Source organism: Rania fehmarnensis, from assembly GCF_056494185.1.
This window is the reverse complement of the sequence record NZ_CM151398.1, coordinates 2,306,859-2,364,529: the sequence shown is the minus strand read 5'-3', so window position 1 is coordinate 2,364,529 and position 57,671 is coordinate 2,306,859. Positions and strand designations below refer to the sequence as shown.

The 57,671-nt window shown below is 55.6% G+C and carries 47 protein-coding genes and 1 pseudogene (1 of these 48 only partly in view); 24 read left to right on the top strand and 24 right to left on the bottom strand.

Features of this window, described 5'->3' with window-relative positions; all coding sequences use genetic code 11:
• Both SH573x_RS07810 and acnA read right to left on the bottom strand, forming a co-directional pair.
• Nucleotides 1–801, bottom strand: the start of a protein-coding gene (locus tag SH573x_RS07810) for an FG-GAP repeat domain-containing protein (protein WP_479353927.1). The gene continues 2,907 nt to the left of window position 1, outside the view; 801 of the gene's 3,708 nt are visible here — the first part of the coding sequence; the start codon lies at nt 799–801; its stop codon lies off the left edge, out of view.
• Nucleotides 802–951: 150 nt separating this feature from the next.
• Nucleotides 952–3,666 (bottom strand): aconitate hydratase AcnA, encoded by a 2,715-nt coding sequence (gene acnA, locus SH573x_RS07805; RefSeq protein WP_479353925.1) that lies wholly within the window; start codon nt 3,664–3,666, stop codon nt 952–954.
• A gap of 125 nt (nt 3,667–3,791) precedes the next feature.
• On the opposite strand from acnA, the gene SH573x_RS07800 reads away from it, so the two are divergent.
• Nucleotides 3,792–4,646: a hypothetical protein gene (locus SH573x_RS07800; RefSeq protein ID WP_479353923.1), complete on the top strand. Its 855-nt coding sequence runs from the start codon at nt 3,792–3,794 to the stop codon at nt 4,644–4,646.
• 67 nt (nt 4,647–4,713) lie between these two features.
• Here the strand turns inward: SH573x_RS07800 and SH573x_RS07795 are convergent, their stop codons facing one another.
• Both SH573x_RS07795 and SH573x_RS07790 read right to left on the bottom strand, forming a co-directional pair.
• Nucleotides 4,714–8,094 carry a type II secretion system protein GspD gene (locus SH573x_RS07795; protein ID WP_479353921.1) on the bottom strand — a complete coding sequence of 1,127 codons (3,381 nt, stop codon included), beginning with the start codon at nt 8,092–8,094 and terminating at the stop codon, nt 4,714–4,716.
• Between the two features lie 670 nt (nt 8,095–8,764).
• Nucleotides 8,765–9,895, bottom strand: coding sequence for an FAD:protein FMN transferase (locus tag SH573x_RS07790; protein WP_479353919.1), 1,131 nt, complete (start codon nt 9,893–9,895; stop codon nt 8,765–8,767).
• Nucleotides 9,896–10,187: 292 nt separating this feature from the next.
• Here SH573x_RS07790 and SH573x_RS07785 point away from each other — a divergent pair, with 292 nt between their 5' ends.
• The 4 genes from SH573x_RS07785 (at nt 10,188) to SH573x_RS07770 (ending at nt 14,238) form a co-directional block, all read left to right on the top strand.
• Nucleotides 10,188–10,952: a PIG-L deacetylase family protein gene (locus tag SH573x_RS07785; protein ID WP_479353917.1), complete on the top strand. Its 765-nt coding sequence runs from the start codon at nt 10,188–10,190 to the stop codon at nt 10,950–10,952.
• 38 nt (nt 10,953–10,990) lie between these two features.
• Entirely contained in the window at nt 10,991–11,818 is an 828-nt protein-coding gene (locus tag SH573x_RS07780; protein ID WP_479353915.1) for an undecaprenyl-diphosphate phosphatase, read from the top strand.
• Nucleotides 11,819–12,217: 399 nt separating this feature from the next.
• Complete coding sequence (locus SH573x_RS07775; RefSeq protein ID WP_479353913.1) at nt 12,218–13,156, top strand: YfgM family protein; 939 nt, start codon at nt 12,218–12,220, stop codon at nt 13,154–13,156.
• A 74-nt stretch (nt 13,157–13,230) separates the two neighbouring features.
• A complete protein-coding gene (locus SH573x_RS07770; protein WP_479353911.1) occupies nt 13,231–14,238 on the top strand; it encodes an RluA family pseudouridine synthase in 1,008 nt (335 codons plus the stop codon).
• A 730-nt stretch (nt 14,239–14,968) separates the two neighbouring features.
• Here the strand turns inward: SH573x_RS07770 and SH573x_RS07765 are convergent.
• The 4 genes from SH573x_RS07765 to SH573x_RS07750 form a co-directional block, all read right to left on the bottom strand.
• Complete coding sequence (locus tag SH573x_RS07765; protein ID WP_479353909.1) at nt 14,969–15,901, bottom strand: hypothetical protein; 933 nt, start codon at nt 15,899–15,901, stop codon at nt 14,969–14,971.
• Between the two features lie 3 nt (nt 15,902–15,904).
• Complete coding sequence (locus tag SH573x_RS07760; RefSeq protein WP_479353907.1) at nt 15,905–16,435, bottom strand: sigma-70 family RNA polymerase sigma factor; 531 nt, start codon at nt 16,433–16,435, stop codon at nt 15,905–15,907.
• A gap of 159 nt (nt 16,436–16,594) precedes the next feature.
• The gene (locus SH573x_RS07755) at nt 16,595–17,587 is read right to left on the bottom strand and encodes a ketoacyl-ACP synthase III (protein WP_479353905.1); all 993 of its coding nucleotides are present in this window, start codon (nt 17,585–17,587) and stop codon (nt 16,595–16,597) included.
• 264 nt (nt 17,588–17,851) lie between these two features.
• Complete coding sequence (locus SH573x_RS07750; RefSeq protein ID WP_479353903.1) at nt 17,852–18,475, bottom strand: cob(I)yrinic acid a,c-diamide adenosyltransferase; 624 nt, start codon at nt 18,473–18,475, stop codon at nt 17,852–17,854.
• A gap of 119 nt (nt 18,476–18,594) precedes the next feature.
• On the opposite strand from SH573x_RS07750, the gene SH573x_RS07745 reads away from it, so the two are divergent.
• Nucleotides 18,595–19,032 (top strand): NUDIX domain-containing protein, encoded by a 438-nt coding sequence (locus SH573x_RS07745; protein WP_479353901.1) that lies wholly within the window; start codon nt 18,595–18,597, stop codon nt 19,030–19,032.
• A 72-nt stretch (nt 19,033–19,104) separates the two neighbouring features.
• On the top strand, nt 19,105–20,295 hold the full coding sequence (locus tag SH573x_RS07740; protein WP_479353899.1) for a YheT family hydrolase: 1,191 nt from the start codon (nt 19,105–19,107) through the stop codon (nt 20,293–20,295).
• Between the two features lie 98 nt (nt 20,296–20,393).
• On the opposite strand, the gene SH573x_RS07735 is transcribed toward SH573x_RS07740, so the two are convergent.
• Nucleotides 20,394–21,077, bottom strand: coding sequence for a 3-keto-disaccharide hydrolase (locus SH573x_RS07735; RefSeq protein ID WP_479356666.1), 684 nt, complete (start codon nt 21,075–21,077; stop codon nt 20,394–20,396).
• A 611-nt stretch (nt 21,078–21,688) separates the two neighbouring features.
• Here SH573x_RS07735 and SH573x_RS07730 point away from each other — a divergent pair.
• Together SH573x_RS07730 and ilvE are read left to right on the top strand one after the other, a co-directional pair.
• Complete coding sequence (locus SH573x_RS07730; RefSeq protein WP_479353897.1) at nt 21,689–23,017, top strand: CehA/McbA family metallohydrolase domain-containing protein; 1,329 nt, start codon at nt 21,689–21,691, stop codon at nt 23,015–23,017.
• A 91-nt stretch (nt 23,018–23,108) separates the two neighbouring features.
• A complete protein-coding gene (gene ilvE, locus SH573x_RS07725; protein WP_479353895.1) occupies nt 23,109–23,993 on the top strand; it encodes a branched-chain-amino-acid transaminase in 885 nt (294 codons plus the stop codon).
• Between the two features lie 162 nt (nt 23,994–24,155).
• Here ilvE and SH573x_RS07720 read toward each other — a convergent pair whose 3' ends face one another.
• The gene (locus SH573x_RS07720) at nt 24,156–26,216 is read right to left on the bottom strand and encodes a DUF885 domain-containing protein (RefSeq protein WP_479353893.1); all 2,061 of its coding nucleotides are present in this window, start codon (nt 26,214–26,216) and stop codon (nt 24,156–24,158) included.
• 282 nt (nt 26,217–26,498) lie between these two features.
• Here SH573x_RS07720 and SH573x_RS07715 point away from each other — a divergent pair, with 282 nt between their 5' ends.
• The 4 genes from SH573x_RS07715 to SH573x_RS07700 all read left to right on the top strand — a co-directional run bounded on the left by SH573x_RS07715 (nt 26,499) and on the right by SH573x_RS07700 (nt 29,542).
• Nucleotides 26,499–26,912: a hypothetical protein gene (locus SH573x_RS07715; RefSeq protein ID WP_479353891.1), complete on the top strand. Its 414-nt coding sequence runs from the start codon at nt 26,499–26,501 to the stop codon at nt 26,910–26,912.
• A gap of 203 nt (nt 26,913–27,115) precedes the next feature.
• Nucleotides 27,116–27,715 (top strand): peptidylprolyl isomerase, encoded by a 600-nt coding sequence (locus tag SH573x_RS07710; protein WP_479353889.1) that lies wholly within the window; start codon nt 27,116–27,118, stop codon nt 27,713–27,715.
• A 158-nt stretch (nt 27,716–27,873) separates the two neighbouring features.
• Nucleotides 27,874–28,860, top strand: a complete 987-nt coding sequence (locus SH573x_RS07705; RefSeq protein ID WP_479353887.1) for a glycosyltransferase family 2 protein — start codon at nt 27,874–27,876, stop codon at nt 28,858–28,860.
• Complete coding sequence (locus tag SH573x_RS07700) at nt 28,850–29,542, top strand: class I SAM-dependent methyltransferase (RefSeq protein WP_479353885.1); 693 nt, start codon at nt 28,850–28,852, stop codon at nt 29,540–29,542. The genes SH573x_RS07705 and SH573x_RS07700 overlap by 11 nt, the downstream gene beginning before the upstream one ends.
• 63 nt (nt 29,543–29,605) lie before the next feature.
• Here the strand turns inward: SH573x_RS07700 and SH573x_RS07695 are convergent, their stop codons facing one another.
• Nucleotides 29,606–31,123 (bottom strand): vWA domain-containing protein, encoded by a 1,518-nt coding sequence (locus SH573x_RS07695; protein WP_479353883.1) that lies wholly within the window; start codon nt 31,121–31,123, stop codon nt 29,606–29,608.
• Between the two features lie 189 nt (nt 31,124–31,312).
• Here SH573x_RS07695 and SH573x_RS07690 point away from each other — a divergent pair, with 189 nt between their 5' ends.
• The gene (locus SH573x_RS07690) at nt 31,313–32,218 is read left to right on the top strand and encodes a hypothetical protein (protein WP_479353881.1); all 906 of its coding nucleotides are present in this window, start codon (nt 31,313–31,315) and stop codon (nt 32,216–32,218) included.
• 252 nt (nt 32,219–32,470) lie between these two features.
• Nucleotides 32,471–33,613: a lysophospholipid acyltransferase family protein gene (locus SH573x_RS07685; protein ID WP_479353879.1), complete on the top strand. Its 1,143-nt coding sequence runs from the start codon at nt 32,471–32,473 to the stop codon at nt 33,611–33,613.
• A gap of 135 nt (nt 33,614–33,748) precedes the next feature.
• Here the strand turns inward: SH573x_RS07685 and SH573x_RS07680 are convergent, their stop codons facing one another.
• Complete coding sequence (locus SH573x_RS07680; protein WP_479353877.1) at nt 33,749–35,917, bottom strand: tetratricopeptide repeat protein; 2,169 nt, start codon at nt 35,915–35,917, stop codon at nt 33,749–33,751.
• 89 nt (nt 35,918–36,006) lie between these two features.
• The gene (locus SH573x_RS07675) at nt 36,007–36,696 is read right to left on the bottom strand and encodes a hypothetical protein (protein WP_479353875.1); all 690 of its coding nucleotides are present in this window, start codon (nt 36,694–36,696) and stop codon (nt 36,007–36,009) included.
• Between the two features lie 512 nt (nt 36,697–37,208).
• Between SH573x_RS07675 and SH573x_RS07670 the strand changes: the two genes are divergently transcribed.
• Nucleotides 37,209–38,738, top strand: coding sequence for a transposase (locus tag SH573x_RS07670; protein ID WP_479353873.1), 1,530 nt, complete (start codon nt 37,209–37,211; stop codon nt 38,736–38,738).
• 389 nt (nt 38,739–39,127) lie between these two features.
• On the opposite strand, the gene SH573x_RS07665 is transcribed toward SH573x_RS07670, so the two are convergent.
• The 4 genes from SH573x_RS07665 to SH573x_RS07650 all read right to left on the bottom strand — a co-directional run bounded on the left by SH573x_RS07665 (nt 39,128) and on the right by SH573x_RS07650 (nt 42,884).
• Nucleotides 39,128–40,681 (bottom strand): B12-binding domain-containing radical SAM protein, encoded by a 1,554-nt coding sequence (locus SH573x_RS07665; protein WP_479353871.1) that lies wholly within the window; start codon nt 40,679–40,681, stop codon nt 39,128–39,130.
• Between the two features lie 269 nt (nt 40,682–40,950).
• Nucleotides 40,951–41,598, bottom strand: a complete 648-nt coding sequence (locus tag SH573x_RS07660) for a hypothetical protein (protein ID WP_479353869.1) — start codon at nt 41,596–41,598, stop codon at nt 40,951–40,953.
• Nucleotides 41,599–41,620: 22 nt separating this feature from the next.
• On the bottom strand, nt 41,621–41,821 hold the full coding sequence (locus SH573x_RS07655; protein ID WP_479353867.1) for a hypothetical protein: 201 nt from the start codon (nt 41,819–41,821) through the stop codon (nt 41,621–41,623).
• 10 nt (nt 41,822–41,831) lie between these two features.
• A complete protein-coding gene (locus SH573x_RS07650) occupies nt 41,832–42,884 on the bottom strand; it encodes a DUF1559 family PulG-like putative transporter (RefSeq protein ID WP_479353865.1) in 1,053 nt (350 codons plus the stop codon).
• Between the two features lie 289 nt (nt 42,885–43,173).
• Here SH573x_RS07650 and SH573x_RS07645 point away from each other — a divergent pair, with 289 nt between their 5' ends.
• Nucleotides 43,174–43,578, top strand: coding sequence for a BlaI/MecI/CopY family transcriptional regulator (locus SH573x_RS07645; RefSeq protein ID WP_479353863.1), 405 nt, complete (start codon nt 43,174–43,176; stop codon nt 43,576–43,578).
• Here the strand turns inward: SH573x_RS07645 and SH573x_RS07640 are convergent.
• Together SH573x_RS07640 and SH573x_RS07635 are read right to left on the bottom strand one after the other, a co-directional pair.
• Nucleotides 43,555–43,884 carry a hypothetical protein gene (locus SH573x_RS07640; RefSeq protein ID WP_479353861.1) on the bottom strand — a complete coding sequence of 110 codons (330 nt, stop codon included), beginning with the start codon at nt 43,882–43,884 and terminating at the stop codon, nt 43,555–43,557. The genes SH573x_RS07645 and SH573x_RS07640 overlap by 24 nt on opposite strands.
• Nucleotides 43,885–44,243: 359 nt before the next feature.
• Nucleotides 44,244–44,471 (bottom strand): annotated as a pseudogene (locus SH573x_RS07635) (DUF1559 family PulG-like putative transporter); the annotation flags it as partial.
• Nucleotides 44,472–44,637: 166 nt separating this feature from the next.
• Between SH573x_RS07635 and SH573x_RS07630 the strand changes: the two are divergent.
• Complete coding sequence (locus SH573x_RS07630) at nt 44,638–46,008, top strand: S41 family peptidase (RefSeq protein WP_479353859.1); 1,371 nt, start codon at nt 44,638–44,640, stop codon at nt 46,006–46,008.
• Nucleotides 46,009–46,708: 700 nt separating this feature from the next.
• Here SH573x_RS07630 and SH573x_RS07625 read toward each other — a convergent pair.
• On the bottom strand, nt 46,709–47,617 hold the full coding sequence (locus tag SH573x_RS07625) for an exonuclease/endonuclease/phosphatase family protein (RefSeq protein ID WP_479353857.1): 909 nt from the start codon (nt 47,615–47,617) through the stop codon (nt 46,709–46,711).
• A gap of 247 nt (nt 47,618–47,864) precedes the next feature.
• On the opposite strand from SH573x_RS07625, the gene SH573x_RS07620 reads away from it, so the two are divergent.
• The gene (locus SH573x_RS07620) at nt 47,865–48,368 is read left to right on the top strand and encodes a hypothetical protein (protein ID WP_479353855.1); all 504 of its coding nucleotides are present in this window, start codon (nt 47,865–47,867) and stop codon (nt 48,366–48,368) included.
• A gap of 141 nt (nt 48,369–48,509) precedes the next feature.
• Here the strand turns inward: SH573x_RS07620 and SH573x_RS07615 are convergent, their stop codons facing one another.
• On the bottom strand, nt 48,510–48,920 hold the full coding sequence (locus SH573x_RS07615; protein ID WP_479353854.1) for a hypothetical protein: 411 nt from the start codon (nt 48,918–48,920) through the stop codon (nt 48,510–48,512).
• Nucleotides 48,921–49,643: 723 nt separating this feature from the next.
• On the opposite strand from SH573x_RS07615, the gene SH573x_RS07610 reads away from it, so the two are divergent.
• From SH573x_RS07610 to SH573x_RS07590, 5 genes are all read left to right on the top strand, one after another.
• Nucleotides 49,644–50,027: a GntR family transcriptional regulator gene (locus SH573x_RS07610; protein WP_479353852.1), complete on the top strand. Its 384-nt coding sequence runs from the start codon at nt 49,644–49,646 to the stop codon at nt 50,025–50,027.
• Entirely contained in the window at nt 50,024–50,962 is a 939-nt protein-coding gene (locus SH573x_RS07605; RefSeq protein ID WP_479353851.1) for an ABC transporter ATP-binding protein, read from the top strand. Before SH573x_RS07610 ends, SH573x_RS07605 begins: the two co-directional genes overlap by 4 nt.
• The gene (locus tag SH573x_RS07600; RefSeq protein ID WP_479353849.1) at nt 50,943–51,665 is read left to right on the top strand and encodes a hypothetical protein; all 723 of its coding nucleotides are present in this window, start codon (nt 50,943–50,945) and stop codon (nt 51,663–51,665) included. The genes SH573x_RS07605 and SH573x_RS07600 overlap by 20 nt, the downstream gene beginning before the upstream one ends.
• Nucleotides 51,662–52,738: a peroxiredoxin family protein gene (locus SH573x_RS07595; protein WP_479353847.1), complete on the top strand. Its 1,077-nt coding sequence runs from the start codon at nt 51,662–51,664 to the stop codon at nt 52,736–52,738. Before SH573x_RS07600 ends, SH573x_RS07595 begins: the two co-directional genes overlap by 4 nt.
• A gap of 119 nt (nt 52,739–52,857) precedes the next feature.
• Complete coding sequence (locus SH573x_RS07590) at nt 52,858–53,988, top strand: BlaI/MecI/CopY family transcriptional regulator (RefSeq protein WP_479353845.1); 1,131 nt, start codon at nt 52,858–52,860, stop codon at nt 53,986–53,988.
• Between the two features lie 690 nt (nt 53,989–54,678).
• On the opposite strand, the gene SH573x_RS07585 is transcribed toward SH573x_RS07590, so the two are convergent.
• The 3 genes from SH573x_RS07585 to SH573x_RS07575 form a co-directional block, all read right to left on the bottom strand.
• Nucleotides 54,679–56,196: a hypothetical protein gene (locus SH573x_RS07585; protein WP_479353844.1), complete on the bottom strand. Its 1,518-nt coding sequence runs from the start codon at nt 56,194–56,196 to the stop codon at nt 54,679–54,681.
• A 149-nt stretch (nt 56,197–56,345) separates the two neighbouring features.
• The gene (locus tag SH573x_RS07580; RefSeq protein ID WP_479353842.1) at nt 56,346–56,864 is read right to left on the bottom strand and encodes a Uma2 family endonuclease; all 519 of its coding nucleotides are present in this window, start codon (nt 56,862–56,864) and stop codon (nt 56,346–56,348) included.
• A gap of 422 nt (nt 56,865–57,286) precedes the next feature.
• Entirely contained in the window at nt 57,287–57,439 is a 153-nt protein-coding gene (locus SH573x_RS07575) for a hypothetical protein (RefSeq protein WP_479353841.1), read from the bottom strand.
• Nucleotides 57,440–57,671: the final 232 nt, after the last annotated feature.

Here is a 57,671-nt window from a genome sequence, read left to right as displayed (position 1 = left end):
TTCGGGCTGAGCTTGTTTGGCCGACGGCAACATGGGCAGTAGCGGTTTGGCCAACTCCATCGACGCCTCTATCACTTCCAGCAATCGTTTGTCTTGCTGATCCGCCAGGCCTTGACCGGCTCGAATCAGCAGCATCAAGTTTTGCGGTTCAGCTTTCCAGGCCTGGTAAGCGACCTCGGTCGTTTGAGGTACGATCTCGGGCACATCCAACCGCAGTTCGTCTTCCATCTCAATCAAGCGTCCCGCCAACAACACTTGCTCGGGATGCGATTGAAATACGGCAATCAATTTCTCGGCTGCTTGTTTGCGCATTTGCAGCGATTGCTGTTCGTCGACGGTGCGCGATTTGATCTCCAAGTACAGGGCTTCCAACAAAGCCCGCCTGACGGGATCTGTTTGCTCGGCCTGGCTATCCATTTTGCCGATAATGCGATCAGTCTCAGTGATCGCTTCTTGCAACTGTTGCTGCAGATCAGCCGTCTTCTGTGGATCGTTGGCCATGTTTCCGGAGAGGGCCGAATTGGTTTCTGAAATCCACTTCAGCAACGTCACGGCTTGATTGAGCAGCAAGTCGCGATCTTCCGGCCTGGCCTGTAGGAGTTCCGACCATCCATCGATCGCTTGTCGATAGTTCTTGCCGTTTTCGGCAATGGCCACTACTTCGATCGCTTTGCTCAGTAACTCCGGAGTTATCTTGGAGTTGGTCCCGTTAGAGCCTGGCTGTGGCCGAAGCTGCCAGTACAGTATCCCGCCCACAATTGCCAGAACCGCCAACGCCACCACCAACAGGCTGCGTTTCATGTTTCCCTACCCCAATTGCAATGTCGATCAGTTTCCCCCGTAGCGGAAGCCGTCAAGGCTTTCGGTATTGGGCAGATCCACGCCCAAACAAACGGCTCGAAATGCTTGACGCATTCCGCTACCACAAACTGCGGATGCATTCCGTGACTTTTATTCAGCCAATTTACGCAGGACGCAGGGCAGAATGCCGCCGCCTTTGTAATAGTCCAGTTCGACGGGCGTATCGATGCGGACCAACGCTTTGAATTCGACTCGCTTGCCGTCGGGACTGACGGCTGTGACCGTCAGCTGGCCGCGCGGAGTCATATCTTCTCCGTCCGCGCCGATGGTAAAGCTCTCTTCACCGGTCAGTCCCAATGTATGGTGCGATTGTCCAGCCAAAAATTGCAGTGGCAAGACGCCCATACCGACCAGGTTGCTGCGGTGAATGCGTTCGAAGCTGACCGCAATCACTGCGCGAATGCCCAGCAGGATAGTGCCCTTAGCGGCCCAGTCGCGACTGCTGCCGGTTCCGTATTCTGCACCTGCCAACACGACCAACGGTACGCGATCGTTGCGATACTGCATGGCCGCATCGTAGATGCTCATCACATTGCCGCTGGGCAAATGTTTGGTCACCCCGCCTTCGATTTCAGGCGTCATTTCGTTGCGAATGCGAATGTTGGCAAAAGTTCCACGTACCATCACGCGGTCATTACCGCGGCGAGCTCCATAGCTATTGAAGTCGATTGGTTCAACGCCATGCTCCATCAAATACTTGCCAGCAGGCGAAGCCTTGGCGATCGAACCGGCCGGTGAGATGTGGTCGGTAGTCACCGAATCACCAAACACCGCCAGGCAGCGCGCGTTGACAATCGCCGACGGTGCTAACGCATCGCGCGAGATACCTTCCAGGAACGGTGGCAGTTGAATATAGGTGCTATTGGGATCCCATTGATACAGATCGCCTTTGCTGGTCTCAATGGCATTCCAACGGTCGTTGGCCGTAAAGGCGCTCTCGTACTGTTTCTTGAACATTTCGGGCAACACCGAAGCTTCGATCGTCGCATTGATCTCTTCGGATGTGGGCCAGATATCCTTCAAGTAAACATCTTGTCCATTGTTGCCTTGACCAATCGGTTCGTTTTCGAAATCGATATCCATCGTGCCCGCCAGTGCGTAAGCCACGACCAGTGGTGGACTGGCCAGGTAGTTGGCCCGCGTCAGCGGATTGACGCGGCCTTCAAAGTTACGATTACCGCTTAGCACCGCGGCTGCGACCAGGTTGCCGTTGCGAATGGCTTCGGAGACTGGTTCGGGTAACGGACCACTGTTGCCAATGCAAGTTGTGCAACCATAGCCGACCACAAAAAAACCAAGTTGCGATAACGGTTCAAGCACTCCCGCATGTGTCAAGTAATCGGTCACCACGCGCGAACCTGGGGCCAGCGAAGTCTTCACGAAGGGCTTGACCTTCAGCCCCTTCTCAACAGCTCGCTTGGCTAACAAACCTGCGCCTAGCATGACCGATGGGTTAGATGTATTAGTGCAACTAGTGATGGCCGCGATGACCACGGCGCCGTGACCAATCGTCGATGAATGACCATTGTCTTCAATGGTGCCTCTCGACTGAAGCTGATCGTCGCTGAGTCCGAATCCGCGCGTGGCCACTGGAGCGGTCAGCGATTGATTGAAGGACTGTTTGACTTGTTTCAGGGGCACGCGATCCTGCGGACGCTTGGGACCGGCCAGGGCAGGTTCAATACTGCTGAGATCCAGTTTGACAACTTTGGTGTAGTTCAATTGCGGGCCGGCATCAGTGCGGAACAGGCCCTGAGCTTTCATATATGTTTCGACCAAACCAACCAGCTCTTCGCTGCGGCCAGTGCGGCGCAAGTAGCGCAGAGTTTCGTCGTCGACGGGGAAATAACCCATCGTCGCTCCGTATTCGGGAGCCATATTAGCAATGGTGGCTCGATCAGCCAGCGACATCACACCTACACCTGGACCGAAGAACTCAACAAACTTGCCGACGACTCCTTCTTTGCGCAGGATTTCGGTCACGCGCAAGACCAAGTCAGTCGCCGTAGCGCCAGCTGGTAACTTGCCGGTCAGCTCCATACCCACAACTTCCGGAAGCAACATATACAGGGGTTGGCCGAGCATGGCCGCTTCGGCTTCGATGCCGCCTACGCCCCAACCCAACACGCCTAAGCCATTGATCATGGTGGTGTGGCTATCGGTTCCCACCAGCGAATCGGGCAGCGCGACCGGACCTTGTTCGTCGCTGCGAATAAACACGCTTTGCGCTAGATACTCGAGGTTCACCTGGTGAACGATACCGGTGTTAGGTGGCACGACGCGGAAATTATCGAAGGCTTGCTGGCCCCAGCGCAGAAACTCGTAACGCTCTTTGTTGCGCGCGAACTCGACGTCAACGTTGCGTTGCAGCGAATCGGCAGCACCGAAAAAGTCAACTTGGACCGAGTGATCGATGACCAGATCGACGGGGATCAGCGGATTGATCTTGCGCGGACTGCCGCCCAGTGCCTGCATACCGACACGCATAGCCGCCAAGTCGACGATGGCGGGAACGCCCGTGAAATCCTGCAGAACTACCCGCGCGGGCATGAAAGGAATCTCAACTTCGGCTGGCTTGGCCGCGTTCCACTTGGCCAGGTTCTCGACATCTTCTTTGGTCACGATGTAGCCATCGCAGTTCCGCAGGGCGGCTTCCAAAAGAATGCGAATCGAAAACGGCAGCCGTGAAACTGGCGCAATTCCAAGTTCTTCGAGGCGGTTCAGGTTATAGAAGCCGACGGGACCGGCTGGGCTGTTGAAAGTGCTGCGGGCGCCAAATGGATCACGCTGAGCGGACTGTGCCATGTTGTAATCTCGAACGCTAGGTTCTCTAATCGGGTGGAAGAACGGGTAGAAGGGCGGGGGCGGATGTCTCGCCGGCCCGTTTTAGGATTTGGCATTGTAACTATACCGGGGCGAGATTGCACAGTATGTCAGCACGAGGCGACCAACTGAATTGGCCATTTGCCGCCCTGTGGGCCAGTATCGCCCTGGCCAGTTGGCTAATTAGCTGCTCGGTGCACCCCTGGAACAGCCGCTGGTTGGTTGTTCTGTGCATCTTGACCTGTGCTGGCCAGGCGGTCAGCCTGGCGTTTCGTTTGCCTGGTTGGCAAAGCTTGCCTATCCCACGGCGTTGGACGGCTGTCTATTGGCCAGAGACCACCGGACCGATCGACACCGAACTCTCTTGGCTCCTGGCGTGGACCAGCCAAATCTATGTTGCGGCCGCCGGCGTCCAATTGACCGCCTCGCTCTGGGTCATCATCCCGAGTTTGATTACGGCGGCGGCCATTGAAATCTTTCTGTGGAACCATGCTCCCGCTCAGTGGCGTGCCCTGGTCGAGCAGGCAATTCAGTGGTGGAGCCAGCCAGGCATGTTGCTGGCCTCGCCACTGGTGGAAGATGTCCAGCCCGAGGAAGAAGCTGATACGACCGAGCGCAGCCAATTGCAAGGCGTGCTGGTCGGTGGCGAGTGTTATCAAACTGGTTGGGTGGTCGTGCGCTTGGCCCAGCAACAAAAGAGCACCAACTTGACCGTTCTCTTCTCGCCGCCCTTTGTAACGCCACCAGATTGTGAACTGGATCACGAACCGATGGAGTCAGATGAGTCGATTGACACAGAAGAATCGATCGCCGAAGACCACGTGCAGCTGCAGCTCGAACACATTACTCCCACCGGCATGCGAGTGGCGATCAAACGCTCGTCGGCCGGGCAGTCGCTGAAACTGAAACTTCTGTGGCATGCCACCGAGGGAATGGCTGCACCGATTCGGCGCTTGCCGTAAATGGCACAAGGCACGTCTGGCGACGTGCCTTGTAGTTATCGTTATTAGACTAGGCTGACCTTATCGATCAAGGCCCACCGGTTTGACCCAAGAGGATTGCTTCCTCTTCTTCTTGGATGATGATCCGAGGTGTTACGGTCATCATCAGGGTGCTGGTGGCTCGACCAATCGCGGTGTTCTTGAACAAACGATTGACGTATGGGATCTTGCTGAGGATTGGCACACCTCGCTCGACGCGACCTTCGCTCATACGCTTGATACCACCGAGCAGGATCGTACCACCGTCAGGAACACTAACGGTCGTGTTCACGTTGGTGGTGGCGAACACAGGTTGCTGCACAGTTGTACCGGTAATCACTTGTTGCACGTCATCACGATTATTGGTTGGTTCGCCTGTCGCCGGATCGATCACCGTGGTACCTGAGCTGGTGCTGGTGGTACCTTGGAAGGTGAACGTTTCGACGCGATCGATGCGTGAGAAGGTAGGATTCAAGGTCAAGCGTACAAAGCGTTTGTCTTGCGAGACTACGGCTTGCACATTCAACGTGGTACCTTCGTTGATCACCACGATCACTGGCTGCTGTCCGACAGCAAAGTCACCGACGACTGGGATCAAGCTGACCACGAATGGTCGTTGAACGTTGTCGACGATGCTGGCTGACTGACCGTCGAACATGGTAACGCGTGGTGCTTGTAGCACGCTGGTACGTTGGTCACCTTGAGCGGCAGTCATGAAGAAGTACATTTCGATGTCGCTCAGGATGGCAAAGCCGAAGTTGGCCGCGTTGGTCGGCGTACCACCGAAGGGTGGAGTCACCGAGAAGTTATCCTGAGTGAAGGTCAAGTCCAAGTCGGCCGTTGGAATCAAACCGCCGGCAAAGTTCTGTTGCATACCAACCGTAACGCTGCGTCCTTGATCTTCTTGCGGAATACCACCGGCGTTGTCATCGATCTTGAAGTCGAAGTCAACACCCATGCGTTCGAAGAAGTTGTCGTTCAAGGTCACAAAGCGTACTTCGATCGTTACTTGCAGGTCTTGCAGACGACGCAGCGAGGCTAGCAGGTCAGCCAACTTCTCGTGTGTCGTCTGAGGAGCACTTACAACCAGCGACAAGTTACCCGCGAAAGGCGTGATCGTGCTGGAGCCACCGTTGCTCTGCCACGAATCAGGATCGATCGTCTGCTGAATCAGCGAGATCAATTCATCATACTTGGCAGGAGCTGGTCCCGATTGAATAGGTACCGCACCGGCTTGCATGAAACCTGGATTGCTACCGCTGACCGGACCATTGTTGTTCCAAGGCATCAGGCCACCGATGCCACCCATTCCGCCACCCATTCCGCCACCCATTCCGCCACCAGGCAGACCACCAGGAACCACTTGGCCAAGTACGGCCGAGTTGTTTTCCATGTTGGCAGCCATCATCGAAGCGACTGGAGAGTTGGGCGATACCGTCGTCTTGGCAGCCAGACCAGAACCTATCGATTCATAAGCTGCGCGAAGTGCGCCGCCCATGCCGCTGTTGTAGTCGGACACAAAGTTGGGGATCGGAATCACCAGGTCTTTAACCGAGTAAGTCTTGGTAAAGTTGGCTTCAGCCGTGCTGCGAGCCGAGGTGATCAGCAGTACTTCGTCTTGAACACGATAGCTCAAGTTGTGAGGATTGAGCAGCAAGTTCAGAGCACTGCGGAGCGAGATCGTTTGGGTCGAGCCCAGCGACAAGTTGACCGGCACGTCAGGTTGCAAACCTTCCGAGGCCAGACCAGCTGCATCGATGTGCATCAGGATGCCCGTCATATCACCCAGCAGTTTGACCACTTCGCTCAGTGGTCGATTTCGGAAGTCGACCTGTACCGGTTGCTTCAAGCGATCGTAGATCGCAGCCGCTGCCGGTGACATGCCTTCTTGATCAGCTCGGTTGAGCGAACCGCGACGTTCAGTCAAGCTGGCCCAAGACTTGGCATCGCCGAACTGCATCGGTTGATCTTCGGTAGGTACGATGACTGCAGCATCCACAGCGTTCAGCAAGTCGATGAAGTTATCTTCCTTGCGGTTCCTGGTCGAGACATACTCGGCATTGCGTTTTGCCAGGCGAGCATTCTGATACAGCAGCGTACCGATTTGGCTATTGGGCGATAGCTGGACAACTTGCTTGGCCACTAGTTCGGCTTCGGCATGACGTCCTTCGTCCATTAGCTGGTTGAAGGTTTCGGTTAGCGAAGCGATCTTCTGGTCGAGCTTGTAAGTCTGCTCTTGCTCCATCGCCACCTGTTCGGTGATCTGACGATTTCGCATGTTCTGATCGATGGCCGCATGGTTTTGCGTCATGAACATTTGATGCGTGGTGATTTCTCGATCGACGATCGAGAGCATTTGTTTGCGAGTTGCCCCGTCCAGGTCAGCTTGGGAAACACGTGCTCGCAGAGCTTGCAGGCGTTCGGCGACCATTTGAGGTTCTTCAGCCCGTTGAGCTTCAGCGTTAGCAACTTCAGCCGTGATCTCACTCATCAGTCGCGAGCGGACCAGCCGCATCTCTTGAGTAGCATCGTCGACAGCGGCAACTTCTTCGCCGCCAAGTTTCAGCTCGCTAGCTTGCAGAGCCGACAGCTTGTCTTTGAGCGCAGTCTTGAGAGCTGGATCCATTTCGCCTTGGAAGGCCCAAGCGCGTCGGAACATTTCAAGAGCACGGTCGCGATTGCCAGTTTGCAACGCTTCCATACCCAGCCGATACAGCTCTTCACCGCCAGCACCAGCAGGCACGCCGGCAGGAGCTTGCATCGAAAGATTGCCAGCAGCTTGAATGCGACTGGAATCGTTCTGCGGATTGAAGACGCCGGGCTGAACCGCGCCAGGAATCTGAGCTTGACCAGCAGCAGGCATAACCGGCTGATTGGCGCTAGCAGGCTGTACACCAGCCAGTGGCGGTGGTGGAACCATCGCGACCTGAGCTGATTGGGTTGGTGTGTTGGGTTTAGGAAACAGAGCCAAGATAGCATCTTGAAGCTGCTGTTTGTTAACCTTCTTTTCGATCAGGATCTTTTCGACTTCACGTAGTCGAGCAGTGACCCGATCATCGTTGACTTGCAAATTCTTGGCGAGAACAAAGGCACGAGCGAACGCGTCGCACGCAACTTTGATATCGTCCTTGGCCGCGGCATCGGCAGTAGTGTTCAACCACTTCATGACCACTTCGGGCCCGGCCGCTCCAGGAGCTGCCGTTGCACTAGTGGTCGCTCCTGAAAGAGCAGCCGCTGGTGTACTGACAGCACCGCGATCGGAGATCGACTGCTGTGCTCCAGAAGGAAGTGTAGTAGGCACTTGTGCGACTAGGGCGTTCGTCGTTGCGCCCAACATCAAGGCCGAAGCCAACCATGCACTGGTCGGCGTTGCCGCGAAGGCCATGCGAATAAGTCTTCGAAGCTTCTGACGAGCATTAACCTGACTCAACGCGACTCTCCTTCTTCGCGAAAATCCTCGATCCACAAACCAGCGACCACACGACCCTGTGGTTCAATCCATTGCCACCGCTGGCTGCGATGTGATTACTTTATCCATCCAATATGGTCAATGTTTGTTTTCGGCAGCTGGTGGTAAAAAATTCGGGTTATTCCGTTAACAGAAGATTTTCTGTCGGAAATCATCCCCCAGTCCCCCCAGCTCTCCTGGCCTTTGGAGTGCTGCCACCTCGGAGTGCTGCGGCGCAGCCGTAGCTTTGATGTGATAACCCAACTGTACCGCAGCCGGCACGCACTCGGTGATTCGGGCGTTCAGAGTGACTCAGGCTGCGGCATGAGACTTCACTTACATCAAAGCGGTGCCACGTGGCACCGCACTCCAAAGGCGCAGCCTGAACGAACTAGGTGATGTCAGCGTTCAGAGTGACTCCTTGGAGTGCTGCGGCGCTAGCCGTAGCTTTGAGGTAATAACCCATCTGTACCGCAGCCGGCACGCACTCGGTGATTCGGGCGTTCAGAGTGACTCAGGCTGCGGCATGAGACTTCACTTACATCAAAGCGGTGCCACGTGGCACCGCACTCCAAAGGCGCAGCCTGAACGAACTAGGTGATGCATCAAAGCGTTGCTACATCGCACGCACACCAAAGTCTGGCGACTTCGGCTACCCAAACGCAGCCTGCCAGTTGCCCTCGGCTACGTTGAAACAATCGATCGTCAAGCGGCTCGAGCCTTCGCGCTGGCTGACCAGGATGGCACTGATTTGTGGATGTTGCTCACAGAACCGGCCAGTGGCGTCGACACCCATCACCATAAAGGCCGTGGCCAGGGCATCGGCCAGAGCACCGCTGCGGCAGATGGCGGTGGCGCTCAACACACCTTGAGCTGGCCAACCGGTACGCGGATCGATGACGTGACTGTAACGCACACCTTGGTAGTGAAAAAACTGCTTGCCAGCTCCGCTGGTGCCCAACGCTTGATTGCGCAAGCGAACTCTGCCCAGTTTGTCCTCCCACTTCAGCGGATGTGCCAACGCAATCCACCAGCCCGGCGGTGCGTAAGGAGCCTGGGCGCTAGGAGCCTCGCCACTTGCAGCTTCGGCCTGCATTTGGGTGGCCTGACGAGCGGCGCTGACATTCTGATGATCCCAGCGACTGCCGCAGGCCAGCACCGAACTGCGTCCGCCATGCAGTAGAAAATCCTTCACGCCAGCAGCTGACATGTGGCTGGCAACGCGATCCAGTGCGTACCCTTTACCGATGCCTCCCGGGTTCAGCTTAACACCCTCGCGCAGCAGTCTCACTGCGCGCAGGTGCTGATCAATTTGAACTAGGTCGGCGCCGACTTTTTGCATGACCTCAGCCAGTTCATCGTTGGTAGGTTTACGACCTTGTCGTCGCGAAAAACCCCAAGCTTCCGACAAGGCGCCGGCCGTGATGTCAAAAGCTCGACCAGTCGCTCGACTGACATCGGCGGCGATGGACAACAGTTGACACACATCAAAGCGAACCGGCACCGGACGCAAATGGGCAAAGCGATTGATGGTCGAAAACTCGCTCGTCGGTCGATAGACGCTCAACTCGTTCTCCAGAGCGTGCACCACGCGCAGGGCGTCGCGGGCGTGCTCGAGCCCTTGCGGGTATTGACCTTGGTTCAGCAAGACTTCGAACTCGCAAGCCATCGCCGATTGCTCAATACTCTCCAAACAATCGGAAGACCGTGGCACTTCGGCAGCTTGCGCAAGCCCACCCTGCGCCCAGACCCCCATTAGCTGTTCCCATTGTTCAAGCATCATGGATTACAATCATCGCCATTATGGAAAGTAGCGAAAGCCGTCGTAGCGGTACGCGTTGTAGCGGAACGCGTCAAGCGTTTCGAGCGTTGCGTATCGAAAGCCGTCGTAGCGGAAGCCGTCAAGGCTTTCGGTATTGGTTTAGTCGACGCCGAACCCCCACAGCCCGAAATGCTTGACGCATTCCGCTACGACAACAGCCCGAAATGCTTGAGGCTTGCTACGTTAACCTTCGAAATGCTTGACGCTTTCCGCTGCCGCACGAACCATTAACTGAGACAAACAACGTAAGCCTATGCCGCACGCACTTGCCATTGCAGCCCATCCTGATGATATCGAGTTTGTCATGGCTGGAACCATGTTGCGGCTAGGGCAACTTGGTTGGCAGCTCCATTATTTCAATATTGCCAACGGCTGTTACGGCTCGATGAAAATGGATCGCGAGGCCTGCACGGCGGCTCGGTTGCAGGAAGCTAGGCAAGCAGCCACATTGATGGGAGCCACTTTTTACGAACCGATCTGCGACGATCTGGCAATCATTTACACGCCTGAACTGCTGGCGAAGGTTGCCGCGGTCGTTCGCCGGGCCAAACCGGATATTGTGCTCACGCACTCGTTGGTCGACTACATGGAAGACCATCAAAACGCCGCTCGATTGGCGGTGAGTGCAGCTTTCAGTCGAGCGATGCCCAACTACCGCAGCACACCCTCTGTGCCAACCTACGCTGCCGATGTAACTGTTTACCACGCGCAGCCGCACGGCAATCGCACTCCCATGGGCGAAAAAGTCGTTCCGACACACTTTGTCGATGTAACCGACCTGCTGGAACGCAAAACTGAGCTCTTATTGGCTCACGCCAGCCAAGGCGCCTGGCTGGACGAAACTCAACAAATAAACTCGTATGTGGAAACGATGGCCAGTTTGAATCGCGAAGTGGGCTCTTGGAGCGGCCGATTTCAGCTGGCTGAAGGCTGGCGACGCCACTTGCACCTGGGCTTATGCGCCCCAGAGGCCGACCCACTGGCCCGTGCGCTCGGACCAGCCTGCTGCGTCGTTTGATCCACAGATCGTAGATTTACCAACCGGGAATCGATGCATTGAATCCATACCTCGAAGCAGTCGTGTTAGGTGTCGTCGAAGGCCTGACGGAATTTCTGCCGGTCAGCTCCACCGCGCACCTTCGCATTGCGCAGGGTTTATTGGGCCAAGATGCCGCAGATGACTACTGGAAAATGTTCGCCATCGTCATTCAGTTAGGCGCCATCCTCTCGGTCGTGCTGTATTTCTGGCAGAGAATCGTGACGTTTGTACGAAGCTATCCCAAAGGCGAACAGGGAACCAATACTTGGTGGAATCACCCGTTGGCTCTGGTACTGCTGAGCTTTGTCATTACCGCTGGCCCTTGCTTTATTATGAATGACACGATCGGTGAACGCCTGGAAAACACGACCTTTATAGCCTGGGCACTGATTATCGGCGGCGTCTTAATGTGGGCCATCGATGCCTGGTTCAGCCCACGCGCCCAGGTCCAGTCGATGGACAAAATGACTTTTGGTCAAGCTATCGTGATCGGGCTGTCGCAGATATTGGCCGCCGCCTTCCCCGGTACCAGTCGATCGATGTCGACCATTGCCGGCGGCCAGGTTATGGGATTATCGCGCTCGGCAGCCCTGGAGTTCAGTTTCTTTCTGTCGATCCCGGTTATGTTTGCAGCCACCGGCTACAAGTTATTGGACTATTTGATGGAGCACGAGCCTCCAACCGGCCAACAGTGGGGCGTGCTGGCTGTCGGGTTTCTAGTCAGTTTCATCGTGGCCCTGGCCGTCATCGCCTGGTTCATGCGCTGGGTCCGCACTCGCGGCTTTGTCCCCTTTGCCATCTATCGCATCATCGCAGGTGTGATCATCTTGATTTGGCTGGCATAAACTTCGTCGCCGATCTCGCCAGAGATTGGTCTCTTCGTAGCCGATCTCGCCAGAGATTGGAGGTCTTTCGCTACGCATACCAATCCAAAGTCTGGCGACTTCGGCTACCACCCGACCTCTTCGTAGCCGATCTCGCCAGAGATTGGAGGTCTTTCGCTACGCATACCAATCCAAAGTCTGGCGACTTCGGCTACCACCCGACCTCTTCGTAGCCGATCTCGCCAGAGATTGGAGGTCTTTCGCTACGCATACCAATCCAAAGTCTGGCGACTTCGGCTACCAAGTAGGCGACTTCGGCTACTAAGAAGTGCCTGAGCTCATATTGAGCAATTTTTCGCATCCCCCTATACTTACCGGCTTGTCGACGGGGGTCGTTGACAGCCAGTTAGGGATAGTCAAATGAAGAGCGAACGGCGGCATGAACTCCAAACCAACTATCTGGCAGACCATTTGGGCACGGCCATGGATTCCAGCCGGCCCTATGCTCGCTATGTGATCATCGGTGTAGTTGCCGTGGCTCTAGCCGCTCTGGGCTATGGTATTTACTCATCGATGACTGCTCGCGCCGGCGCAGCTGCTTGGGGTGAATACTACTTCAATATTGGCACCGGGGACGCGGAAGTCTTCCAGCAAGTTTCCCAAGATCACGCTGGCACCGCCGCAGCCGATTGGTCCAAACTGGCTTGGGCCGACAATCAGGCCATGGAAGGTTTTGACAAAATCTACAGCAATCGCAAGGGTGCCGAGGAGCAGATCAGCGGCGCCATCGACGCTTACGAAGAAGTACTAGCCGCGACTTATGAGCCCGAATTAAAGGCTCGCACTTCCATCGCACTGGCGCAAGCCAACGAGGCTCTGGGCAAATTGGACGAGGCCACGCGTTACTACAAGCAGGCCAGCAGCAGCAGTGAACCAGGGATCGCAGCCATGGCTGGCAATCGCCTGGCTTGGATTTCATCTGGTGAAGGTAAAGCGTTTTACGAATGGTTTGCCACCGTCAAGAGTACCCCGACCGTGCCACCGGCTGTCCCCGGTGACTTGAGCAAGCCGCCCACGACCCCGGACATCACGTTCCCCGACAAAGCCGTGACGCTGCCGCTCCCAGGTGCAACGCCTGAAAGCCCCGCTCCACCGGCTCCGGCACCATCCCCAGAAACCCCACCTCCTGGAATTGCCTTGCCCGAGCCACCCGCACCAGCGGCGCCCACCACCGAGCCGGCACCACCGGTGCCCACGCCACCTGCCACGGAACCTGCTCCGGCCACGGAACCTGCTCCGGCAACTCCAACGGCTGAAACTCCACCGGCGAATCCAGCGACTCCTGAACCACCCAAGTAACGACGAATTAGTTTACATGTAAAGCACAAATACTTTACGCGTAAATTAAATTAGTTTACACATAAAGCATTTTCGTGACCGAACCAACTTCCCCTGGCACGCGTCTGTTTCAGCACACCGTAACGGACGACGAAAACGGGGAACGCATCGACGCCATGCTGGCGCGTCACGAGTCGGGATATAGTCGCGTTTTCTTGCGCAAAGTCATTCAAGAAGGCGGTGGCCGCGTTAATGGCGAAGTTGTCAAACCCAGCTTTCGCGTGCGCTCCGGCCAGACCATCGAAGTCGGCTTGCCGCCTCCGCCGGTCGATGGCCCGCAACCTGAAGAAATCCCGCTGAAGATTCTGTTCGAAGACGAACACATGATCGTCGTCGACAAACCACCGGGCATGGTGGTTCATCCCGCCAAAGGACACTGGGCCGGCACGCTCACCAGCGCCTTGGCGTATCACTTCGGTCAGTTGAGCGATGTGGGCGGGGCCACGCGACCAGGCATCGTGCATCGCCTGGACCGCGATACCAGCGGCGTCATCGCCGTCGCCAAGACCAATCCTGTACACTTGGAACTAGCCTCGCAATTTGAATCTCGCGATGTGCAGAAAGAATACTTTGCGCTCACGCTGGGCAAAGTCGAGATGGATCGCGACATCATTCGCGTGCCTATTGGTCCGCATCCCTACCAGCGCGACAAGATGGCGGTGCGCGCCGGACATCCGCAAAGCCGCGACGCGGAGACGTGGTACGAAGTGCAAGAACGTTTCGAAGGCTATTCCGCCGTCAAACTGATTCCTAAAACTGGCCGCACTCACCAAATCCGCGTGCATCTATCGCACATCGGATCACCAGTTTTATGTGATCGCTTGTACGCCGGACACGCGCAAGTGACCCGCGGTCAATTGCTGCGGAAACTCGCCAAACGCCAACCGCTACAAGAGGGCGACGAACAAGTTGTGCTCGAGCGCCAAGCCTTACATGCCCGGCGATTGGAATTGACTCACCCCATCACCAGCCAACGCCTGGTTTTCGAAAGCCCGCTACCAGCCGACATCAGCTTGGCACTGGAAGTCTTGCGCAGTCTCTAACCAGCAGTCACCTCCCCCGCGCAGCGGGGGAGGTCGCAGACGCGGCGTTTAGCCGCCGTCGGCGGGAGGGGGCACAGCGCCAGGCAAGACTCCTGAGGTACTAACCAACTGCACTACCCAGCCCCTCCCGAATCTCGCAAAGCCTCGATTGACCTCCCCAAGGCGAAGCCTTGGAGAGGTAACTGTCACCTCCCCCGCGCAGCGGGGGAGGTCGCAGACGAGGCGTTCAGCCTTCGTCTGCGGGAGGGGGCAGGGCGCCAGGCAAGACTCCTGCGGTACTAACCAACTGCACTGCCCAGGCCCCTCCCGAATCTCGCAAAGCCTCGGTTGACCTCCCCAAGGCGAAGCCTTGGAGAGGTGACGGTCACCTCCCCCGCGCAGCGGGGGAGGTCGCCGACGCGGCGTTTAGCCGTCGTCGGCGGGAGGGGGCACAGCGCCAGGCAAGACTCCTGAGGTACTAACCAACTGCACTACCCAGCCCCCCCGAATCTCGCAAAGCCTCGATTCGACCTCCCCAAGGCGAAGCCTTGGAGAGGTGACTGTCACCTCCCCCGCGCAGCGGGGGAGGTCGCCGACGCGGCGTTTAGCCGTCGTCGGCGGGAGGGGGCACAGCGCCAGGCAAGACTCCTGAGGTACTAACCAACTGCACTACCCAGCCCCCCGAATCTCGCAAAGCCTCGATTCGACCTCCCCAAGGCGAAGCCTTGGAGAGGTGACACAGCGAGTTGACCTAGGGGCTTAACGACTCGAATTCTCGTTTCGACTGAACGTTCACCACTCTGCGCCCCGAGCTATGTCGCTGGAATTCAAACCAATCGGCTGCCAGCTGAGGATCGGTATCGATCAGTTCAATGGTCCATTGTCGTGGTCCACGGCGTGGTGGCTTGTCCGACCACTTCAATACTAATTTTTGGGCTACACCACTTTGAACATCGGCCCACAGATCGATACTCACTGGCATTCGCAGTCGCTGTACACTTAGTTCGCCGCGCACATGCTGACAGTTCACCACGGTACCGTTAGTAGTGACCAGGGTTTCGTCAGGTAACATCGTCAAGCGGTACGCGTGGGCCATGCGTTCGAGGATCGTGTTCACGTACAACAGCGGACTTGATTCGTCGCGCTCAGCCAACCAGCTTTCGACTAATTGCTCTCCGCCCACGAAGGCTGGGCCGCGGGGTGGCACCAACCAGCGTTGTTGATGGTCGCCTCCCAACCAGGTTGTTCCCGTTCCCAGGAACGCGGGATGCTCGACCACGTAACGATTGCGGGAATCGATGTAGATACTGGCGGTCAACTCGCGCTCGCCTCGGGCTGGACGTTGAATCACTATCTGCGCTTTGTATTTGCGAACCTCGGGCGCTGCCTGCGCGCTGCGAGCAATCGCCGCGTAGGCTCGCCGATCGTTGGTGTCGACAACAAACACCGCCAGGATCAGCAGCGAAGCAGCGATCGCCAGCGCGCTCAAGTGTCGCAAACTAAACCAGGATGATCGAGTCCATGCTGGCGGTGCATCGTGATGTCCTTTTGTCTCAGGCACTTCGAGCTGCTCGAGTATAGCCGCAACGCGGGCTGGCTGATCCACATCTGCAGGCCGATACGCGCTCTCCAGTAGAGCTTCCAGCCAGGCTTGATCGAGTTCTTTTTGACGTTCGGGTTTCATGCGTTACGTTCCAATCCCCATTGCCAGCTTGCGTTCAATGCACTCCAGCAGTCGCCCTTTGGCTCTTTGCAAACGTTTCTTGACGGTTTCTAGTTGCAGGCTCAGTTTTCGGCTCAGCTCGGCTGGTTGCAGTTCATCGCGATAACGACCTTCGATACACTCACGCTCTGGCTCTGATAATTTGCTGACGCAGTCGCGTAGGGCATCGAGTTTGTCATCCAGGGTATCGCCGGCCAGAGCATGGAATTGCTCGAACTTGGAGCTCAAGTAGTCAAGCTCATCATGGTCTTCCACTTGCACCCACTGTCGTTGCTTTCGAAGACGGGCCATGATTGTTTTTGTAGCGATGCCACGTAGCCACGGTCCGAAGGCTCGCTGCCGATCGAATTCATCCAGCCTGCGCCAAGCGACCAACATGGTCTCTTGCCAAATATCATCGACCAATCCCGGATCCCTCACCGAAGCGCGAATAAATGCCACCAGCATCTGGCTCTGCTCGCGCATCAGAATCTCAAACAGTTCACGGGCGTCCACTACCGTTTTCCTCCCCGGGGCCAGTTCCTGGAATCACTAACTGTTGTCTCGAGCATAGTGAAAGTGGACAAGAGTATGCAGTGCCCTTTCTAAAACGCAGAGGCGTAGAGGATCGCATTGCGGGCAGTCGGGCGAGGAACTGGTTTCCGTGGCGGCCGATTAAGGGCGCCAGACGCAGCCGGCCCAGGACCAGCCGACCCCAAAGCCGACCAACATGTTGGGACGGCCGGCGTGGATGCGTCCTTCGCGACGCATCTGGTCGATCAGAATGGGCAGGGTGCAAGAAACTGTATTGCCACAACCGGCCAGGCTAATAGGCAGTCGCGTCTTGTCGACCGCCAGCCGCTCCTGCATCTGAGCCAACATCTTGTGGGTCGCTTGATGCAGCAGGTACAGTTCGATGTCTTCTTTGGTCAGCTTAGCCTGCTCGAGGATCTCTTCGATCAACTTCGGAATGGCAACGACGGTAAAGCTCATCAGGCTGGGGCCATCCATATACAGCCGGCTTTTCCAGCGTTTGCGATGCCGCGGCTTGATCGCCTGGGCCAGCGACCGAGCGCCACCATCACCCACGAGCAACGTATCAGCTCCACTGCCGTCGGTACCAAATTGAAACGCGGTCAGCGACGGCATGTCCGAAGCCGAAATCAGGGTCGCGGCTGCAGCGTCGCCAAATATGGTGCGCAAACTACGATCTTCGCTATCGATATACTTCGAGTAAGTTTCGGCAGTAACTAGTAAGATTCGTCGCGCGGCCCCAGATTGAATTAAGCCTTCGGCCAGAGCCAAGCCATAGACAAAACCGGAGCAGCCCAGATTGAAATCGATGGCTCCACTGTTGGTCCGCAAATTCAGTCGCGTTTGCAGCAAGCAGGCCGTCGTAGGCAGCGGATAATCGGGCGTTTGGGTACAGAGCAAAATGAAATCGATCGAGCTGCGATCGATCGAATTCTCGGCAAACAGCTTTTCACAGGCTTTCACCGCCAAGTCGGAGGGAGTCTCGTCTGGCTCGGCGATATAGCGACAATGGATGCCTGTCTTGTCCGAGATTTCCTTGAGGTCCCACTCGGGAAACTGCGATTGCAACATTTCGTTGGTTTCGCATCGCTCCGGAAAGTGGACAGCGATCGGTCCTATTTCAGCAAATGGCACAGGCGAGTCCTATTTGTAATTGCCGTCGTTGCTCTATTTTATGGTTATAAAGCGGCGGCACGAGATGCGAAAGGTGGGGCGGCCGACGCGGAGGCGGCAGGCCCGCTGATGCCACCCAACAACCCGCTAACTAACTTGGCCTGGCCTCAGTTTCGTACTCGTACTCCTACTCGTACTCCTACTCCTACTCCTACTCGAAATAGCAGCGAGTAGGAGTACGAGTAGGAGTACGAACCATCTGGCTGCGTGCCTGCGTCACGACGGTTACGTACGTCTGCGCCAGGGTACGTCTGGGATGCTCTGCGCCAGGTTGGCCGCCCGCGCCATCACAAACAGCAGATCGCTCAAGCGGTTCAAGTAAACGATGATTGTGTTGCAATCTTCGACCTCAGCGGCGTGAGTCAAGTGCACCACTTCGCGCTCGGCTCGGCGGCACACGGTGCGTGCCCAGTGCAACCAGCCGGCCAGTTGTGAACCGCCGGGAATGATAAAGTTGGTCAGCAGTGGTAACTGCTGATCCAAGCGATCGATCCAGCTTTCCAATCGCGCCACATCGGCTTCGTCTAGCAGGCGTGTACCATGCTGCGACGGCTCGGGCGTGGCCAGTTCGGCGCCAATAGCGAACAAGTCATGCTGCGACTGAGCCACGATCTGTACAATCAATTCGGTCAGCCGGTAGCTGGAATGCACATCATCGCCTGGATCCACTGTCTCTGGCGGGCTTTGCTGATCGTGAGCCGCCTGTGCATGCACGGCCACAATTCCCAGTAGCGCATTCAATTCGTCGACGCTGCCGTAGGCGGCGATTCGCGGATGATCTTTGGGTACACGCGGCCCCGCAAACAGCCCAGTCGTGCCATTGTCACCCGTTTTGGTGTAAATTTTCATGTTGACTTCGATATGAACCAATGGATCTTTTTCGACGCAATCTCCGGTACTGGACGATGCGTCAAAAACGAAACGAACATTGTACCGACAATCGCTGTGGTTAGGTTAAAGGAAGACAAATGAGCGAACTTCGAGAAGCGGCGGGATTTATACTGATGGTGCGTAGGCCCCAGCCGCAATTCCTGCTAATGAAACATATCGACCGCTGGGACTTGCCCAAGGGCCATGCCGAAGACCACGAAGACAATCTGACCACTGCATTGCGAGAAACCCAAGAGGAAACCGGTATTGATGCAGCCTTGATCGAAGTTGATCCCGATTTTCGATTCGTCACAGAATACCGAGTCGAAGGTAAAAAACGTGGTACCTACGATAAACGTGTCACTTACTACTTGGGGTTTCTGCAAGACAAACCTAGAATTGAAGCCACGGAACATGTTGGGCACCAGTGGTGGAATTGGCCGCCAACCGGTTCGATCCAGCAGCGCACGATCGATCCCTTGTTGGCCCAGCTGGCCAAACATTTCCAGCTCCACCCACAATGCTTGTCGGGTTAAAATCGGTTTAGCTTCAAGCGTGAATTTCACTGATGAACTTCACTCAACACACATCACTGATGAACTTCATTGATGAACCTGCAATTGACGGATCGAGGATTTATCACTGTGAGCAATTCAGCTGTCGATTACTACCAACCCGAACCAGCTGCACCTGAGTCTATCGCGGCTGTGGGTATCGAGGACTCGCAACGAAGGGCTGGCGGGGGACGAGCCTCTAAACTACTCTCGCGTTTAAATCGCAAACGCTTAACGAGCACGGCGCCCAGCTTCATCGATCCGTTTCGACCACATCCACTCCTGCGCAGTGGTCATCTGCAAACCATTTTCGGTGCCATGATCACCGGGGAACTACCGCCTTACAATGCAGTATGTCATGTCATTCCGTTAGTAGACGGTGAAGCGATCGTGGTGCATGAAGAACAGCCGCGGCAGTTGCCTGCGTCCGCGCCGGTCGCCGTGCTCGTTCACGGATTAGGCGGGGATCATGGCAGTCCCTATTTGCGGCGCATCGCCGAACGTTTGACCAGCCAAGGCATCCGTGTGTGGCGTGTCGACTTGCGTGGCTGTGGAGCAGGCATGCAACATGCCTATCGTCCTGCCCATGCTGGATGCAGCTCAGACCTGGCCGCAGTCATCTCAGCTGCCCAACAACGTTTTCCAGAATCCAGCGTGTCGATTGCTGCCTTCTCTTTGGGCGGCAACATCCTGCTCAAGATGCTCGGTGAACTGGCGGAGACGCCCCAGCGCTTTGCGATCGATCCAACGCGCATCGCCCGCGCAATTGCCGTTGCCCCGCCGGCCGACCTGCACGGCTGTTGCATGAACATGGAACGCTGGTCGCGCATGCCTTACACCCGCTACTACTTGAAGATGTTGGGCAAACAAGTCCGGGCTCGATCCCAGCAGTGGGAACCCTGGCGCGCGATCCAGCCTGAGAGCGTTCTGCGCACGATTCGCCAGTTCGATCATTGGTATACCGCACCGCTGTCAGGCTTTGCCGACACCAATGAGTATTACACACTTTCCAGTTCGGCTCGCTGGCTACCGAAGATTCAGATTCCCACGCGTTTGCTGTTGGACACCACTGATCCAATCATTCCGATCGCCGCCTTCGAGAACATCCCCCTCAGCCCGTGCATCGAGCTGGAGGTAACGCGTTTCGGCGGGCACCTCGGTTACGTCGCCCCGGGCAAACGCGGCGGGGCGCGCAGGTGGATGGATGAATGGGTGGTCGCAGCTCTCTCGCGACTGAATTGCTAATTGGATAGCGCCATTTGGCAGGTAGCCACCGCTGCCAAGCGGTGGAGTTCGTCGCCAGCAAAATCCACCGTCTGGCGAAGGTGGCTACTGCTGATCAGTTAGTGGCTGAGGCGAATGTCCTTGAACTCGGCCCACATCGGCTTGCCCGCATGCAGTTGCAGTGCGATCACACCTTGGCTGAGCGCTAGGTCGGGGTCGTTATCGGTGAAGTCAAGAACGAGTTGATCGTTCAGATAGTGCCGAATGTTGTTGCCCTTGGCAATGATGACCACATCGTTCCACTGATCGAGCTTGAAGAGTTGCTTGAATCCCGCTTGATCGATCAAGTTGCTGGCGATCACTTTCTTGCCATCTTTCTCCCAAGTAGCTTTCTCGCCCACCAGGCAGATGCGGCCGCGTTTGCCGCCTTCGTCATAGATGAAGCTCGAGGTGTTGGGAAAGTCGACCTCGTTGCGCAGTTCATGCTGATAGCCGCGCACGACCCACTTATTGCGCACTTCGCCCTCAGTGATATGCCGCGATCGATATTGGATGCCAGAGTTGTTGGTGGCGTTGCAGCGGAACGAGAGCCGCAATTCGAAATCTTTCGGTTCGCCGACCTGGCAAATCAAGAAGGTATTGCCTTGGGCCTTGTTCTCCTCAGACGTTTCGCCGTGAATCACTCCGTCTTTGACGCTCCACAAACGCGGATCGCCATCCCAGCCCGTTAGATCCTGTCCATTGAACAGTTTGTGCATGCCCTGAGGCTCAGGCGGAGCCTTGTCTTGAGCTAGCGCCAACATGCCGCCGATCGCCACCCAACCGAAAACCATCAAGCTCAAAAATCTCATGTTGTATCTCCTAAAATCTCGGCCACGTTACTTCGGCTCAGCCTGCGTTGTAACTGATAGGACGCCCTGTTGCTACACTGGGCGGGGCGGATCGGCTGGGGGACAAACACTTGACGAGCACCGGGTCTGTCCCCGCGCGCGTATGTGTGACGCTAGCAAAAATTCCGGTGGTGTGTCCCCGCGCTCACGCGCTCAACATCGGGGGCCAGACGGGCCAGACGTCGGGCGTGTGAGACCTGAGTTAGCGCGGCGAATCGGCTGGGGACAGACACTCGACGAGCACCGGGTCTGTCCCCCCGCGCGCGTGTATGGGCAACGCTAGCAAAAAGACCGGTGGTGTGTCCCCGCGCTCCGCGCTCGAGATCGGGGGACAGACGTCGGGTGTGAGAGACTTGAGTTGGCGGAACGGATCGGCTGGGGGGACAGACACTTTACGAGCACCGGGTCTGGCCCCCGCACGAGTACGGGTGACGCTAGCAAAAAGACCAGTTGTGGTTCCTTCACGTCCGCGTCAGTGGGGTCAGGCCCAAGGTAAAGCGCGGCGAGAGTATACTACTTGCTGTATGAATCACTTTTTTGGCGAATCCAGTCTGATGTACGTTTTTCGACTTCTCGCGATCATTTCTGTTTTATGTCTGGGCAGCTTGCAAGCAGACGATGCACTGGATCGTCTGACGGAAAAACGCCTGTCGGAAGTGCGTGAGGCGGTGGCCGAACTGGAAAAAATCCGGCACTCGCTCGAGCGGCCGGCTCCGTTTCGTGATTACCGCGCGAACCTGCATGTACATTCGCTGCTCTCACACGACAGCCGGATAACCCAAGATGAAGTCATTGTCGCAGCCAAGCTGGCCGGTACCGATATCCTCATGTTTACCGAACATCCAGCAGATCACTACGATTATTTTGTCGATGGCCATTCGGGTCTGCGCGATGGGGTGTTGATGATCCCAGGGGCCGAGACCAAGGGCATGTTGGTTTACCCGCGCCAAAGCGTCAAAGGTCTCGACGGCGGATCGCCGCAGGAAGTCTCGGACCTGGTTCGCGGACGCGGCGGCTTGACGTTCCTCTCTCACCTTGAGGAACGCATGGACTTGAATGTGCCAGGCCTGACAGGAAACGAAATTTACAATACGCACTACGATTTCAAGTCGCAGCCGCGCCTGATCAGCGCGCTGAAAAACCCGCTGTGGTGGGTTAAGGCCAGCAAACTCTTCGAGAAATATCCACAGGAATGCCTGGCCGCGCTGCAGCGTTATCCTCAACACTATCTGCAGCGGTGGGACGTCCTCTGCCAACAATCGCCTCACACCGGTGTATCCGCCAACGATGCGCATCGCAACGTGGGCATTCGCATTCGATTGGCCGAAAAAGATCGCGCGATCGTCGAAGATGCCCTAGAGGAGAAAATCGTCGAGATTGATGCCCAGGCCCTGCGCACCTTGGGTCTGAAGCCTTTCGACGACAATGGCCAGCAGCTGTTCTTCAAAACGCTACTCGATCCATACGAGGTCAGTTTGAAGCATGTCAGTACGCACCTGCTACTGCGCGAACAAACGGTCGACGAAGTATGGGAAGCCTTGGAGCAGGGCAGGGCCTATGTGGCCTTTGATTGGTTGGCTGATCCCCGCGGTTTTGACTTGGCCCTCCACTCCGATGGCCGACATGAAATGGGCGAACAAGTCGCTTACAAGTCCGAAGCGCAACTCACCGCTCGTGCCCCACTGCCGGGGCATTGGAAACTGATTCGCAACGGCCACCTAATGGAAGAAAGCGACGGCAGCACGTTCAATACAGTTCTGACCATGCCGGGTGTGTATCGCGTCGAACTCTGGTTAACCGTGGCCAACGAACCACGCATTTGGATTCTCTCTAATCCGCTGTATGTGAAGTAGGCCGTTGTCGACTTCGAACGATCCGGCTAACCTTATCACACATTATTACTTGCACTTGCACACTACTTAACAACTTTCTCGAGATCGAACTATGAGCGGCGTGGTCTACATTGACGGCCAGTACTCCTCCCACGCGGATGCCAAAATCAGCGTTTTTGACCACGGTTTACTCTATGGCGACGGGATCTTCGAGGGAATTCGCGTGTACAACCACCGCGTGTTCAAGCTGAAAAGTCACCTGGTAAGACTCTTTCAGTCAGCTCGGCATATCGACCTGAACGTGCGTCATACTTTCGACGAAGTCGATGCAATCGTGCGCGAAACGGTTCGCCGCAGCCACATGGCCAACTCGTATATCCGCCTGGTCGTAACGCGCGGGGTCGGACCGTTGGGCGTCAATCCCAAACAGTGCGAATCAGCTTCAATGATTGTGATCGTCGACAAACTGGCCGTCTATCCAGAAGAGAAGTACGAGAGCGGTATAACGCTGATGACTTCGTCGGTGCGTCAGAAAAACCCAGCCACGCTGAGCAGTCGAGCCAAGACGCTCAACTACTTGCCCAACATGATGGCCAAGCTAGAAGCCTTGCGATCCGGTGCCGACGAAGCCCTGATGCTGAACGATCAAGGTTTCGTTAGCGAGTGTGTAGGCGAAAACGTGTTTGTCGTGACTCGCTCACCCACGGGCGAAGTTCATGTGCTGACGCCCGATGTTTCGTCCGGTATCCTGGAAGGCATCACCCGCAACGTGATCATTACCCTGGCCAAACAACATGGCATCACAGTCCGCGAAACCAATGTGACTTTGTTTGATCTCTACACGGCCGACGAGATCTTCTTGACTGGTACCGGGGCTGAAATTGTCCCGGTCGTCAGCCTGGACGGCCGCACCGTCGGTACCGGTCAACCAGGCAGCATTACCAAACAAATGCTCAAAGCCTTCCGCGACTACGCCGCTACCGGCGCAGAAGATTAACGCCCACATCTCGTAGCCGAAGTCGCCAGACTTTGGATGCGCCACGCTGGCTTCATCCAATCACTTCCGTAGCCGAAGTCGCCAGACTTTGGACGCATCACCTTGAATTCGTCCAATCTCTGGCGAGATCGGCTACGAGTGACGAGATCGGCTACGAGTGTACTACTTACTCGCTGCCCATTGGGCGACTTGTTTTTCTAGCACGCTCAGCGGCATGCAGCCGTCCTTCAAAACGGTGTGATGAAATTCAGCCAGGTTGAACTTGCTGCCTAGCTCCTGCTCGTACTTGGTTCGCAATTGGCGAATCTTCAATTGACCGATCTTGTAAGAGAGCGCTTGACCAGGCCAAGCCATGTAGCGTTCGATTTCAGCGATGGCTCCTTCTTCGCTGATAGGTTCGTTGGCCATCATGTATTCGAGAGCTTGTTCGCGCGTCCAACCTTTGACGTGCATACCGACGTCCACCACTAGGCGAATCGCGCGATGCATTTCGTCACCCAAGGCGCCCATCAACTGCTTGGGATCATCGTACAGACCCAACTCTGGCCCCAGCGATTCGCAGTACAGTGCCCACCCTTCGCCGTAAGCTCCGTACCATAGAAAGCGTGCGAACTTCGGGATTTGCTGGTTCTCTTGTTGCAATGAAACTTGGTAATGATGGCCGGGAATGGCTTCGTGCAAGAACAGCGATTCCATGCCGCTGGTTACATTAAAACTCTTAGCATCGGGAATGGGCACATAGAAGATGCCGGGCCGTGAACCATCGGCGGATCCGGGATTGTATTCGGCGCTAGCCGTCTTTTCGCGGAAGGCCTCGGTGCGCCGAATCTCAAACGGCGTGCGTGGGCGACCACTGAATATCTTGTCGACATTGGGTTCGATCTTGGTTTGAATGGCGCGATACGCGGCCAAGACTTGGTCCGCATTGTCGTAAGGCGTAAAGGACTTGTCAGTGCGCAGATAGGTAAAGAACTCTGTCAACGAACCCTGGTGCCCCATCAAGCTTTGGACACGCTCCATCTCTTTGCGAATGCGGGCCACTTCGCTTTCGCCCGTTTCAAAGATCTCTTCGGGCGTCATGGCGGTGGTCGTCCAGTATCGAACTGCATAGCGATATTGCTCGGGCCCTTCAGCCACCGCTCCAATACCCGAAGTCAGACGGCACTTGGGCAGGTATTCATCGCGCAAGAACTTAGCCATGCCCACATAAGCCGGAATGATTTTCTCAGCCACTGCAGAACTGTAGGCCTTGGCCAGCCGTTCTTTATCGGAGGCAGAGAAACTGTCGGGCAGGCGTTTGATCGGTTCGTAGAACAAACTCTCCTCGGGCGAGGCGCTAACAATCGACTTGTCTTCGCACTGCGTGATCATGCGCTCGACCAAGATCTTGGGCAACACGTAGTTGTCTTCGATTCCTTGCCGAAACTGCTCGATGGCCACTTTCATCCATACGGCAAACGCATCGACGCGTTTGAGCCAATTCTCATAATCTTTGACCGACTTGAATGGCTGGTTGCCCTGCCCGCTACCCAATTGCCCGAAGCTCAGTGGCAGGCCGTCGAATTGATTCCACGGAATGCGTTCGAATTTATGCTGCATGCCCTCCAAGCGCACATTCAGTTCATATTCCAGAATGTCCGCGGCCAGATGCGCCGATGCGCTTGTCCGATTGCGGTTGACCGTTTGCAGCTTGGTCAGCGTGCGTTGATAGAAGTCGCGTTCTTTGGCCAGGAAATCTGGGCTAATGCGAATGGGCAACTGATCGTTGTATCGCATGTCGCCGAAAGCGGTGGCCTCCAGCGGAAAGAGTGTCAGATACTCTTCGTAGTAGTCGTTGAAGAGTGTGGCCAGAAGGCGTTCGGCATCCGCATCAACTTTCTCAGGCGTTTTGGTCTCTTGTGCATTGGCCACCGGGATCCAGCCAGCCGAGCACATGCATACCCCCAGCACGACTCCCAGAACGTTGATACCTAGAACGCTGCGCATGCCCAGACTCCCGAAGTTATAGAAAATGACCCCTGGATTATAGTTAAAACCGAAACGCTTGATGCGTTCGGCTCGGATCACCTTGTAGCGGAATGCTTCAAGCGCTTTGTAGCGGAACGCATCAAGTACCTTGTAGCGGAACGCGTCAAGCGTTTCGGACTGTGACTCAGATCCCGCGACACTTCGTCCGCCAAACTTTTTCGAGAAACTTTTACGAGCTACCAGGCGGCGCTTCATCTGCTTTGCTTCCATTGCGCACAGCTTTACGGAAGCTGCTCTTCCCTAGGGCGGACATTGGGTGGTTTGGCGGCAGATTGCAAGTAGCGACTGATGAAAAATCTGCGAAGAAAAAGCTTGAAATTGACGAATTCGCCCTCATATTGAGGTTGCTTAAAGATGCGGCCAACGATTGGGCGGAAATCGAGGCAAGCCGACAAGGGAGCGCGCTGGACTTTCGTTCGTCTGGCGCGAGACTCTCTCGGACGCTGATGATATCTGCCCCAAGAAGGAGACCGCAGCATGGCAGGTCGCACGTTGGTACGACGTGGTGTTGGCTCGGCAGTTGCACGAGGCTCCACCGGTATTCCACGCCCGCATTACCTGGACCGTCCTCGTTCGAGCGAGGAGCCCCAGTCCAGTTCATCTCCTCCAGTTAAGCTGCATACGGACGATTGGATGCAAGTAGAATTGCCGCGCGGAGATTACGTTATGGCTGGGCTGGTTGCCCTCTCGATTGCGATTGCAGTCGGATCGGTGATTTTGTTGCCCGCTTTGGTAGTCTTCAACTGGTTTTCTCTGTCCCACGCGTCTTTCTGGGCCAAGCTGATCTTTGCCACCCCCGTCTTTGCCGGCGTCATTAGCGCCTGGGCCTGCTTGCGGCGAGCTAAAAGCGACCGCATTCGCCAACGCCTGTTCGATGAACTCCGCGATTAGTCGCTAGATCGCTATAGATCCTCTGCCGCTGTTCCTGCGTAATCATGCAGAAACCAAGGCTAACGCCTGCGGCTTAGGTCTTGGGCAACCGAGGCTAACGCCGCTAACACCTGCGGTTTAGGCTTTGCCTTTCGCGAATTCTCGGGAACCATTACAATCAAGCCCTTCGTTTTTAAGGTTTCACCCCGTAACGGAGTGTTTGTATGTCCCGCATTTTGCTTTTGGCAGGTTTGGTGCTATCCATGGTTTCCCCGACAGCTTCCGCTCAATCCCCTAAAGACGCCAAGGTTACGACGAAGGTCTTCTTCGACGTTACGATCAATGGCAAAGAAGCAGGCAAGATCGTAATTGGCCTCTTCGGCGACGATGTACCCAAGACTGCTGAAAACTTCCGCGCTTTGTGCACGGGCGAAAAAGGCAAGGGCAAGTCTGGCAAGCCACTGCACTTCAAGGGCTCCAGCTTCCACCGCGTGATTCCTCAGTTCATGCTCCAAGGTGGCGACTTCACCGCTGGTAATGGCACGGGCGGCGAAAGCATCTACGGCGAAAAGTTTGCTGATGAGAACTTCAAATTCAAGCACGAAGGCGAAGGCATCCTTAGCATGGCCAATGCCGGCCCCAACACCAACGGGTCGCAGTTCTTCATCACCACCATTGAAACCCCATGGCTGAACGGCAAACACGTCGTCTTCGGTAAAGTCGTCGAAGGCATGGATGTCGTCAAGAAAATCGAAGGCATGGGCAGCGAAAGTGGCCGAACACGCGCCATAATCGCTATCGCTGACTGCGGCGAAGTCAAGTAAAGCCGAGCTTTGCGAACAACTCAACGCGCAAGCCTCGTGCCCCGGACCTATAGTTCGGGGCACATTCTTTTTGTGCTCTGTGACTATTTGTGCCCTGCGAAGGTGCGTCGATCCCACTTTTCCGACAAAGCACGTCGGACTGACATCCGAGCCATTCCATGGTTACTGCGGACAATCATCGACTGGCGGTTGTCGTTCCCTGTTATCGGGTCGCAGACCATCTGGCGGAAGTCCTCAGTGCCATCGGCCCACAGGTCTCCAAGATCTACTGCGTCATCGACGCCAGCCCGGATAATTCTCGCGGAGTTGCATTAACTGCCCAGCAGTTGGACCAGCGTATTGAAGTCATCGACTTGGCAATCAATCAAGGAGTCGGCGGCGCGTTCTGTGCAGGCTTGCAACGAGCGCTAGCTGATAAGTGCGATATCATTGTCAAGGTCGACGGTGATGGCCAGATGGATCCTCAAGATATTCCTACCATCATCGCGCCGCTAGTGCGTGGCGAAGCCGATTACGCCAAGGGCAATCGCTTCTTCCATTTGCAACACCTCCAAGGCATGCCCTGGGTGCGACTGTTAGGAAACGCCGGGTTGTCGTTCTGCTCCAAGCTCTCATCGGGCTACTGGAATGTGCTGGATCCAACCAACGGTTTCGTTGCCATTCACCGTACGGCTGCCCAACAGATCGATTGGAACAAGGTTGCGCGTCGCTGGTTCTTTGAATCGGACGTGTTGTTTCGACTGTCGATCATTCGGGGGGTAGTAGCCGATGTGCCACTGCCGGCACGTTATGCCAACGAAAAGAGCAATTTGATCGTCTCCCAAACGCTCATCGAGTTTCCGTTCCGGCATTGGATCAATTTTCTCAAACGCATCTTCTATTGCTATTTCCTGCGCGAGTTCCACATTGCTTCGCTGAACCTGGTGCTGGGAATTGTACTGATCGCTTTTGGCGCGATCTTCGGGCTATACCATTGGGTCCAAGGTTACCAACTGAACCAATTCGCCTCGGCCGGTACGGTCATGTTCGCAGCCCTGCCAATTATTCTGGGTTGGCAAGCACTACTGAGTTTCTTGGCATTCGATGTAGGCAATGTCCCTAAGCGCCCATTGCAACTTCGCTCGATCGACCGCGATGATTCGTAGAGCCAGCCGCATGCATACCAATGATTGGCAGCGAGCCTTTCAGATCGGCAGGAGCGTTTTTCGTGATACGCAACTGGCCAATGTAGACGAACAAGCTGGTCCTGCTTACTTCGCCGGCCTCAGCCTCAGTCGCTGGCTGTTTTGGCAGCGGCTGAAATGGGCCGCCCATCAGCTTCCCAAATGCCAAGGCGAGCGAGCCTTAGACTTTGGCTGCGGCTTTGGTTTACTGCTGCCCCACCTGCGCGAGCAGTTTCAGACTACGATTGCCGTGGATGTGGTACCGGAATTGGCCACAGAATTCGTCGCTCGCTGGTACGCAGATTCGGGGCCGGCGCATCAGCTGAGTATTGTTTCATCGCTGGAGGCGGCACACATCCAACCGGGCTCGCTCGACCTAATTGTGGCACTCGATGTCTTGGAGCACTTTCATTCGCTGACGGAAATCGTCAGCACACTTACCAGTTTGCTCAGTCCCACCGGCCGGATGCTCGTCAGCGGCCCGACCGAATCACGACTGTATCGACTGGGCCGCCGCCTGGTGGGCTTTAGCGGTGACTATCATCATCAAACCATCTATGACGTACACGCGGCGCTTGAGCCATCGCTAACGCCACTATCTATCCACTCGCTGCCACCGCTGGCACCTCTATTCCTGATGTCGGTGTGGCAGCGTCGGGATTAACGACCGGCAACATCGCTAAGCACGTGGACGCGTCGACGTGCGTAGTAATGAACGAGACTGGGACTACTTGCTCAACCGCTTGGCCAAGTTGACCAATTCGATAAACTCCGCGCGCTGCTCACTGGTTTTGACTGACTGAGCTGTTTCGATGATCCAGTCCCAGCTCACGTTACCTTTATACGAACTGTCTCGCAGCAGCATACCAAAGGCCAGGACTGCGCTGGCAAATCGGAAGTCACCATCAGTGGCTGTGGGTGATCGCTCGGGCAAGCGTTGCTGCAGTTCATGAGCCTGGCTATCGAGCGGATGTTTGTAACGGACGTTCACTGTTAACAGAGTGTCTTGATCTTCCGTAACTTGAGGTTGGACGAACTCCGAAGTTGGCGACACCACTTGAACCTCTTGGCTGCCCACCGGTGCAACTTCATAGAAGGCAGTCACTGTATGTCCCGCTCCGATTTCACCGGCATCTTTTTCATCATTGCGAAACTCTTCGTTGGCCATCGCGCGATTTTCGTAACCAAGCAACCGGTAGGCTTTGACAAGCCGGGGATTGAAGTCGACTTGGATTTTTACATCTTTGGCGATCGTCACCAGCGTTCCGCCCATCTCCTGTTGGAACACTTTACGGGCTTCGGCCTGGTTGTCGATATACGCGTAGTTTCCATTGCCATGATCAGCCAGTTTCTCGAGCGTCGAGTCCTGGAGATTGCCCATGCCGAACCCCAGCACCGACAAAAAGATATTCGACTTGGCCTGTTCGGTAATCAGATCGATCAAGTCGCTTTGATTACTGATGCCTACGTTAAAGTCGCCATCGGTGCATAGGATAACGCGATTGGTTGCATCGGCATCGAAGTGATCTTTGGCTAGCTGGTAAGCACCTCGAATTCCCCCAGCGCCATTGGTTGATCCACCCGCTGACAACTCATCGATCGCGCCAACGATTTTGCCGAGCTGATCAGCCCGCGTCGGTGACAACACAACTCCAGCGTTTCCCGCATAGGCCACGATGCCAATTCGATCGCGTGCATCGAGTTGACGAGCCAGCAACTTTAGCGACCACTGCACCAGCGGTAACTTGGTATCGCTAGCCATCGAACCAGAGACATCGACCAGAAATACGAGGTTACAGGGTGGCCGTGTTTGACTGGTAACCGACTTACCGCGTAGGGCGACTCGCACCAGTTGATGCCCAGGCTGCCACGGACACTCTGCTCGATCGACCATGACTGAGAACGGATGTTCGTCGTTTGGCTCAGGGTAGTTGTAAGAAAAATAGTTAATGCACTCTTCCAAGCGTACTGCGCCTTTGGGTGGCAGCTGACTACTGTGCAACATGCGTCGAATATTGGAGTAAGACGCCGTATCTACATCGATGGCAAAAGTGGATTGTGGCTGTTGCAAGGCGACCACAAAAGGATTTTCAGCGATCGCGTCATAAGATTCGCCACGCGATTGACTGACAGACGCATCGGTCAGCGAGCGATCGATCGCCGGCGGCAGCGCACCTCGATGCGCACCATCACAACCCACGAGTAAAATTGCTGCCCATCCAATTGACCTCAGCGCATTTGACATGATCTGCGTCCTGAAAATTAGAGACTGTGGTGGAACACGCCCAGGCATCCGAAAAGAGAAAACTTTTATCCGACCAGTGCTGACACAGAGAGAGAGACCAACCACCGGCAATTTATTCCACTTTTCTGAAGCTCCGGTCGAATGTGCGCTGCCTGACATTGCCGATGGAATGCTGAAAAGGTATTTAGCATGCACATCTCAAATTCCATCAAGCTGTCGACAAATACCCCAGAACCAACTTCAGCCAAGAATGCTAGCGTCGCTGCTCGACAGTCGCTCCAAGATGTCTTCACAGCCGTATTGCGTGAAGCTGGGCGAGAAGGCTATCGTTCGGCCAGCGAAGTCACATCGGATCGACCGCTGGTGAAGCAAGTGGAGAGCAGCTGGTCGAGCTGGTTTGATCAATTTGGGCAATCGGGTTACTCCGACTATCTGGCCAGTGCACAAGTTACTGGGGCGACTTCTTCTAAGCCTACGGCGACTGAATTCCGAGACACCTACGCGCGCGTACTGGTCGATGCTTACAGCCAAGGTGGATATGCCACTCCGCGCGAGTACTTGCGGCAGCTCGATCGCGAAGCATTGCGCAGCGTCCAACTCGTTCATCGTCTGGCAGAACCGATCGATGCATCGCAGCTATCCGAAGAGGGAGCTCTGAATCTCTTGCTGCCACCGGCGGCCGCGGTAGATTTGAACCATGATGGTCTGAACGCGATTGGCAAAGCTTTTATGTTTGGCTTTCCCGACAGCACCACGCCTCGCGATGTGCGTGACGCGTGGGAAGAGTCTACGGCCGACCTGCCGGTGGACGAAGTCATGCACCATGTGTTTCAGATGAAGTCATCGACGTTGCTGGCCAATGTGCGCGTCGATGGCCAAGGGCAAGTTATCGGCTTTCGCGACCCTGGCGATCCTGATTGGATCAATCCGATGGACTCAAGCAGCTTTTCGTACCACGCTGCCGCTCGGGGGTGGCTCGATTATTTGGAGGCCTTCCAGAATCAGATGCCTGCCTCTCAGTATCAGCGTGACCACGCCTTCTGGAGTGATTTCGCATCACGTCTAGCCTACCTGCGGCCCGGCCTCCCCACGTAACCGAGTCACTCCGAGACTCGTATCGTTCACATAACTACACTCAACTCTAAGCCAATCAGCGTCTCGGAGAGACGCTGCTACGTGACCCGCGTAGCCGAGTCTCTCCGAGACTCGAAACAACCCACCAGGCACCCTCACCAACTCTCCTCTGCTACAACAACTTGGAGCCGACAATCGATCATGAACCGGTACCAGATGACGTTCGCCCCGCGGTCATGGGCTCCGGCGATGCAGCCGCTATTTGTGAGACTGATGGCACCAATTCGACGCATACAACAGCATCGCACGGTCGCTGTGGTGCGCGTGCATGTAAAGGGGCATGAAGCCGTTGGTCAATCGCTGGCGACGGGTCAACGTCTGATGATCACACCGAACCATCCTAGTCACGCGGATCCCTTTTCGATCTATGCTGCTTGCGACCAGGTGCGCACGCCCTGCCATATCATGGCGGCTTGGCATGTCTTTCTGAAGCACTCCAACTGGATGCAACGCTGCCTGCAATGGCATGGCTGTTTCAGTATCGATCGCGAAGCTAATGATATTAGCGCGTTTCGCCATGCCATTGATGTACTGTGCAAGCGTCCTGAGCCGCTAGTGATTTTTCCTGAAGGCGAGATCTACCACTGCAATGATCGCGTTACACCTTTTCGCGAAGGTGCGGCGGCCATTGCCCTGGGTGCGGCTCGCAAGGCAGAGCGTCCCGTGGCTATTGTGCCGACAGGAATCAAGTATCGTTACTTGGATGATCCGACACCGCACATTTTACAGGTGCTCGCTGACATTGAAACTCGCATCCTGTGGCGAGTCCAAGCGGATCGACCGATCATTGAACGGCTTTACAACATCGCTGAAGCTGTCCTGGGACTGAAAGAGCTCGAGTATCTCAAGAGCGTGCGGACCGGTAGTTTAAGTATGCGTTTGCGCGATCTGGGCGAAGAGATTTTGAGGCGGCTCGAGGATCGCCATGGCGCCTGTGATGATGCTTGCCATCCGGTGCGCGTCAAGGAGCTGCGTCGTACGATACTGACCAAGTCCAACGATCGTCAAACGGACAGAGAGACGCAAGCGCATTTGCGCCGTGACTTGGATGATTTGTTTGTAGTGATGCAGCTATTCAGTTACCCCGGTGACTACTTGCGAGTTGAACAGCCGACGATTGAGCGTATCGCAGAGACGGTCGACAAGCTGGAAGAAGATCTGCTGCAAAAGAAGACCGCTTCCATACGTGGTCGGCGTGAGGTCACGGTGCACTTTGGCGAACCTCAACCGGTACCCGCTATCAAGTCGCGAACTGCGGTGGCAGACATAACCGCTCAGACCCAGTGCCACGTGCAGCAACTGGTTGATACCCTCAGCGGCGCAGCCCACACGTCGGCTACCCCACGCAGCGCGTAGCCCGTGATCTCGCCCTTTTCGTAGCCGATCTCGCCAGAGATTGGAATGTTCGTAGCTGATCTCGCCAGAGATTGGGTTTCTTCGTAGCTGATCTCGCCAGAGATTGGAACTCAATCCAAAGTCTGGCGACTTCGGCTACAGGCGTTGCGTGCGAAGTTGCAGCGACTTCAAGTAGTTCTTGACTGGATGGAGTTCGGGTTGCAACCGGAGGGCTTCCTCTAGCAGCGGAATCGCTTCTTGTGGTTGGCCGCTGGCGTCGTAGGCCATCGCTAGCCGCAACATCATCTCCACATCCTTGGGGCGCAGGTTGAGAGCTTGTTGATAGAGACTGATAGCTGCAGCCGGATCGGTCTGCATAGTTAGTGTTGCGAGGGCGGAGACGAACTCGTACGATTGTGGATCGAGTTGGCTAGCTTTTTCCAGGTGCGGTATGGCTTGGCCGGCCGATAGGTGTGAGAGGGCCATGCCCAGCGTGGCGTGGGCTCGAGCTAAACTTGCATCGAGTTCAATGGCCTTGCGAGCGTACGTCTCAGCGCCAGGCACATCACCACGGGCCAGCATGCAGGCGGCCACATCGTTAGTGGCGCGAGCTGAATTGGGTCGGCGCTGCAAGTTGGTTTGGGCCACTTCCAGAGCTTTGTCGAACTGCTGCATGTAACACATGTTGGCGATAAGATTGGTTTGCAGTTCTTCATCTGTTGGCGTCGCTTGGACGCCCGCTTCCAGGTATGGTTGAGCTTCGGCAAAGTTGCCCGTTAGCGACAGCAACAATCCTCGGTTGACGACAACTTCGGGCAAGTTCGGTTCGGTCTGGCTGGCCTTGTCGAGCAAGGCTAAGGCATCTTCAAATTGGCCGCGTGGGATGAGGAGCCCAGCGTAGGCTGCTTGGGGGCGGGCTTCATCGGGGGCAATTTCCAGTGCACGGCGATAACACTCTTCGGCCGCCGCGTCGTTGCGCTGCTTGGCATACGCGCTGCCCAATCCCAACCAGGCATTGAAGTTGTGAGGAGCCTTTTGTGTTATGTCGAGCCAGAAGGCTTCTTCGCTTGTGTACACACGATTTCGCGCATAGGTGACGCTGCCGAGCGATACGCATATTAAGGCGAGCAATATCAAAGCAACTGTTGCGGCACCGCGATGGATTTGAGTTATCGACGATCCGAGCAAGCCCAAGCACTGTCCCACCAGTACGCAACCCATCGTGATCACTGCTGCCAATGGCAAGTACATGCGATGTTCGAAGGCCAGATCAATGATAGGTGCGAGGCTGGAGGTTGGTGCTAAGATGATGAAGAAGCTCATGGCAACGAAGCCCAAGGCAGGCCGAGCGTAGCTGAGCCATACGGATGTTGCGAACAACGCGACCATAATGACCAGATAGGGAAGGAGTTTTGCGATCGAGTCCTCGATCGGCCATGCATAGTAAGCGCATTGACCCGAGGGCCAGAACGCAAGTTGCAAGTAGTGCGTGATGACCGCTGACTGGTTAGTAAGGTAAGTCCACGGTCCAAGCCCTTCAACGTTCAGCAAACCGCCGCCCCGATAGTCCGCTTGATAATGCAGCATGGCCCACGCCAACACTCCCCAAGTCAAAGCCCACCCCAGCGTCTCCTTTCGCTCCCCTAAAGGCCACAAACCACCAACCTTCGCTCGCTTGGCGAACACTTGTCCATACCAGAAGACCATCACTGGTGCAGTGACCATAACTTCCTTGCACCCCATGCCGATAGCGCAGCTCGTGATGGAGCATGTATACCAAGCCCAGCGGTGGCAAGAGGTTTGCGCGCGGCTAAAACAATATAGTGTTAGCAAGTAGAACAGAGCCATCATCGACTCAAGACGCTGGACGATGTAGGTGACCGCTTGTGTGTTGAGTGGATGCACGGCCCAAATAAGCGCGACGGAAAGACTCAGCCCCAGTGCTTGCGTGGTCTTGTCTGGATACAGTAGCAGCCAACTGCGGCGGACAAGGCCAAACAGAGTCAGCGCCGCCAGGATATGGATGGTGAGGTTAGTGACATGGTAACCGACTACTTCGTACTTATGAACTGCGTAGTTGAGAGCAAACGTATAGTGCGCGAAGGGTCGATTCGAACTGTTGATCACGGGCCAAGGTGGCCAGGCTGAACGAATCTTTGGATCGTTGGCAATACGTGGGACGTCATCGAACAGAAAGGGACCACTTAGCGAATTTGAATAGGCTGCGCAGGTGGCCAAGATGATTAGAAGCGTCGCTGCCCAGTTGGCGCTGCGATACTGGCTGCAGCAGACTTTCTGTGGGTCTTGGGACGCGTCGACTGGCATGATGTTGGGGATCCATAAAAAACAAGTGCCCGAGCTGTTCGTAGCTGGGGAGCATGCCATCGATCAAATATTCGTAGCGATCGTGGGCGTTACTTTGGTCTGGTAAAGAAGGTAAGTTGACCACCGATCAGCCAATCGTCGTATTCTCTTCCGAATGAGTTGACCCAGTATTTGCCGGAGGCTGTCAGACGCACATTTCCATTTAGCCAGAAGTGAGCGCCGACTTCGGGATAGGCGGCCACGAACCACTGGTCGATTTCGGACGTTTTCTCGTCGCCTTCATCGATGAAGTGGTCATCATCATTGTCTTGGTGGTCGTCATTGGCATCGCGCACAGTACGCGAGAGGCCGGTGGTACCACCTAGACCGACAAATGGCGTCAGGCGTGCAGGTAATTGAAGTCGGACACCTGTGTCTGCGCCCAGATACCCTTGGTCGCCTCCCCAATAAGCGGCTCCTGCCAGGCGATGTGAGAACCAGTGGGTTGGATAGTATTCAAATCCAACTTCTGCACCACTCATGGGGTCGTTAAGGTTGGCTGGTTTCTGCATTCCGCCGCTGAGGTACCATCCGCCGAGATCTTCGACGAATCGTGCATCGACGGCCTGTTTGGCTTTGCCGACCAAGTCATCTTTGTCAGCACCTTCAGCATACTTTTCCGCGTAGACCGGATCATCCATAGCGTACCGCGACTTCAACAGCGACTCGCAGCCGCAGTTTGTTGCCGCTACCAATGCAGTCATTGCGGCCAGAGTAAGGTTGCTAGCATTCCAATTCATGATGAATGCATTCCTGAATGCGGGAGACGCTTTAACGATTCCAACTTGTAACGCTTTCGCTCATCGGACTCAATCCCAGCCCCCGCGTCACGCGCCAAACGGGGGACAGAGCACGCGCATTGTTCCGCGCCCGGGGACAGAGCACGAGCACGTGCACGTGGTTCTCATGCAATGCCAGCAAATCACCCCCGGGTCTGTCCCCAGTGGTGCGCGCCCGGGGACAGACACCCGCGTTCGTGTCTGGGGACACACACCATGTTCGTACAGTTGCTAGCAAATGGATGGACGCGAATTGAGGCTGTGGTTTTAGAATCCTAAAAAATATTTCAGATTATTTTCGGCTACCTCAATCTTGAAAAACCCTGGTGTTTACAGGGTATGCATTCAGCCAGCGGGGCGGCGCGCCCTTGACGCATCACTATCTATATAGGGTGACGTTTCGTTTGTTGCCGGCCACCGGGCTACCGATGGCTACTGCTGTTTGCTAGCACAAGAAAAAGGAGTGCAAGATCATGGCTCGAAAACCTCGGAGAAGTTTGTTCAGTCCAGACGAAGTCGCCACCGTGCATATCTCCAATCGCTGTGTCCGCGGCCAGTACCTGATGGGACTGGACGAGACCACCGGCGAAGACCATTCCGAACGACGCGAGTGGTTTCAAACCTACATGCAGTTCTGTGCCGGGCACTTCGCCTTCGACGTGCTGGATCAAGCTATTATGGAAAATCACTTTCATGTTCTGGGCAGAGCCCGGCCCGATGTGGTCCTGTGCTGGAGCGATGCCGAGGTAGCTCGCCGCTGGCTGACCCTCTGCCCGCCCAGCTCTGGCAAACGCAAAGGCAAGAATAAAGACAGAGCTCCCCTGCCCACCGGACCTACCAAAGCTCAGATTCGAGCCCTGACCGGGCAGCCGGAGTTTATCGCCGAGCTGCGCAAACGTCTCAGCGACATCTCGTGGTTTATACGCAAGATCTGCCAACACGTGGCTCAGCGGGCCAACGCCCAAGCCAAAGCAGCCAATAAGCCCACTGGCAGCTTCTGGAACGGTCGCTTCCACGGCGTACGCCTGCTGGATGAAGAAGCCGTGTTGGCTTGCTCGATTTACATCAATCTCAATCCCATCCGCGCCGTCATGGCCTACACCTTCGAAGACAGCCAGTACACCTCGATCCAGCGGAGACTGCAAGATCTGTTGATGGTCATGCCTGCTGACGAGAACAAGGCCATACCTGAAGCCATCTCCGATCCTGGTACGGAGCCAGTATCCGGCTCAAGCGCAGCGCAGCCGCTGGCCAGCGACAGCCTGCTGGACGATCAACTGGGCAGCGATCACTTAGGCAGCGATCAAGTGGTTAGCGATACCAAGGTGCAGCCGCTGGAGGTGGCTGCCAGCAATCGCAGGGAGGCCTCGCCGCCGCAGGACATCTTGGCGTCTAGCCTCTCCACCAATGCGGCCGCGCCCGACCGGCGGCGTTCGCTGGCTGAGACACTGGCCGATCAGATCCTTCGGTTTGGATCGGCGATGGCCTACGAGCCTGAGGAGGGCGAAGAGGAGTCGCCGGAGATGGCCGAGCTGCGCAAGTTGCCACCTGAGCCCTGGCGACCGAGCGGCTACCTGGCACCGCTGGAGATCAACGAAGCACTGGATCCGATCGGACCACGGCTCAGTCGCAGTTGTCAGCGCTGTAGTGATCGCGGCTATTTGACGATGACCATTGGCAAGTACATCGAGTTGCTCGAATGGTGTGCGCGGCAGATTCGCCCTGGCAAACGCGGCGTGATGCCCAGCGACACTCCGCCGATCCTCGAGCGTTTGGGGATTCCCCCGGAGGTGTGGATGAAGCTGGTCACCAGCTTCAATGAGCTCTTCAGCACAGTGGCTGGCATGCCCGACAGCGTCGATGCGCATAGCACGTCGCGCAATGAGCGTTTCTACATGCCCAAAGCCACGCGTGAGATGTTGACCATCCAACCGCTCTCCCAGCAACCGATCGAACCAACTGCGCCGGAGCAAGCGGCAGACATGTCTAGTTCGTCGGCCTAGGGCCGACGGGCACACGACAAACTCTGCTAGCTTAGCCGGACAGCTTCAAACCAGGCAATTTCGGCCATTCTAAAAACTCACCTACCGGGTGAGTCTCGCTACCGGTCTATCCCGGTCTCTCCCCAGCGGCCACACAACACCCGCCAACGCCCTCAAAAATCGCCTCCCACACCCGCGCGCCACTCCCAAACAGCGTTTCCCCGCCGCTCCAACGACGCGCACCCGGGGCCAAACCGCTCTCACCACCGCGCGCCCACCACCGCTTGAGCCTCAAAATGCCTGCGAATATGAACGGGGACAGACCCCGGGTATTGAAAGCTCTGGAAATACGAACGGGGGACAGACCCGGGTATTGGATTCAGGGGTGTTGGGCTCGCGTCACTTATACCTCAGGTGCTTACTTGCAAGTCGAGGGCCACCTTCGACTTTTCGGCGGCGAGGTTCTCGTCGATACGCTCGAGCAGATAGGCGCTGAACGGGCCGAAGTGCAGGTAGAAGGCCATCAAGTTCACTCCATAACGCAATGCTTTGGGATTGCGGCGCAGGATGCCGAAGAGCGTTTGCCAGAACAAGCGACGGTAATTCGATCGAATGCCTTGTTTGACCAGGATGCGCGACAAGGCTTTCAAATCGCGATAGTAATGCCGCCAAGAAAGCCGCAAGCGCTTTTGCGAACAATCGAGCTGGGCGACAACCCGTTGAACACGATCGAAATAAGCTTCTGGAGCGTAGATGTCACTGACAACGTCTCGATAATCGTTCAGGATGTCCAACCGCGGCCGAAGCGGTTCAAAGTTGATGCCGGCAGTGCATTGATCGCCGCGTCCGCTACCATCATCTTTCACGTGATCGAACTGATCGAACAATCGACCCTCGCGTTCAAGTCGGCGAGTCAATTGCGTACCCGGCAGTGCATACAGCAGCCCAACCATCGCGATGGGCGTTGCGCTCGCCGAAATCAGATCGCGAACACCAGCAGCCACACTGCCGCGCTCACCGTCAAAGCCGATGATGTAACCGCACGACACCCACATGCCGTACGAGTAAATCTTCTGTAAACTGCTCGCCAATTCGCGTTTAGTATTCTGCCCCTTCTGCGTTTGACGCAGAGTTTCTTCGTCAGGGGATTCAATACCCATAAACACAGTAGCGAAATTCGCGCGCTGCATCAGGGCCAATAACTCATCATCACTCGATAAATTAACCGAGGCTTCCGTCGCAAACTCAAATGGATAACCGTGCTTTTCTTGCCAGGCTATCAAGTGAGGCAAAAACTTTTTCACGTCGCGCTTGTTGCCAATGAAATTGTCATCAACAATATCTACCAAACCGCGATGACCAAGCGCCAGCAACGCGTCAAGCTCGCGCAGCAATTGTTCGGGCTTCTTCAATCGCGGCACTCTACCGAAGAGCTCAATGATGTCGCAGAATTCGCAATTGAAGGGACAGCCCCGCGCGAACTGAACGCCGGGAAAAAGGTATTTGCTGAGTTTCAGCAGATCAAAGCGGGGCGTGGGCGTTTGCGTGACATCAGCTTTCAACTCACCGGCAGCATAGAGCGGCTTAGTCGACTGATAGTTGTAGTCAATCAACCACTGCGGCAACGTTACTTCAGCTTCGCCCAGCACCAAGCAACTAGCCTGCGCGTAGATATGCGGACTGGACGTGGCGTCGGGGCCTCCGACAACCGTCATCTTTCCAGCAGCCCGACTGCGACTGATAATCTCGAGCGCCGAAGGCTGTTGAGGTAACATGCCACCAGTCATGACCACATCTGCCCAAGCGAGATCCTCGTCCGTGAGCTGTTCAATATTGCAATCGACCAATCGCACTTCCCACTCGGCAGGCAGCATCGCGGCCACCGTAATCAAGCCCAGCGGCGTGGCGGGATACTTGGCATCTTGAAGATCGCAGGTCGCCTTGAAGTTCCAGAATGACTTCATCGTAAATTCTGGGTAAACCAAAAGGCAACGGACCATTGAATTCTGCTTGTGTCGATCGGATACGTGGGCGGATAGATACTCCATGGTAGCCCAAGATTGCAAAAACAGGAACGAATGCACAAGTTCTCAGCCCGGGTGCGAGCACCAGCACAGAGTGATTATTCCGGCCGTAAGAGTCGTTTCGTCTAGTTACGTATCGAAAATTTGCAAAGCGCGTACAGCTTTCAGGCAGACAAATTCCTCCGCCCGTCTTCACGGAAAGGTCACGCCTACGGCTGCCGTGAGGCCGCTTCCACCGATTCGGCCGCCAAATCCACTTCAGTAACAAGCTCTTCACTAGTAAACCCGGCCCCCGTGCTGCGCTGCTCTTGCTTAAGCGTCCGGCCAGGAAATGTGTCGCTGGACCAAAGCTTACATTTGATCGGGCCAGCCTCAGACGAATCGTCCCACTCATAAACTTCTGCTTGATACTCCCGGTCACCCACCACGATCTTCTCGGTCGATGTCCGCAGAGCTTTCATCGACGGCAACGAGAACTGCTCGGCTGTCATACCTGGCGGCAAGGCAAACTCGGCCAGATAATCGTGCGTCATCGCATCGTTCTTTTCCAACGCTTGGTTGGGCCGCTGTACATCGATCTGCGACTCAACCACAACTTTGTCAGCCGCCTTCTCCAGTAACTTCGTTCGAGTCGTTACCAACACGGTCCCATGCTGATTGGTCGTCGTGCGAACTCTGGTCACAGCGGTGCCTGCCGGAAAGCGGCTCCAGTTGACAAATTCAGCTCGCGGAACCATCTCTGGCTTGAGCACCGCTGCCGAAGTCGCTTGAACTTCAGCAGCGGGCGGTACAGTTTTGGCCGCTCCACAACCGATCGTTACCATCACCAGTAAACCCATCAAGAATCGAATGGTCATAAGCAGCCCCACTGAAAGATTTCTATCGCTTCTTAGGTTTCTTGTTGTACGTTCCGTAACTCTCTTCCTGGGCAACCTTTTCATCCTCTGCCTTGATAGCAGCCTTTTGTTCCTCGGTCAGTTCCGAAGTAGGATGAACCGTCTCAGCAGGACCACAACCCAACTGGCACGGCAAGGCCGCAGCCAGCGCAACCATCAACAAGCATTTGCCAGATAACTGCATCGTTAAAGCCTTATTCAATGACCTGACTGACTTGACCATCATCGATGACGCATTGATACATCCAAGCCGTGGCATCGACGGTGAATGATGCAAAACGTACCGAACCATCGCCGTACGCTACATTCAGTCCGCCGGGGTGACTGGAACCAAAATAACGCCGCCAAGTATTAGCGGTGTCATTGCCAGGTTGGCCAATGACAATGATTGTCTTGTCCAAGTCGCTCTTTGGAGGAAAGTGGTATCGCACTACGCACTCATCCCAGCCAGCGTTGTTCCAGCGTTCGTTGTCACCACCATCAGTCCCCTGACGCGACGGCGGTAAACACTTCTCCGCGGCTACGATCGAATTGGAGGTGCCGTCGATCACGTCAGCCAGTCGACGCTTGGCTCCCTGTGCTGACCAGGTGATGTATCCCTTGCGCCCACTGGTGTTGCCAAAGTTCTCGGGCGTACGTTCGTTGCGACGCGGTGACATACCCAGCGGTGCTGCGGGAATATCTCCCCAGTTCTCATGGACTTCGCCTTGATAGTATCCAGCACAGCCGGCGTAATCACAGCGTCCGAATAACGCCGTGCCGTAACCCGTAGGTGCACGTCGCGAAGGACAGTAGTACGTAGAAATCAAAGATCGAGCAACCGTATTTTCACCGTTGTAGTCGGCCGGGCGGCCCGAATGAATCGGCGGCAGATCAAAGCGAGCCTGGTTATACACATTCGATTGCTCAATAAACGGCAAAATGTGGAACCAATGGCTCCAACCATTTGGATGAGCCGCGTTACAACAAGTGGTGCCGCTTTCATAGTCACCAATCGGCTCGTTATAGACCATGCCCGGCAAGGTCGGGTCACCATCGTATGGCCCCTTGGGCAGATACTTATAGGCCGATTCATGATTCAAAAACGCCAGCCCAATTTGCTTTAGATTGTTTGAACACTGCATGCGTCGTGCGGCTTCACGCGCAGCTTGTACGGCCGGCAACAATAGACCAACCAAAATCCCAATAATCGCAATCACTACCAGCAGTTCTACCAGCGTAAAACCACTTCCTCGCTTCAGATGCATCACAGCCCCTCCTTCAAAAAGACAAAGAACATTCGCTGCCAAATCACCAAAGGGATTAGAACCACCGATTGTGTGGCATCGATGAACGCTCAGCGAAGTTTCAACGAAGAAAAAAACAGAGGACGCAACTTAGGAAAGATGCAGCGACCTCGGCGAACTTCCTACCGACCGACAAAAGACGACAAACTAACCTTCCGCGAAGTAAACAAGGCATATTGACACATCTACTACATTCGTAGTACAACCAACTACACCTGTAGTACATGCCTTCATAACGCAGAGATTGATCGTGGTTCAGCGCAGATTGCTTGCAAGCGAATTAGAGATTCTGGACATTCTGTGGCAACATGGTCCGCTGTCGATCGTCGAGGTCCAAAGGCACATGCCGGCAGGCGTAGGTTATACGACGGTGCAGACGCGGCTCAATCGCATGTGTGACAAGGACTTGCTGAATCGATCTAAAACGCGTCCCAGCAAGTACACCGCCGCCATGGATCGCCAAACCGCCTCTGCGGCTGACCTCAAACTCTTAGTCAAGCGGGTGGGGCAGGGGACTATCGTTCCGCTAGTGGCTCAGCTGATCCAATCGCGAACTCTCAAGCCGGGAGAATATGCCGAGCTGAAAGCACTGATCGAGCAGGCGGAAACCAAAGCCAATTCCAAAGCCAAATCAAAAAAGGAGTCCAACCGATGAGCTCATCATCATACCGCGACCGGCTGCAGTGTTGACACCGATCTGAACCTCGCCGACCGGAGCATGCTCGACGGTGTAATTTCCATGCGCGTCAGCAGGTCCTGTCATGGAACTCGACGCGTTAACCACGATGACGAGTGCGTAGGGAACGGGCTTGCCCTTATAGGTGATCTTGCCTGTCATCGAAGCGTCGGACAGAACCATCCGCTGTTCTTCGGTGAAGGTGGCAAATCTGTAAAGCAGAAAACCTGCGCACAAGAGTAACGCCGTCGCCAAAATTCCTTGTTGCACATTCTTGTTGTTCATAACTGAATCTATTCGATTACGATGTCTTGATTGTTGTCGCCTTTGGCAACAGATAGGTTTAAAGTGATGCCGGACGTGTTGGGGTCAGCCATCTTCTTTTCGCCGCTGGCATTGTCCCAAGCCATGTTCCATACGCTCATACCGGCTGGCGTTGGCCGACCGAAAGCCTGAGCACTGGGTACGTAGCTGGTCAAACCCATGGGCGCAGGTATGCCGCTATTGATCCAGCTATATCCACCGGCTTGAACTTCTTTGGCCGGTGAGGCATCGCTTGGGCATATCAGGAACGGAGGAGCGTAGAAGAAGCTGGTCTTCTGTCCGTTATCGGTAACTTCATTGTACGCCAGGTACTTACCACGGTACGGCACGGTGTTCGCGCCGCGGTTGGTCAAAACATTCAGCCAACCATTGATAATCAGTGGTGGAAACTCACGCATGGTATCGTGAGCATTGTGCAGCGCAAGCCCCTCCTGCTTGAGATTGTTCGTACACTGCATGCGTCGGGCAGCTTCACGCGCTGCTTGAACTGCTGGCAACAGCAATCCGACTAGGATGTCAATGATGGCGATGACCACCAGCAACTCCACTAGAGTACCTTAAGCCATTGAAATTTTTGCGCCGCACCCACCAAACCCCTGTCGAAACAATCCACGTGAGGGGATTTTAAGCCCCCGTTGGGAATCCTCGCACGACGTAACCAAGTACTCGCAGGCCAGTCAGGCTACTTGCGACCTTCGCCAGGAAGATCGGAGCATGTTGAATTCACTTTTTTGTCGCTTACTTATGTTTGCATTGGCAGTGGCCACAGGCTGCAGCCGTAACGACATTTCCACCAGGCCTCAGCAAACGCCGGCCAGACTCACTGCGGAGCAGATGCGAGAAGACCTCGTTCAATACTACAAGACCGCGTTAAGGGCGTGGGCTTACCGGGAATCTCAAAAGACTGATCACTCGACGGAACTCCGGGACGCGCTCGATCGTATCACAGCCCAGATTACACCGGAGACGACGGAACAGAACTTCTCGTTGATGTTGCGAGAGTTTGCTGCCTCGCTCAAAGATGGGCATTCGGAGGTGTTTCTGAAGACGACTCCGGAGGCGCATACTTATTCATGGCCGATCGGCTTTGTCGAAGTTCGCGAGGGCGTGATGGTGGCAAATCTGAATTGGCTGGCTGACAATCCCGGCATATCGCTGGGTGATTTGTTGATTGCTGTCGATGGCCGGCCAACTGAAGAGTACCTCCAATCACGCTTGGCCATTACCTCGGCGTCCAGTGATCATGCTCGGCGAGTCCTAGCGATTGACCGACTGCACTGGTCCGAGCACCCGCTAGTTAGACTGAGACTTAAGAAGCAAGATGGTTCGGAGTTCGAGGCTGCGCTCGGCTGCCTACCGGAGAGATTGAATTTTAGGGCTAACGTCTCAGGCAAGTTCTGTGAAATGCGCTCAGCGGGAGACTTCCCGTGCATCAGTATCCGCTCGTTCACCTGGAACAACCAGAATTTCATTGCGGCCCAAAACGACCAACAACGAGATGAGGCACTTGCTCAGGCACGAGCCGAAATCGACCAAGCGTTCACGACCGCTGCTGACGCCAGTGGCCTGATCCTAGACCTACGGGATAATGAGGGAGGTCTTGAGTTGTTGTCTACTTATGTAGCTGAACATCTCTTCGCAGGCGATTTTTTGTACTACGAGTTGGAAAAACACTCCTCTGAGACGCGAATACCTCAATATCCGCGAAGGTGGCAGGGATTTAGCCACTACGTAGGTCCTGTTTTTGACGGCCCGCTAGTTGTTTTGATCAATGAACGTTGCTTTAGCACGACGGATAACCTGTGCGCCTTTCTCAAGGACGTTCGTCTGCATACTGCGTTCGTCGGTCAAGCGACTCATGGCGGTACTGGCGAACCCACAATCGTTGATACTTTGTCGCATAGTGGGACACGGGTACAGTTTTGTATCTCGCGCGTCTATTCGCCGAGCGGCCGGCAAATCGAAGGTCTTGGAACGCTACCTGATATTGCAGTCGAGCTGAATCGTACAAGCCTCCTGCAGGGTCGCGACCTTTGTCTTGAAGCCGCAGTGAACCTGCTACGCGATTGGCAGTCCGCCAAGTAGCCGGCGAGTTCAAGTTACTTGCAGCATTCGCGATTGATTTGCTGGCATTCGACTTTCCCAAGATTGGAGACAGTCTACTTGCCCCGCGCGCGTGCTCTGTCCCCAGGCGCCAACGGGGGCGCGAACGGGGACAGAGCACGGGTGGGCTGCCGCGGGACGGCTGATGCAGTTGGGCGACTTGCCGGGTTCGGTGCGGCTGGGGACAGACTCTCTACCTTCCTAGCAATGATTTGCTGGCATTACACGAGTGCCCTGCGCGTGCTCTGTCCCCAGGCGCCTACAGAGCGGCTGGGGACAGACATGTTGCATTCCTAGCCCTGATTTGCTGGCATTGCCTGAGTGCTATGCGCGTGCTCTGTCCCCAGGCGCGAACGGGGACAGAGTGAGGTGGTACCGCTTTTCTGGACAGTCCAGTCTCTTGCGCGTCAGGACTGGGATAGAGCACGCGCTTCATCTTTAAAACGCAGAGACGCGGAGGATCGCAGAGAAGAAGACCTCAGGTTTGCAAATGCGGTGGTTTGATTTGTCGAGCAGTTGGGTACTTGCCCCGCGCGCGTGTCTGTCCCCAGGCGCCAACGGGGGCGAGAACGGGGACAGAGCACGGGTGGGCTGCCGCGGGACGGCTGATGCAGCTGAGCGACTTGCCGGGTGCGGAGCGGCTGGGGACAGCCGCTCTACACTTGGGGGGACGTGAATCCAATCACGGATGGAAACGTGCAATTAGCGGGCGGTGATCGCTGGTCGATTCGCTGTCGGGAAAGTCACCGTCGCGAACAATCACATCTGAATCACCTCGCCAGCTCTTGGCAGCGTTGGCAACCCAGATGAAATCCAAAATCGATTCGGGGTAGCGATCAACGCGGCGGTCGCGAATGCTACGATCATCTGACCAGTTGGAATCGATCAGGGGGTCAGGCTTTAGCCATTGCCACACATCGCCTGCCTGCATCGCTTGATAACCGGCGTTACCCTGCGTAGTTTTGAAATCGTAATCGAAGTTATGATCGCCAGCAGAAATGGCGGGCTCGTTAATCGCCGTTGCCCAGCGCACCAGCATGCGAGCCTGGTCGGCTCGCAAGTCCGCTTCGCCTCGTGCTAAGTGATTGACGACTACCCAAAAATGTTTCGTCGTCGTCTTGTCCAGTAAACGCACGGTCAGCGGTGATCGCGCTCGTAGGGTGCCCACCTCCGGCGAGCCCGGTTCGCTAACATTGAAGTTAGCCGCAATACCACCGAAACGATGCAGCTCAACTGCCTGATCGATCTCAAAACGTGCTTTGTCCACGATCAACATCAACGAATCCGAGTCTTGAAACCCACCGCTGGCCGAAGTCACAAAATCAACTTCGGTTCCCATCCCGACGCGAACAGCATCTCGATAAGCAAAAAACGTCTTCGGATCAACTTCGCTGAGCGCCACAATCTGCGACTTTGTGTCCGCCGCCGACAGCAACTCAGTAAGTTGCCGAGCAATTACCGTGGAATCGCTCACCGGCGGCGAACCGGGACGGTTACTTTCAACATTCCAGGCCAGCAAGCGGAACTCTTGAGCTTGAGCACATGAACAAAATAGCGACCAGACAAGCGTAAACACTACAGAGAACTTCATCGAGCGGTAACCTTCCAAGATGCATGAATTCGGTGGACTGGAGCGGTAGAGCTTAGCAAATTGGCAACTCAGATTACAGAACGTCAGATTGAGGGTTAGATAAACATGAGGTTCGGGGTAGGCATAGGGGGTAGAGATTTGCGGCTCTACCTTGTGTTTTTACTCAATCCCTCTACAACAATCAGAATAGTATCAGCGCGATGCGCAATTACGATCTTTCTTGTTTGCTCTTAGAGGAGACCATTCCATGGTTCGCTCGACCCTCGCAGTCACTTTGGCTGCTGCTTTGTTCATGTCCATCGGTTGTGATTCGGCTGCTACCAAGCAGATGGCCGATCAAGCCAGCACTGCAGCCGGCAACATGGCCGCAGATGCGACAGCCGGCGCTGGTGACTTGATGGGCAAAGCTACCGAAGCCTTATCCGGTGTTGAAGGTGGCTCGGAAATGCTCAAGCAAGTCTCCGAAATGTTTGGTAAAGTGACCAGCACACTAGGCACCGTTACCGATGCCGACACCGCCAACGCAGCTTTGCCGGAAATCAGCAAGCTGACCGAAGGCTTCGGCGGTATGACCGACATGTTTGGCAAAATGCCCGACGCAGCCAAGTCGGCAGTCTCGGGCGTATTCAAGAGCTCGATCGAACAGCTCAAGCCCATGCTTGAAAAAGTACTAGCCATTCCCGGCGTCGAAGCAGTTCTCAAACCAGCCATCGATGCGCTGATGAGCAAGCTGGAAGCCTTCAAGGTTTAGCACTGCGATTGCATGGCTGTATAGAAATCCAAAGCTAACGCCTCGGCACCTACGCCGACGGCGTTGGCCGCGGCTGTGCTAAGCCGACGGCGTTAGCCGCGGTTATTGCAGTGTAGATATAGTAGGAACCGAGGCTAACGACTACGGCTCAGTTGCGGACGCCTCACTAGGCACTGGTCTCGTCCCAATGATTCCCTGCCAGACGGCCTGACTGAATACCGCCGAACAAATGAAAGCAAGAAACATTCGCTTGCCGGTAAAGCCAGCGAGCGCCACCATGACTGTACCGACCAGCACCGTGATGAGTACAACAATACTCTTTTGCCAAATATTTATCGGCACATCTGAACCGGCCAACTCTGGAAAGCGTTTCTTGATCGCCGGCCTCGTTAGCTGCACCATGGCCGTGATCAGCCAACCCGCTATCCACAACCACGTAGTTTGATGCGCCACCGCTCGATTCTCTGCAGGAAACCACTGAGCAGCCAACGTATCAGCCGCCAGCGTCACGGCTGCTAAGGACAGCGTTATCAGCATAACTTTTAGGCTCATAGCGATCTCCGTCTGAACACCATCATCCTTCACCGCCACGCAGCCGGCAAGTCTTTGCCGTAGGGCGAGTCAGTAGGACGGGTCTCCAGGCCCGTCCAATTCTCGTGACGACTGAGGGAACCGCGCCCAGCGCCGTCGGCTGAGTGTGGCATAGGCTTCCAGCCTGTGAAAGTGCAAAGACGTAGGAAACGCGGCTAACGCCGTCGGCTGAGTTTCGGCCAGCCGAAGTACCAAACGCGGATCTACCTGCAGAGAAACGACTCAGCGGTTTTGTACTCCTGCTGCCTTACTTGGGCGCGGACTCCAGCGGCCGAAAAAGCTCAGTCAACGACTTTGCGCGCGCAGTCTACGCCAAGATCGATCTTGCGAAAGCTTGGGACGATCCAGCCAATACGGAAGCTGCCAAATCGATCGTGCCGGAGTTTCTTTCGCCCATGGAGCCTGACCAGTTAGACAGCCAGGGCAGGGCGCTGACAATTGCATGATGTTCCGTAGGACGGGTCTCCAGGCCCGTCCATATCGTTTAGTTCACCTGAGCCGTGGACGTTAGTCCCGGTTTCTTCGATTGCAAGTTGGTAGGAACCGAGGCTAATGCCTGCGGCTATGATCGGACGGGCCTGGAGACCCGTCCTACGCACATTCCTGCTTCGCGAACTTGACGGCATCAGCCGATTGAACTACACTGCATTAGTGCACTAATCCACTAACGCGGAGTCAGTTTCGATGCATATCGACCCGAAGAGCCTGGTGCCTATCTTTCGCCAAATCGCCGACCAGTTGCGCCAGGCGATTGATGCGGGCGTGTACAAGCCTGGCGAGATGTTGCCTTCGCTGCGCAACCTGGCAGTTGATATTCGAGTTAATCCTAACACGGTTCAGCGGGCCTACGAAACACTCGAACGTGAAGGGATAGTCGAGACGCGACGGGGCATCGGCATCTTCGTCATGAAGAATAGTCGCCAGCGCATGAATGCGGCCGAGGAGCGCTTGCAGGATCGCTTTCAAGTCACCATTCGGCAAGGTTTCAGGGCAGGGCTAACCGTGGACGCAGTGCGTGCCACCTTCGAGACGGCCATGCGGCACATGCTGGACGAGGCCAAGAAATGACCGCACGCGCCGAGGCCGCCATCAACGTTCGCAACCTCACCAAACGCTATGGTGACAACCTGGCGTGTGATTCAATCAACCTAAGCGTCCCCAGTGGCACCACCTTCGGGCTGCTCGGCCCAAACGGTGCCGGCAAAAGCACCCTCATCCGCATGCTGATGGGTCTGACAGCGATCGATGGCGGTGAAATTGAACTGCTCGGCGAGAACGGCATCAGGCCATCCGCGCAGTTACGTGACCGCATCGGTTATGTTCCAGAGTTGCATTTCATTTATCGTTGGATGAAGGTGCGAGAGGTCATTGACTTCGTCAGCAAACTCTACGCGCATTGGGATGATGACCTGGCCAGCGACCTACTCAGCAAGTTTGATTTGCCGCCAGGTAAACGCGTGTCTACTCTTTCGAAAGGCATGACCGCTAAACTTGGTTTGCTGATCGCGATCGCGCATCGTCCAGATCTCTTGATATTGGACGAACCAACGTCGGGACTTGACCCAATCATTCGCGAAGACTTTTTGGAGAGCGTTCTTCAAAACCATAGCTGTCACGGCCGAACGATTCTCTTTTCCAGCCATCATGTCGACGATGTCGAACGAGTTGCCGACGATGTTGGCATTCTGGTGGGGGGACGTTTTGCAGCTCGAGGCACGGTCGACGAACTGCGCAGTCGCTTCAAGCGCGTTCGAATTGTGCTACCCGATGGAAAGCTACCGGTGCGAGTGCCTGCGCAAGTCATCCTCCAGAAACTTGCGCGTCGTGAATGGACCGTGACCGTCGATGGCTACTGCCCAGAGCTGCTCGACGAACTGCGATTCGAAAACGACGCAGTCAGCGCGGATGTATTCGACCTTAACCTGGAAGAGATTTTTAAAGATGTCGTACGCGGCCAGCTAGCCCAAGGGCAGGAGGTGCCACATGCTGTCAGCTCTCATTAGAAAAGATGCGGGACTACTTCGCACTTACCTGCGATGCGCAGTGGCCACAACCGTTAGCTGCTACCTGGCCAGTGGAATCATGGTCTACGTTGTGACACAATACCAAGATGCCGCTGCTCAGGGGTTGATGCATCGGACACTAAGAACTCTGCAAGGCGGTAGCAACTGCGGCTACGCTTTCACCTGTTTTTTCGCAGCCATGTTGGCGGGCAGTATCTTCACTCTCGAACGTAGTGACCGCTCGGCCGAGTTCCTGGCTTGCTTGCCCCCGACTCGCCAGCAGAATCTTATCAGTAAACTCACGGTGGCTCTGGGCGCCATTCTGGCAATGGTCGTGATTCACCAGGCCGCCTACCTCGTTGCATTGCAATTGGTGCCGTTTGTCCTGAAGCAAGGCATCTTGCTTATCGAGACACCTCTCCAGGACGCGCTGGGCGCACTCATGTTTGTCGCTGTCGTGGTGGCTATGGTAGGTGGCGCGCTGGCCGCGTCGGCCCTGGCAAAATCCAATGGGGTGCCCATCCTGAGCGGCTTGTTAACGCCAGTGTTTATCCTGCTGCTCATGCGAACTTTGATTTGGTCGCTGGACATTCCTTTGTCGGGCGATGCCTTTCGCCTGCGTATCCTGTTAAGCATGCTGGTGCTGGGAGTGGCGCTCGGTGTCTGCGGTTGTTACTGGTATCTAACGCGGAGCGAACCATGACTATCCGTTCTGACTGGCGACGTATCCGAACGATCGCCATACCCGCTGTGATTCTCACTGCGGCCTTGGGATTCTTGCTGCTGGATGGCCTGCGTTTGCGCAGCACTCAGCTACTGGAGTACGCGATACCGACTGATCGCAGCGCTCGAGCCATGCTGCAATTCATGCGCAAGTTAGATGGATCACTGCAGTCGAAAGATAGCTTTTTCGAATCCTCAAATTTTAAAGAAGTCTGCCAGGCGATCCAGGATGCCCATGGGCACCTGGATCAAGACAGGGAGAGTTTAAGCGAGACCGAACAGCGCGAAGCCGACTTTTATCAACTGCGTTACGCGGCGGGCGCAATGATGCAAGGACTCACTGCGCCTACAGAACAAGCTATCGATCAATTGTTGAGCGATACGCGTAAGTATCTTGCCTCGTCTATGCGCTACGGCACACGCGAAAAGCAAATAGCTGTCGAGACAATCTTTTTGCTCGACTGCCTGGCACTGTTGGACCACGAACGCACATTCGTACTGTGGATGCAGGCACAACTTGCGCAGCGCCCAGATGCTTCAACGGACATAGCTGCCACTGGGACGGTGCTGGAGCTGACCAAGGCGATTGAGAGCGCCTTGAACCGATTGAATATTCTTGGGCAGAAACTGGACATACAGACGCACACGCTAGATGGCCTTGCCTTTAACTCTGAATCGTTGCGTGGCAAAGTCACGTTGCTAGAATTTTGGGGCACTCACTGTCGCCCATGCATAGACGATCTGCCCGCGCTGAGGAGGATCTATGCCAGCTACAAAGAGCGTGGCTTTGAAATCGTGGCGGTATGTTTGCACGCGGCACCGGCTCGGATCAAGCAGTTCGCGACGGAACATCAGCTACCGTGGATTCAATTGTGCGACGACGAGAGCGCCGCCGAGGAGTGTAACTTTCGGCTCATGAATCAATTTGGAGTCCAAGCCGTTCCCACTGCATTTCTCACTGATGAAGAAGGGCGAGTGGTGGAGATAGGCGTGCGACCACTTACCTCCGACCATCGTGACTTGGAGCAACGGCTGCGCCAATTGTTGCCCTGAAAGCTCGGCTGAGCATGTAGGACGGGTCTCCAGGCCCGTCCGCTCTCTTTTTAGCTGCGCAACCGGACGGGCCTGGAGACCCGTCCTACGCTGAAAATACGCCGACGGCCCATGGTGAAATGACGGCTCAAACGGCTCGCGATCACCTCGAACGCTGGGGCCGATCGCTCACCTACACAACCGTCGCCACGCTCTGCCGAATCCTGTGGGAGAAAGGCTTTCTCGAGCGTGTGGGCAAGCTGCGACCATTCAGCTTTCGTTCGGTTAAGACGTTTGATGAAGTCTCCGGACATATCGTTCGCGACTTGATCCAACAACTCTTTCAAGGCTCGCGCGAACAACTGCTCGTTCAAGTGCTTGGTAAGCAAGAGCTCTCCGCGCGGAAGAAAGCGTTGCTGGAAGAACTCTTGAGCGAAGAGTCTGCGGCTAAGGCCGGTGCTGAAGGCGTCGAAGCGCTTATCGGTCTGGCCAAAGTGGCAGAATCCTCGGAGCCGACAGAACCAATTGCTCTAAAGTTCCTCAATGGCCTGCAGTTGCAGACAGTCGGCAATGAAGTTCGCGTTCAATTTGCCGATGCAATACTCATGGACAGTTTTTGCCAAAGCATTTTGCCAGAGAAGATTACCGGCTGGACGGACATTATGGCGACGGTCGAATCGTCGGATGCCCATGGTACAGTCAAGCTGTCGTGTAGAGATGAATTTGCGCTGACTGGCTTCCTGGCTCAAACGCTCCAAGCGAAAAGCTATCGCGGCCAACGCGTACGAATTTCCGCGGAGATCGGTGGCAGTGAAGATGTCCACTCGCGCTGCGGTACCATTATCTGGGGCAGCGATGATCAACTTCGCACGGTGGGCAACACGACCAGCGGCAAGACCATCGGCCAACCGGTCGATACTCAAAAGGTTCTCACACTATGGAGCCAACCCATCGACAAAACTGTGGTGTGGCGCACGCAGACCGTCGAGTGGAACGTGCCCGATAATACTGACGCACTCTCCTTCGGCGTCTACCTGGCCGCTGGAGAAGTTCAGGTGCGCAACATGAAGTTTGAAGTCGTTGGCCCAGCTACCAGTAGCCAGGCCGAAATGGAACTTGCCAGTTTGCCGCGCAATCTCATGCAGATCCCTGGTCGCAAATTGCTGGACCAACCAACCAACTTGGATTTCTCGGATAAGCCGGTCAGTGTTGAGCCTTCAACAACTCAATCGGCCCGTCGTGATTCATCGTCCAGCAAGTTGAAACGGTAAATGGAGGGGGTTCAGGTAGGACGGGCCTCCAGGCCCGTCCGCATCCTGAATGCTCAGGCAACCAACATCTAGTCGTCCTTTTGATTCCACGCCATGAGTTTCGTCGTTCGATCGTTGACTAGAAAAGGATTGTAAGGCAACGAGAATAAGTAGGACGGGTCTCCAGGCCCGTCCGCATCCTGAATGTTCTGGCAACCAACATCTAGTAAACCTAAATCGCGGACGGGCCTGGAGACCCGTCCTACATTTCTGCTCGTTGCCCCAGACCTAACTCCTGTTGGCTATTCAACTACGCAGGATCGATTCAAGCACCGCGATCTGGATCGCGCGCATCATCGCTTCACAGGCTTGACGAAACGACAAGTGACAGTGTCCCTCTACCACGTCCCACTGGTCATCGAATAATAACTACCTACCAGCCTCTAGATCGGTCGCCGCTAGTACTCTGGGGTACTGCACGTAGTCATCCAAAAGCTCGATCGCTCGGATGTATATCGTGCAACAATCAGCCGCTGTCATACCGAGACTGTTCACCAGACTCAAAAAGATCCACTTGGTAGGACGGGTCTCCAGGCCCGTCCGCTCTCTTCGTCGCTGCGCAACCGGACGGGCCTGGAGACCCGTCCTACATTTCTGCTCGCTGAGCCAGACCTGCCCCCTTTTGACTATTCAACTACGCAGGACCGGCCCTCACCATAACTGCTTGAGCATACGTACGCTTTGTTCGACGAGTTCTCGGCCACCTTCGGGGCCGATGACACCGTCGTCGATACGGGCACTGTAGCCACCGCCGGCCACAGCACGCTCGGTTGGCAAGTAGGCTGCGCAGTCGGAGGTCAGTTGCACCACAGATGTCTGCACGGCGGGACTGCGAGCTTTGATGCGCAGACCATAGTCGGTGAAAAGTTCAAACGGATTGCTGACCAGTGCCAAATCATCCAAGCGGACCGCGTGCAGTTCACACGGATAGGTAGGTTCACGGTCCTGCAATTCGAATCTGGCAAGCATGGTGCTTTGCACGCGCCACTGAATGTACTCTGGTGCGCTAAGAGCATCTAACTTGTCGCGCCCGCGCTCGACCTCGGCTTGGGCTTGAGCGTAGCGCTGGTCGGGCACACGCCAGACCGGCAGCGGAACGAGCTGGGTTTTGTGGCCCAGAGCCAGCGTGGACTTCTTCTGCTGGCGCGCTTGGGGCTCAACTGATTCAACAGCCGCAACAATACGGTTGGCAATTTCGACGCGATAGGCAATCTGTTTCTGATTGAGCATCCGTTCTTCAGATGGCTTGCCGACTTGGATGTGCGGCGACTGATCGCCACTGGCTCCGGTCAGGGGCACGACAAACAGATCGGCGCCATATTTCTCACGCAAGGCGGTCCGAGCGTCGTACCAAAAGTCGGCTGATAGTCGGCTCTCACCTTCAACCGACTGACTGGGACAGTAGAGGGTGAGCGCGATACCGACCACGCGGTCGTCACGATAGAAGAACAGCGCATCGAGCGAATCATCGCTGGTGCCTTCGGTGTGCGAGAAGTTCGGATCTTTCGGGTCGCCATACATACGCGTAGTGCCATCGAAGTAGACTGCCCGTCGATTGCGGGCGATCGAGGCGTGCGCGAGTGCGAAACTGAACTCACCAGGTTGTCGAGCTTCCCAGGCGCGAACGATGGCTTGGGCCAATTGTCGTTCGACTAGCTGCATATACTCCAGCGGGCGCATGACGTTGGTTTGGTCGGCCGGTATCCGGTAGGCCCAACTGCGCACGAATTCGTATGGATGCAAATCCGTCTCTGAAGTATCCACGAGCGCCGGTGCAGTATGCGTGTGCGTCGCCGAGACAATAATCTTGGCTGTATCCAGCTCGGGTGCGACTTTGGCCACCAATTGTCGCGCTCGTTCAATGGTACTGCGACGAATGGCCACCAAGTCACACGAAACCCACACAACCTGGTCGATCGACCCCTGATCGTCGGTCGACTCAATCGCCACAGCGGTCACGGTAAGTGGATCGTGAACTTCGCCGGAGATACGCGTGTGATATTGACCGCCGATAGCCACCGGCTGCCCCGGCATAATGCTTTCGGTGGCGAAGCCAAAGCGAAGAGTTCCCGATCGTGGTGTTTGCGCCAGCCCGGCCGAATTACAGGCGAGCAGGCTACAGCCTAGAAAAAAGAACACTCGCACGTCGGACCGTGAAACGCAGTTCATAGTTGTCTGTCCCCCGAAAATAATGGTGGGAATTGGGAAGAAGCGAGTATAACCTACACGTAGCCGAGTCTCTCCGAGACTCGGATCCAACCAGTCACTGTCGCGTTGCGTAGGGCAAAGATGGCGAGTCTCGGAGAGACTCGGTTTGCTCAATCGACGACTTCAAAAAGCTCGGCCGTTTTCAGAATTGCCTCCGGTCGACAGCGTGGACTCAGAGTCTGGGGAGGAACGACGAGCTCAATTTTGCGAAAAGTCGCGCCGTCGCTGTCGGTCATCACGTGAATGCGTGCAGAATGGATATCCACCACCCAATATTCGAGCACGCCCGCCTCTGCGTAGATTTCCGCTTTTTCGGTGAGATCACCTTTCAAACTACTGTCTGCCACCACGATCAGCAACAGCACGTTCTCGGCGGTCGGTTTCACCTTGCCGTACCTGCGTGGCTGTAACCACAGAATGTTGGGCTCCGGGCGATTCTCACGGCACACAAAACCGCACTGGACGCGCACGTTAGCCACGCCGCCGGCAGTCATATTTACCGACCAACGAGTAAGGTAATCGATCAAATCATCATGGATCGGTCCGGCGGGATTCATGAATCTCAACTCACCACGGATAAGTTCGATCTTTTTAGGCCCGACTACGTCGAACGCTCCGCGCTCGACCATGGCGTCAAACTCAGCTCCAGACAATTTTGCAGTTGTGCTCATCGCTTGTTGACTCGGCGAAAATTGTTCGATCAGCGATCCACATATTCTACCATGGGGTCTGGTCTACGTAGGCGAGTCTCTTCCGAGACTCGCAGGCTTTGCGATCCGCAAACGCTTATGACCGGGCTGATGGGAACGAGTCTCGGAGAGACTCGGCTACGTGGGGTCACTTCGCGCGTAGAAGACTGGGCAAACAGACGAGCCCGGAGCCAATTCCAAAGACGAACATGATTCCACTCTGCGGCTTACCGGATTGCGCCGCTATGCGAATGAACGCAATGAGCAAAATTATCGCGCCGATAAACCAGATTCCGGCTGCTATTTTTTGAATTCGGGTCTCCAAACGGATTGGCCGGAGCTTTCCTGGCCGCCAACGACTCTTAAGAACGCTCAGGACCAAAGCTGTCAGCCAACCACCAAGCCATGACCAGGTCGTTTGATGAACCGCCTGGGCTGGTCCCGATGGCAACTGACTCACGTAGTATGAAGTCGCTGCCAGCAGGATCGCAATCATTGTGATGATCACTGAGCACGCTTTGATACTCATCTGCACGAACTCAGTTCGTCGAGCCTTTGGGGATTCCCTGTTAAAACGCAAATATACGAAGTTTGCACAGAGGCCTTAGGTCCATTTTGGAATCCAGGTCGCGGAATAGCCCTCGCGAAAAAAGACCTGACCCTGTTTTTTCGAAAAAAGACCTGACCCTGTTTTTTGCGGGTCCAAGGGCACATTGTTTGCCAATTTTTAAGGCAGTTAAAGGTCCG

Bases quoted from the DNA above. Each gene is read 5' to 3' on its own strand.
- acnA (WP_479353925.1), bottom strand. From the start codon at position 3,666: ATGGCACAGTCCGCTCAGCGTGATCCATTTGGCGCCCGCAGCACTTTC.
- SH573x_RS07800 (WP_479353923.1), top strand. From the start codon at position 3,792: ATGTCAGCACGAGGCGACCAACTGAATTGGCCATTTGCCGCCCTGTGG.
- SH573x_RS07790 (WP_479353919.1), bottom strand. From the start codon at position 9,895: ATGATGCTTGAACAATGGGAACAGCTAATGGGGGTCTGGGCGCAGGGT.
- SH573x_RS07785 (WP_479353917.1), top strand. From the start codon at position 10,188: ATGCCGCACGCACTTGCCATTGCAGCCCATCCTGATGATATCGAGTTT.
- SH573x_RS07775 (WP_479353913.1), top strand. From the start codon at position 12,218: ATGAAGAGCGAACGGCGGCATGAACTCCAAACCAACTATCTGGCAGAC.
- SH573x_RS07765 (WP_479353909.1), bottom strand. From the start codon at position 15,901: ATGAAACCCGAACGTCAAAAAGAACTCGATCAAGCCTGGCTGGAAGCT.
- SH573x_RS07750 (WP_479353903.1), bottom strand. From the start codon at position 18,475: ATGAAAATTTACACCAAAACGGGTGACAATGGCACGACTGGGCTGTTT.
- SH573x_RS07745 (WP_479353901.1), top strand. From the start codon at position 18,595: ATGAGCGAACTTCGAGAAGCGGCGGGATTTATACTGATGGTGCGTAGG.
- SH573x_RS07740 (WP_479353899.1), top strand. From the start codon at position 19,105: ATGAACCTGCAATTGACGGATCGAGGATTTATCACTGTGAGCAATTCA.
- SH573x_RS07735 (WP_479356666.1), bottom strand. From the start codon at position 21,077: ATGTTGGCGCTAGCTCAAGACAAGGCTCCGCCTGAGCCTCAGGGCATG.
- SH573x_RS07730 (WP_479353897.1), top strand. From the start codon at position 21,689: ATGAATCACTTTTTTGGCGAATCCAGTCTGATGTACGTTTTTCGACTT.
- ilvE (WP_479353895.1), top strand. From the start codon at position 23,109: ATGAGCGGCGTGGTCTACATTGACGGCCAGTACTCCTCCCACGCGGAT.
- SH573x_RS07720 (WP_479353893.1), bottom strand. From the start codon at position 26,216: ATGAAGCGCCGCCTGGTAGCTCGTAAAAGTTTCTCGAAAAAGTTTGGC.
- SH573x_RS07715 (WP_479353891.1), top strand. From the start codon at position 26,499: ATGGCAGGTCGCACGTTGGTACGACGTGGTGTTGGCTCGGCAGTTGCA.
- SH573x_RS07710 (WP_479353889.1), top strand. From the start codon at position 27,116: ATGTCCCGCATTTTGCTTTTGGCAGGTTTGGTGCTATCCATGGTTTCC.
- SH573x_RS07705 (WP_479353887.1), top strand. From the start codon at position 27,874: ATGGTTACTGCGGACAATCATCGACTGGCGGTTGTCGTTCCCTGTTAT.
- SH573x_RS07700 (WP_479353885.1), top strand. From the start codon at position 28,850: ATGATTCGTAGAGCCAGCCGCATGCATACCAATGATTGGCAGCGAGCC.
- SH573x_RS07695 (WP_479353883.1), bottom strand. From the start codon at position 31,123: ATGTCAAATGCGCTGAGGTCAATTGGATGGGCAGCAATTTTACTCGTG.
- SH573x_RS07690 (WP_479353881.1), top strand. From the start codon at position 31,313: ATGCACATCTCAAATTCCATCAAGCTGTCGACAAATACCCCAGAACCA.
- SH573x_RS07685 (WP_479353879.1), top strand. From the start codon at position 32,471: ATGGCACCAATTCGACGCATACAACAGCATCGCACGGTCGCTGTGGTG.
- SH573x_RS07680 (WP_479353877.1), bottom strand. From the start codon at position 35,917: ATGCCAGTCGACGCGTCCCAAGACCCACAGAAAGTCTGCTGCAGCCAG.
- SH573x_RS07675 (WP_479353875.1), bottom strand. From the start codon at position 36,696: ATGAATTGGAATGCTAGCAACCTTACTCTGGCCGCAATGACTGCATTG.
- SH573x_RS07670 (WP_479353873.1), top strand. From the start codon at position 37,209: ATGGCTCGAAAACCTCGGAGAAGTTTGTTCAGTCCAGACGAAGTCGCC.
- SH573x_RS07665 (WP_479353871.1), bottom strand. From the start codon at position 40,681: ATGAAGTCATTCTGGAACTTCAAGGCGACCTGCGATCTTCAAGATGCC.
- SH573x_RS07660 (WP_479353869.1), bottom strand. From the start codon at position 41,598: ATGACCATTCGATTCTTGATGGGTTTACTGGTGATGGTAACGATCGGT.
- SH573x_RS07655 (WP_479353867.1), bottom strand. From the start codon at position 41,821: ATGCAGTTATCTGGCAAATGCTTGTTGATGGTTGCGCTGGCTGCGGCC.
- SH573x_RS07650 (WP_479353865.1), bottom strand. From the start codon at position 42,884: ATGCATCTGAAGCGAGGAAGTGGTTTTACGCTGGTAGAACTGCTGGTA.
- SH573x_RS07640 (WP_479353861.1), bottom strand. From the start codon at position 43,884: ATGAACAACAAGAATGTGCAACAAGGAATTTTGGCGACGGCGTTACTC.
- SH573x_RS07630 (WP_479353859.1), top strand. From the start codon at position 44,638: ATGTTGAATTCACTTTTTTGTCGCTTACTTATGTTTGCATTGGCAGTG.
- SH573x_RS07625 (WP_479353857.1), bottom strand. From the start codon at position 47,617: ATGAAGTTCTCTGTAGTGTTTACGCTTGTCTGGTCGCTATTTTGTTCA.
- SH573x_RS07620 (WP_479353855.1), top strand. From the start codon at position 47,865: ATGGTTCGCTCGACCCTCGCAGTCACTTTGGCTGCTGCTTTGTTCATG.
- SH573x_RS07615 (WP_479353854.1), bottom strand. From the start codon at position 48,920: ATGAGCCTAAAAGTTATGCTGATAACGCTGTCCTTAGCAGCCGTGACG.
- SH573x_RS07610 (WP_479353852.1), top strand. From the start codon at position 49,644: ATGCATATCGACCCGAAGAGCCTGGTGCCTATCTTTCGCCAAATCGCC.
- SH573x_RS07605 (WP_479353851.1), top strand. From the start codon at position 50,024: ATGACCGCACGCGCCGAGGCCGCCATCAACGTTCGCAACCTCACCAAA.
- SH573x_RS07600 (WP_479353849.1), top strand. From the start codon at position 50,943: ATGCTGTCAGCTCTCATTAGAAAAGATGCGGGACTACTTCGCACTTAC.
- SH573x_RS07595 (WP_479353847.1), top strand. From the start codon at position 51,662: ATGACTATCCGTTCTGACTGGCGACGTATCCGAACGATCGCCATACCC.
- SH573x_RS07590 (WP_479353845.1), top strand. From the start codon at position 52,858: ATGACGGCTCAAACGGCTCGCGATCACCTCGAACGCTGGGGCCGATCG.
- SH573x_RS07585 (WP_479353844.1), bottom strand. From the start codon at position 56,196: ATGAACTGCGTTTCACGGTCCGACGTGCGAGTGTTCTTTTTTCTAGGC.
- SH573x_RS07580 (WP_479353842.1), bottom strand. From the start codon at position 56,864: ATGGTCGAGCGCGGAGCGTTCGACGTAGTCGGGCCTAAAAAGATCGAA.